The 40,837-nt window shown below is 57.7% G+C and carries 36 protein-coding genes, 4 tRNA genes and 2 pseudogenes (1 of these 42 only partly in view); 21 read left to right on the top strand and 21 right to left on the bottom strand.

Annotated features, from left to right (window positions below; translation table 11 throughout):
- Positions 1–286: 286 nt before the first annotated feature.
- Positions 287–532: a hypothetical protein gene (locus ACIQAL_RS18090; protein WP_401147830.1), complete on the bottom strand. Its 246-nt coding sequence runs from the start codon at positions 530–532 to the stop codon at positions 287–289.
- A 307-nt stretch (positions 533–839) separates the two neighbouring features.
- Complete coding sequence (locus tag ACIQAL_RS18085) at positions 840–1,247, bottom strand: hypothetical protein (RefSeq protein WP_401147827.1); 408 nt, start codon at positions 1,245–1,247, stop codon at positions 840–842.
- A gap of 419 nt (positions 1,248–1,666) precedes the next feature.
- Between ACIQAL_RS18085 and ACIQAL_RS18080 the strand changes: the two genes are divergently transcribed.
- The 3 genes from ACIQAL_RS18080 to ACIQAL_RS18070 all read left to right on the top strand — a co-directional run bounded on the left by ACIQAL_RS18080 (position 1,667) and on the right by ACIQAL_RS18070 (position 4,211).
- Complete coding sequence (locus tag ACIQAL_RS18080; protein WP_401147825.1) at positions 1,667–2,353, top strand: flavin reductase family protein; 687 nt, start codon at positions 1,667–1,669, stop codon at positions 2,351–2,353.
- Between the two features lie 86 nt (positions 2,354–2,439).
- Positions 2,440–3,510 (top strand): bifunctional DNA-binding transcriptional regulator/O6-methylguanine-DNA methyltransferase Ada, encoded by a 1,071-nt coding sequence (gene ada, locus ACIQAL_RS18075; protein ID WP_401147822.1) that lies wholly within the window; start codon positions 2,440–2,442, stop codon positions 3,508–3,510.
- The gene (locus ACIQAL_RS18070) at positions 3,507–4,211 is read left to right on the top strand and encodes a 2OG-Fe(II) oxygenase (protein ID WP_401147821.1); all 705 of its coding nucleotides are present in this window, start codon (positions 3,507–3,509) and stop codon (positions 4,209–4,211) included. The genes ada and ACIQAL_RS18070 overlap by 4 nt, the downstream gene beginning before the upstream one ends.
- A gap of 210 nt (positions 4,212–4,421) precedes the next feature.
- Here the strand turns inward: ACIQAL_RS18070 and ACIQAL_RS18065 are convergent.
- A pseudogene (locus tag ACIQAL_RS18065) lies at positions 4,422–4,604 on the bottom strand (transposase); the annotation flags it as partial.
- A 3-nt stretch (positions 4,605–4,607) separates the two neighbouring features.
- On the opposite strand from ACIQAL_RS18065, the pseudogene ACIQAL_RS18060 reads away from it, so the two are divergent.
- The 5 genes and pseudogenes from ACIQAL_RS18060 to xerC form a co-directional block, all read left to right on the top strand.
- A pseudogene (locus ACIQAL_RS18060) lies at positions 4,608–4,793 on the top strand (NYN domain-containing protein); the annotation flags it as partial.
- A gap of 489 nt (positions 4,794–5,282) precedes the next feature.
- Positions 5,283–7,838, top strand: coding sequence for a DNA ligase D (gene ligD, locus ACIQAL_RS18055; RefSeq protein ID WP_401147819.1), 2,556 nt, complete (start codon positions 5,283–5,285; stop codon positions 7,836–7,838).
- 8 nt (positions 7,839–7,846) lie between these two features.
- A complete protein-coding gene (locus ACIQAL_RS18050; protein ID WP_401147817.1) occupies positions 7,847–8,071 on the top strand; it encodes a DUF2188 domain-containing protein in 225 nt (74 codons plus the stop codon).
- Between the two features lie 225 nt (positions 8,072–8,296).
- On the top strand, positions 8,297–10,189 hold the full coding sequence (gene mobH / locus ACIQAL_RS18045) for a MobH family relaxase (protein ID WP_401147814.1): 1,893 nt from the start codon (positions 8,297–8,299) through the stop codon (positions 10,187–10,189).
- A complete protein-coding gene (gene xerC / locus ACIQAL_RS18040) occupies positions 10,183–11,559 on the top strand; it encodes a tyrosine recombinase XerC (protein WP_401147811.1) in 1,377 nt (458 codons plus the stop codon). The genes mobH and xerC overlap by 7 nt, the downstream gene beginning before the upstream one ends.
- 250 nt (positions 11,560–11,809) lie before the next feature.
- Here xerC and ACIQAL_RS18035 read toward each other — a convergent pair.
- The 7 genes from ACIQAL_RS18035 to rluD form a co-directional block, all read right to left on the bottom strand.
- Positions 11,810–11,886: transfer RNA gene (locus tag ACIQAL_RS18035), tRNA-Pro, on the bottom strand.
- 107 nt (positions 11,887–11,993) lie between these two features.
- Positions 11,994–12,069: transfer RNA gene (locus ACIQAL_RS18030), tRNA-Lys, on the bottom strand.
- Between the two features lie 7 nt (positions 12,070–12,076).
- Positions 12,077–12,153, bottom strand: a tRNA-Pro gene (locus ACIQAL_RS18025).
- A gap of 20 nt (positions 12,154–12,173) precedes the next feature.
- Positions 12,174–12,249: transfer RNA gene (locus ACIQAL_RS18020), tRNA-Asn, on the bottom strand.
- Between the two features lie 338 nt (positions 12,250–12,587).
- Positions 12,588–15,152, bottom strand: coding sequence for an ATP-dependent chaperone ClpB (clpB, locus tag ACIQAL_RS18015; RefSeq protein ID WP_166597122.1), 2,565 nt, complete (start codon positions 15,150–15,152; stop codon positions 12,588–12,590).
- Between the two features lie 293 nt (positions 15,153–15,445).
- The gene (pgeF, locus tag ACIQAL_RS18010) at positions 15,446–16,183 is read right to left on the bottom strand and encodes a peptidoglycan editing factor PgeF (RefSeq protein ID WP_401147870.1); all 738 of its coding nucleotides are present in this window, start codon (positions 16,181–16,183) and stop codon (positions 15,446–15,448) included.
- Positions 16,184–16,191: 8 nt separating this feature from the next.
- Complete coding sequence (gene rluD, locus ACIQAL_RS18005) at positions 16,192–17,154, bottom strand: 23S rRNA pseudouridine(1911/1915/1917) synthase RluD (RefSeq protein WP_166597123.1); 963 nt, start codon at positions 17,152–17,154, stop codon at positions 16,192–16,194.
- A 151-nt stretch (positions 17,155–17,305) separates the two neighbouring features.
- On the opposite strand from rluD, the gene ACIQAL_RS18000 reads away from it, so the two are divergent.
- From ACIQAL_RS18000 to ACIQAL_RS17985, 4 genes are all read left to right on the top strand, one after another.
- Positions 17,306–18,322 (top strand): outer membrane protein assembly factor BamD, encoded by a 1,017-nt coding sequence (locus ACIQAL_RS18000; RefSeq protein ID WP_401147806.1) that lies wholly within the window; start codon positions 17,306–17,308, stop codon positions 18,320–18,322.
- 144 nt (positions 18,323–18,466) lie between these two features.
- Positions 18,467–18,706 carry a PP0621 family protein gene (locus ACIQAL_RS17995; RefSeq protein WP_256665328.1) on the top strand — a complete coding sequence of 80 codons (240 nt, stop codon included), beginning with the start codon at positions 18,467–18,469 and terminating at the stop codon, positions 18,704–18,706.
- A complete protein-coding gene (locus ACIQAL_RS17990) occupies positions 18,696–20,288 on the top strand; it encodes an ATP-binding protein (protein WP_166597125.1) in 1,593 nt (530 codons plus the stop codon). Before ACIQAL_RS17995 ends, ACIQAL_RS17990 begins: the two co-directional genes overlap by 11 nt.
- A 2-nt stretch (positions 20,289–20,290) precedes the next feature.
- Positions 20,291–21,631, top strand: coding sequence for a sigma-54-dependent transcriptional regulator (locus ACIQAL_RS17985; protein WP_401147803.1), 1,341 nt, complete (start codon positions 20,291–20,293; stop codon positions 21,629–21,631).
- An 82-nt stretch (positions 21,632–21,713) separates the two neighbouring features.
- Here the strand turns inward: ACIQAL_RS17985 and thiO are convergent, their stop codons facing one another.
- Positions 21,714–22,817: a glycine oxidase ThiO gene (thiO, locus tag ACIQAL_RS17980; RefSeq protein ID WP_401147868.1), complete on the bottom strand. Its 1,104-nt coding sequence runs from the start codon at positions 22,815–22,817 to the stop codon at positions 21,714–21,716.
- Positions 22,818–23,007: 190 nt separating this feature from the next.
- Between thiO and ACIQAL_RS17975 the strand changes: the two genes are divergently transcribed.
- The 6 genes from ACIQAL_RS17975 to ACIQAL_RS17950 are packed head-to-tail and all read left to right on the top strand — an operon-like array spanning position 23,008 to position 30,327.
- Complete coding sequence (locus tag ACIQAL_RS17975) at positions 23,008–23,544, top strand: GspH/FimT family pseudopilin (RefSeq protein ID WP_401147801.1); 537 nt, start codon at positions 23,008–23,010, stop codon at positions 23,542–23,544.
- Positions 23,544–24,101, top strand: a complete 558-nt coding sequence (gene pilV / locus ACIQAL_RS17970) for a type IV pilus modification protein PilV (protein ID WP_401147798.1) — start codon at positions 23,544–23,546, stop codon at positions 24,099–24,101. Before ACIQAL_RS17975 ends, pilV (ACIQAL_RS17970) begins: the two co-directional genes overlap by 1 nt.
- A complete protein-coding gene (locus tag ACIQAL_RS17965) occupies positions 24,098–24,886 on the top strand; it encodes a PilW family protein (RefSeq protein ID WP_401147795.1) in 789 nt (262 codons plus the stop codon). The genes pilV (ACIQAL_RS17970) and ACIQAL_RS17965 overlap by 4 nt, the downstream gene beginning before the upstream one ends.
- Entirely contained in the window at positions 24,883–25,449 is a 567-nt protein-coding gene (locus ACIQAL_RS17960; RefSeq protein WP_401147793.1) for a PilX N-terminal domain-containing pilus assembly protein, read from the top strand. The genes ACIQAL_RS17965 and ACIQAL_RS17960 overlap by 4 nt, the downstream gene beginning before the upstream one ends.
- The gene (locus ACIQAL_RS17955; protein WP_401147790.1) at positions 25,446–29,891 is read left to right on the top strand and encodes a pilus assembly protein; all 4,446 of its coding nucleotides are present in this window, start codon (positions 25,446–25,448) and stop codon (positions 29,889–29,891) included. The genes ACIQAL_RS17960 and ACIQAL_RS17955 overlap by 4 nt, the downstream gene beginning before the upstream one ends.
- Positions 29,892–29,904: 13 nt before the next feature.
- Positions 29,905–30,327, top strand: coding sequence for a type IV pilin protein (locus ACIQAL_RS17950; RefSeq protein ID WP_401147865.1), 423 nt, complete (start codon positions 29,905–29,907; stop codon positions 30,325–30,327).
- 5 nt (positions 30,328–30,332) lie between these two features.
- On the opposite strand, the gene ACIQAL_RS17945 is transcribed toward ACIQAL_RS17950, so the two are convergent.
- From ACIQAL_RS17945 to pilV (ACIQAL_RS17930), 4 genes are read right to left on the bottom strand one after another with little or no spacing between them, the layout of a single operon-like run.
- Positions 30,333–30,749, bottom strand: a complete 417-nt coding sequence (locus ACIQAL_RS17945; RefSeq protein ID WP_401147787.1) for a type IV pilin protein — start codon at positions 30,747–30,749, stop codon at positions 30,333–30,335.
- 11 nt (positions 30,750–30,760) lie between these two features.
- The gene (locus ACIQAL_RS17940) at positions 30,761–31,249 is read right to left on the bottom strand and encodes a PilX N-terminal domain-containing pilus assembly protein (RefSeq protein WP_401147785.1); all 489 of its coding nucleotides are present in this window, start codon (positions 31,247–31,249) and stop codon (positions 30,761–30,763) included.
- 10 nt (positions 31,250–31,259) lie between these two features.
- A complete protein-coding gene (locus ACIQAL_RS17935) occupies positions 31,260–31,961 on the bottom strand; it encodes a PilW family protein (RefSeq protein WP_401147782.1) in 702 nt (233 codons plus the stop codon).
- The gene (gene pilV, locus ACIQAL_RS17930; RefSeq protein WP_401147780.1) at positions 31,958–32,413 is read right to left on the bottom strand and encodes a type IV pilus modification protein PilV; all 456 of its coding nucleotides are present in this window, start codon (positions 32,411–32,413) and stop codon (positions 31,958–31,960) included. Before pilV (ACIQAL_RS17930) ends, ACIQAL_RS17935 begins: the two co-directional genes overlap by 4 nt.
- 169 nt (positions 32,414–32,582) lie before the next feature.
- On the opposite strand from pilV (ACIQAL_RS17930), the gene ACIQAL_RS17925 reads away from it, so the two are divergent.
- Complete coding sequence (locus tag ACIQAL_RS17925) at positions 32,583–33,086, top strand: GspH/FimT family pseudopilin (protein ID WP_401147778.1); 504 nt, start codon at positions 32,583–32,585, stop codon at positions 33,084–33,086.
- 4 nt (positions 33,087–33,090) lie between these two features.
- Here the strand turns inward: ACIQAL_RS17925 and ispH are convergent, their stop codons facing one another.
- The 5 genes from ispH to ribF form a co-directional block, all read right to left on the bottom strand.
- Complete coding sequence (gene ispH, locus ACIQAL_RS17920) at positions 33,091–34,038, bottom strand: 4-hydroxy-3-methylbut-2-enyl diphosphate reductase (protein WP_341960087.1); 948 nt, start codon at positions 34,036–34,038, stop codon at positions 33,091–33,093.
- 82 nt (positions 34,039–34,120) lie between these two features.
- A complete protein-coding gene (gene fkpB / locus ACIQAL_RS17915; RefSeq protein WP_401147775.1) occupies positions 34,121–34,573 on the bottom strand; it encodes an FKBP-type peptidyl-prolyl cis-trans isomerase in 453 nt (150 codons plus the stop codon).
- On the bottom strand, positions 34,566–35,081 hold the full coding sequence (lspA, locus tag ACIQAL_RS17910) for a signal peptidase II (protein WP_166598380.1): 516 nt from the start codon (positions 35,079–35,081) through the stop codon (positions 34,566–34,568). Before lspA ends, fkpB begins: the two co-directional genes overlap by 8 nt.
- A complete protein-coding gene (gene ileS / locus ACIQAL_RS17905; protein WP_401147772.1) occupies positions 35,074–37,905 on the bottom strand; it encodes an isoleucine--tRNA ligase in 2,832 nt (943 codons plus the stop codon). The genes lspA and ileS overlap by 8 nt, the downstream gene beginning before the upstream one ends.
- Positions 37,906–37,918: 13 nt before the next feature.
- Positions 37,919–38,854 carry a bifunctional riboflavin kinase/FAD synthetase gene (gene ribF, locus ACIQAL_RS17900; RefSeq protein WP_166598378.1) on the bottom strand — a complete coding sequence of 312 codons (936 nt, stop codon included), beginning with the start codon at positions 38,852–38,854 and terminating at the stop codon, positions 37,919–37,921.
- Here ribF and ACIQAL_RS17895 point away from each other — a divergent pair.
- On the top strand, positions 38,762–38,980 hold the full coding sequence (locus ACIQAL_RS17895; RefSeq protein ID WP_401147873.1) for a hypothetical protein: 219 nt from the start codon (positions 38,762–38,764) through the stop codon (positions 38,978–38,980). The genes ribF and ACIQAL_RS17895 overlap by 93 nt on opposite strands.
- On the opposite strand, the gene murJ is transcribed toward ACIQAL_RS17895, so the two are convergent.
- The gene (gene murJ, locus ACIQAL_RS17890; protein WP_401147770.1) at positions 38,973–40,517 is read right to left on the bottom strand and encodes a murein biosynthesis integral membrane protein MurJ; all 1,545 of its coding nucleotides are present in this window, start codon (positions 40,515–40,517) and stop codon (positions 38,973–38,975) included. The two genes, ACIQAL_RS17895 and murJ, sit on opposite strands and share 8 nt — an antisense overlap.
- Before the next feature lie 250 nt (positions 40,518–40,767).
- On the opposite strand from murJ, the gene rpsT reads away from it, so the two are divergent.
- Positions 40,768–40,837, top strand: the beginning of a protein-coding gene (rpsT, locus tag ACIQAL_RS17885; RefSeq protein WP_166598376.1) for a 30S ribosomal protein S20. Its footprint extends 206 nt past the window's final position; 70 of the gene's 276 nt are visible here — the first part of the coding sequence; it begins with the start codon at positions 40,768–40,770; the stop codon falls past the right edge of the window.

The raw sequence follows: 40,837 nt of genomic DNA, 5'->3' as shown, positions 1-40,837 counted from the left end.
TTAGCTGTGTCTGCCTTCGGCGCATCAGCAGGTGGCCTAACTGGCGGTGCATTTCTACCAGCTATGCCTTGTATGGGGTGTTCTCTCGCTCTCCCCATGGTTATGCCTCAGTCAACGCCTCGCGCAGCGCCTTCATGTCGCTTCGTCCACCACGGCGAATTACTTCTACTAAGACCGGCGCCGCTGCATCTGCCCAAAAGATGGCCACCTCATTTTTTTGAAACCAGCTTTCCGAGCTTGGTTAGTTTCTCATGGTCTTCGGACCTGGCCATTTCGGGGTTCCTTTCTAGTCATCATCCAATGAACGGCCATCCCAGTCGATTCGAGGTTTCCATTCGCTGGCCGCCACCTCCACGGCCGCTACCAAGTCATTGAACTGGGCGACGTCGATGATGCCTAGTTCGTACACCTGACGGATGTAGGTGATCGTCTGTGCGGCATTCCGGCAGGCAAAGTCGTGGCTCGCGCCATGGCGAATTGACTCGATCAGTTCGTCGATGCGCTCAGCTAACCGTTTGGGGGTCATGGGCATGAGAATTCCTATAATCCAAGAGGCAGATCATAAACGCCGAAATGCTGATAATCTGCGGCGACAACACCGGCTGGATGGTCAGCACGCCAAGCATTGATCTGCATACGCCATTCGGTCCAATCTTCTTCATTATCGGACCCGGGGGGCTGCTCAGGCGGACTCACGTGATAGTCGAGTAATTTGTCCAACCAACCGTCTGCTTCCGATCGGTCTTCAAAGACTCGCAGAGGCAGAGGTTGCCTCTCGGATGCTCTAAAGCCGCTGGCTGTTGCCATCACCAAAAAAACCGTGGCTATGCTTCCCTCCTTCAACTTTCGGCACGTCGCGCCAAGGCGCGTTGCATGTACTCAATGGCCTTTTCCAGATTCGCAACGGCGTAATCGGGACACGGTGTTGAGCTTGGCTTTTCGGGATCGTTGAGCCACGAGCGAACGGTTCGCACCGAGCATGGCCGCGCTGTAACCGCTGCAATAAGTTCAGCGCTTTTGGCCTGGGTGATGCCGTAGGTATCCAGCAGTTGTAGATAGCGTGTGCGATTGTCCACGCATCCCTCGCTTAGTTGATAATAGGCAATGTTGCCTAAGCAAGATAATAGGCAATATTGCCTATTCAGTCTACTGGCGCAGCCCCAGTTTTTAGGCCAGGGCTTGAAGGTGCAGCTGATCGTGTTTTCCTTGGTTCGTAAGTCGTTGATAAACCTTGTGACCTTGCTCATTCCGCTGCACTTGGCAGCGGTTTCCTATTCATTTAGGCCGGTGAGGGCCATGCTGGGAGTCGTGTTGATTTCGCGCAGCGACTCCTTGTCGTAGTCATGAGCTTGCTGCAATCAGCCTGGGCCAAACCAGCTTGCTTGAGCAAGTCAGCGGCCACCTGGGGCTCATCGTGCAGCCGTACTACCTGTGCTGCGGCGTACAGTACCGACCCATAAGAGACAGTCGGATTTCTCGAAAGCGGACATGCAAAGCGAGTCGGCCTCGTTGGAATACCGCATGAAGGGATTTGAATCTCCCTTTGCACAACAGGAGCCGGGCCGCGCCGGGTGAGCGAGGTTGTTCGATTCCATAGCAAGAAGCGGAGTTCGCTGTTGCCTGCACGACGACACAATCAACTTGAAATCAGACCAAGGAGATTTTCATGCTTGATACTCACGTCGCGATCGAACCTTCGATCCTCTATTTCGGTACCCCGGTGGTCCTCATCAGCACGCAAAACGAGGACGGCACTTTCAACCTCGCGCCAATGTCGTCCGCGTGGTGGCTTGGCTGGCGATGCATGCTCGGTCTCCAGACTGCATCGCAGACGCCGCAGAACATGATTCGCACGGGGCAATGTGTGCTAAATCTGGCATCGCCAAAACAGGCTGACGCGGTGAACAGGCTAGCGCGTCTGACGGGCACCAAGGCGATACCCGAACTGAAGCAGAAGCTGGGCTATGCCTACGAGCCTCGGAAGTTCGAGGTTGCGGGCCTGACCCCGATCCCGTCGCAAACAGTGGCCCCTCCGCGCGTGCTGGAATGCCCGATCCAACTAGAAGCCGTCGTCTCGGCTCAACACGGCATCATGGACGACGATCCCCAAGCCGCCGGCCTGATCTCTGCGTTCGAAGTGCGCATCACCCGCGTCCACGTGCATCCAAGCTTGCTCATGGACGGGCACGAGAACCGCATCGACCCTGCCAAGTGGCAGCCGTTGATCATGAACTTCCAGAAGCTTTATGGAGTGTCCAGTACCGAGATCGTACCGTCCCGCCTCGCTGAGATCGACGAGTTGGGTTACCGCATGCCCGACGTGGATCGTGCTCGTAAAGAAGCGGCGAGGTAGCTCTACGAATGTTTGAAAGTACCAATCAGAGTGTTGTGGACGTTCTGCCAGAATAACTGGGGTCAAAATACAAAGGAACAAGCCTTATGAACAGTCAAGACAAACAGACGAAGGCGATTCTTGCCGATCCGCGCTGGGCCCGCATTCTTGCCCGCGACAAAACCGCTGATGGTGAATTCTGGTACACAGTTAACACGACGGGCGTTTATTGTCGGCCATCATGCGCCTCGCGCGGCTGCAACCCGAAAAACGTCATCCTTCATGACACTCTCGAAAGCGCGCAGAACACCGGCTTTAGAGCCTGTAAGCGATGCAAGCCCAATGGGCCGGCTGCCGAGATAGTGAATGCAGAGATCGTCACTAAAGCTTGCCGGATTATCGAAGCGGGCGAGACCACGCCATCGTTGACCGACCTTGCCGAAGCACTCGCGCTGAGCCCTGGTTATTTTCACCGCGTCTTCAAAGCGCACACTGGTCTCACGCCCAAGGGTTATGCGACCGCACATCGCGCGAAGCGCGTGCGCGAGGCGCTAGACGGCGACAACAGCATCACTGATGCGATTTACGATGCTGGCTTCAATTCAAGCGGCCGCTTCTACGAGGCATCGAATGCGATGCTTGGAATGACCCCATCAAAATTCCGTAAGGGTGGAGTGAAAGAGGTGATCCGCTTCGCAATAGGCGAGACGACGTTCGGCTCCATTTTGGTCGCGTCGAGCACCAAAGGAGTCGCAGCGATCCTACTCGGCGATGATCCCGAAGCGTTGGTACGCGACCTCCAGGATCGGTTCCCGGCCGCCACATTGATCGGTGCCGATGCCGATTACGAAGCGATCGTCGCGAAGGTGGTCGGCTTCGTTGAGGCACCGCAGGTCGGGCTTGACCTTCCGCTCGACGTGCGTGGCACTGCATTCCAACAGCGAGTGTGGCAGGCGCTACGCGAGATTCCGATCGGGCAGACCTTGTCCTACACCGAAGTCGCCGAGCGCATCGGCGCGCGAAATGCAACAAGGGCGGCTGCGAGCGCATGTGCTTCTAACACATTCGCAATCGCTATTCCGTGCCACCGCGTCATACGAAACGACGGTACCCTGTCCGGCTACGCTTGGGGTGTCGAACGCAAGCGCAAGCTCCTCGCCATGGAAAAGGCAGTATGACCGCTACACGTATGGAAAACTTCGACTGGACGGCGCTCGCCGACGATCTCGACCGGCAGGGCTGGTCCGTACTGCCCAAGGTGCTGACAGCCGATGAATGCGACGCGATCGCCAGCATGTACGGGGACACCCCGGCGTTCCGCAGCCACATTGTCATGGCTCGGCACGGCTTCGGGAAGGGTGAATACCGCTACTTCTCTTATCCCCTACCTGATCTCGTGCAGAAATTGAGAACTGGACTCTATCCGAAACTCGCACCAATCGCGAACGCATGGCACGAGCGCATGGGGATGGACGCCCGATTCCCCGCGACTCATGCGGAGTTCCTGAAGCGATGCCATGCCGCCGGACAGTGCCGACCGACGCCCCTGCTGCTGCAATACGGCCCGGGCGACTATAACTGCCTCCACCAAGACCTCTATGGTGAACACGTCTTCCCCTTGCAAGTTGCGATGCTGCTGTCGGAGCCGCACGAAGCATTCGAAGGCGGAGAGTTCATCCTCACCGAACAGCGCCCACGCATGCAGTCGCGACCGGTGGTCGTGCCACTTACCAAAGGCGACGCGGTGGTGTTCGCCGTTAACAGCCGGCCGCACCGTGGAACCAAGGGAGATTGTCGGGTGATGTTACGGCACGGCGTTAGCGAGTTGCGCTCTGGGCGCCGCTACACTGTAGGAATCATCTTTCATGATGCTGCCTGAGAAGATGTTCGCGCTAAACCTGTTCAAAGAGTCGACCATTTGCTCTCAGCCGATTCTGTTGAAAAAGTCGGAATTTAAGGCTGGAAGAAGTCTACGTTGGCCCTCATTTCAGAACGCGTTCCCCACGTTGCGTGGTTTTTCGTTTCTGCGTTGATCGACGCAACTCGGCCGGTGGGTGGATTTGAAGGTTTTTGCTGATTCCAGGCGTACCTATCTCGTAGTTGGTGGCCCTTGAGAGGTCAGTTTCGCCAGTCTTCTTAGATTCTGTACCGCAGCCGCCAAGGTAAATTCGTCGTTCGCCCCAGTCATTCCTCGTAGTCGTAACCGATCCAGTTTCCGGATTCGTTTGAGGTGAGCGAACAACATTTCGACCTTCTTGCTTTCATGGCGAGAGCGTTGGTTTCTGCTGACACGGACATAACTTCAGCGCTACGAGCCATCAGAGAAGATTTTCCTGACTTTCATCTAGGGGTGATCCTGCCGCACCGTGAAGGGACTAAACGTACTGTTCCCGGCTCTTTGAAACAACATGCACACTGGATGCGGCATGTAGTAACAAACAGCGAGCTGGCTCAGCATTAATTCCCGGTCCGAATATCCACTCACAAAAAACCAATCGATAAACCTGGCTACTGGTGACTCAGCCCAGCCCGTCTGATGGCAGGGCTTGCGAAGTTCTGCAAGCAAAAGCGTTTTAGTCTTAGGCGCTGAGCAGCGAAACCATGCAAACCTCCACAAAATCGACCTTTCCTTTTGCCTGAAAATGTTGATGAAGGCTTCTGGCACGCAAGTCGTGACATCAAGCTTCGGTGACATTTACAGCGAACATGGGGTTTCAGATGGAACAAAAAGGGCGGTTTAAAAGCGATATGCAGTGGCTGGTCGAACAAGCTGCGAAAGCGGCGTTACGTGAAGTGGTACGGGCTCTTATTCGTCAGTTCTGGCCGTGGTGATGAAGCGTGCTGACGGTGCCTAAGCAGGTTCAACATTTTCGACATATTTGGACGATGCGCTGACCAGGGAACTACCCACCCGCAGCGCCTCTCAACCTCAGAATCTGAGGCTTCTGTCATGACTGATGCACTTGCTGAGTACAACAAGAAACGGGACTTCGACGCCACGCCGGAACCGTCAGGAAGGTCCAGGAAGCGACCGCGTAAAACCCGGAAGGCTGATCACGCTCTGCAATTCTGTGTCCAGAAGCATGACGCCACTCGGTTGCACTACGATTTTCGCCTGGAGATCGAGGGGACGTTGAAAAGCTGGGCGGTGCCAAAAGGCCCCAGCCTCGATCCGCAGGTGAAGCGGCTGGCAATGCACGTCGAAGATCACCCTTTGGACTACGCCACTTTCGAAGGGCATATCCCCGAAGGGCACTACGGTGCCGGTGATGTCATCGTGTGGGACCGAGGCGTATGGACCTGCATCGGTGATCCCGTGGAGTCCTACAACAAGGGCAAGATCAAATTCGAGCTGAAAGGCGAAAAGCTGGCCGGGATCTGGAACCTGGTTCGCACGCATCAGGAAGGCAAACAGAAGCCTTGGTTTCTGATCAAGCACCAGGACGCCGACGCTCGGCCCGAAGCCGAATTTGATGTGGTAACAGAACAACCGGATTCTGTGCTGAGCGATCGCACGATCATCCCCAAAAAGCGCGGCGGTAAAGCCGCAGATCCACAACCAGTAGATCAGGTGCCAAAGCCACGCAAACGCAGCAAGTCCGGAACACTCACCGGCGCACAAGCAGCTCCCCTCCCCGACCTGGTCAAACCGCAGCTGGCCACCCTCGTTGAAACGGCCCCTTCGGGTGATTGGCGTTACGAGATCAAGTTCGACGGCTATCGGATGATGGCCAGAATCGATAATGGTGAGGTGAAGCTTTTCACGCGAAACGGCCATGACTGGACCGCCAAATTGCCGCGCCAGGCTGAAGCGCTGGCCAGCCTGGCGCTCGAATCTGCCTGGCTGGACGGTGAGGTCATTGCCGCAGATGAAAACGGCGTACCGAGCTTTCAGATGCTGCAGAACGCCTTTGAGACCGAGAAAAGCGGTGCGATTGTCTACTATCTGTTCGATATACCTTATCTGAACGGTGTGGATCTGCGAGAAGTACCGATCGAGCAACGACGGTCGGCCTTGGCCAAGGTGGTTGAGCGCAGCGAGGACGACATCATCCGGTTCTCGGAGGATTTTGGTGAAGATGCCAGCGACCTCCTGACGTCGGCCTGCCAGATGAACATGGAAGGCCTGATCGGCAAGCGCTTGGGCAGCACCTACGTCTCGCGCCGGTCAGACGACTGGATCAAACTCAAATGCAAACACCGACAGGAGTTTGTCGTGGTTGGCTACAGCGAGCCCAAAGGCTCCAGAACCTCGTTCGGCGCGCTTCTTCTGGGCCTTCACGACAAGGACAGCGGTGAGCTTCGCTATGCCGGTAAGGTCGGTACCGGATTCAATGAAACCACCTTGCGCACGATACTCGCCCAGCTCAAACCGCTTGAAACGGACAAACCGGCAGTGGTTAACCCGCCGAAGGGCGCGGATGCCAAAGGCGTGCATTGGCTCCGACCCGTCCTGCTGGCCGAGGTGGCTTACGCGGAAATCACCAAGGATGGTTCGGTTCGCCATTCGGTCTTCCACGGTTTGCGCAATGACAAGCCGGCTCAGGAAATCACCGAAGAAACTCCTAAGCCGGTCGCGGATGTGACAGCGCCTAAGCCGAAGAAGCAGACCGAGAAGAAGCGCGCCCTGCCCTCCTCCGGCAAGATCCGCGTCACTCATCCTGATCGCGTCATTGATGCCGTCAGTGGTTCTACGAAAATGCAGCTGGCTGAATACTACGTCAGCATCGCTGAGTGGATTTTGCCGACCTTGCAGGACAGACCGGTAGCCCTGGTGCGTGCTCCGGAAGGCATTGCAGGGGAGCTGTTCTTTCAGAAGAACGTAGAGCGCATGACCATTCCCGGTATCGAAACCGTCGAAGGCGAATCGGTGATGCTCATCAACAACGCCGAGGCCCTGGTGGGGGCCGTCCAGATGAGTACCATCGAATTTCATTCCTGGAATGCCAAGGCGCCCGACCTCGACCGCCCTGACCGGTTTGTCCTGGACCTCGATCCAGATCCGGTCCTGCCGTGGAAAAGCATGGTCGAGGCCACGACCCTTACCCTGACGATCCTGGATGAATTGGGATTGAAGTCATTCATCAAAACCAGCGGCGGCAAGGGTATTCACGTTGTGGTCCCTCTTGCGCCAAAGGATGACTGGGAAACGGTGAAAGCCTTCAGTCACGCGATCGTCAAGTACATGGCCAAGCTCATACCCGACCGTTTCTCAGCCGTTTCAGGCCCAAAGAACCGGGTGGGCAAGATATTTATCGACTACCTGCGAAACGGCAAAGGCGCGACGACCATCAATGCGTATGCAGTTCGCACTCGTGAAGGGTTGCCAGTGTCCGTGCCGATCTTCAAAGAAGAGATACATGAGATCAAAGTCGCCAATGTCTGGAATATCCATAACCTGCATGAGCGCTTGGGCCAACTGGGTGACGATCCGTGGCAGGGCTTCGCTAAAACAAAACAAACGATCACCGCAGAGATGCGTCGAAGGATAGGACTCAAGAAATAGGAGGCTTTATGGAAAATTATCACATCACCAAATCCGACAATGGCTGGGATTTGAAGAAGGAAGGTGCCACCAGGGCCTCGAAAAGCGGGTCCACCAAAGCCGAAATCATTGAGCTGGCCGCCGCGTTTCTGCAGGGCAAAACAGCCTCATTGAAAATCCACAAGGAAGACGGGACCATCCAGGAAGAACGAACCTATCCGCGCAGCGCTGATCCCGTGAAATCCAGAGGCTGAAGGCCGTCATCCTTGAACCGGCAACCGTGTTTACGGGTATTGGTATAAAAAAGGCCCCCGACCATACAAGTTCAGGGGCCTATCCACGGATCACCTGTTATGCGCAGCTGTGGTTTTTTCCTTCCTGGATAGTAGCAAATGGCCCATGAAAACTTGTGGGATTCAATATCGATAAAGTGTTGATCGCTTCGTCCGCGTAGCGGAAAAACCAGCCCATGACTCAAAATGGGCATTAACATGTTTCAGATCTTCCGACGCAAACCCCCCAACCCATTCCACGAGATCCGGCTACAAGGATCTTTCACTGCACCTGTAACTGCTGAACAGTTGATGGACACTCCCCGCCGTCGGAGCCTCCTCGAAAACATCTGGCAGCGAACTTCGTTATCGCGTAAGCAATTCGGAACGCTATACCTGGCCCCCCTTGAGCGCTACGCAGCTCTGGTCCAGCATCTCCCGGCATCCGAAAATCATCATCATGCCTACCCGGGGGGAATGCTTGATCATGGCCTGGAAATTGTTGCCTACGCGCTGAAGATCAGACAGACCTATCTCCTTCCTATCGGCGCTCCGCCCGAATCGCAAGCAGCACAGGCTGAGGCCTGGTCGGCGGCAGCGGCTTACGGAGCCCTTATCCACGACATTGGCAAAATCGCTGTGGATCTGGCAGTCGAGCTGGAAGACGGCAAAATCTGGCATCCCTGGTACGGCCCTATATCTCAGCCATACCGTTTCAAATACGTGAAAGGCAGAAACTACAACCTCCACAGTGCAGCAGCCTCGCTTGTTCTTTCACAAGTAATGCCGCCTGAGGCACTGGATTGGCTCAGCGGTTTCCCGGAGCTCTGGTCTCAATTGTTATTCACGTTTGCCGGCCAATATGAACACGCGGACATACTCGGAGAAATTGTTTCGCAGGCTGACCAAGCATCTGTTGCGCAGGAACTGGGAGGAAATCCGGACCGTGCAATGGCAGCACCCAAGCAGTCTCTACAGCGTCAACTGGTCGACGCGTTGCGAACTCTGGTGAAAGAGAAATTCAAACTCAACCAGCCCGATGGACCATCAGATGGTTGGCTCACACAGGACTCTCTATGGCTGGTTAGCAAAACTGCAGTCGATCAGCTTAGAGCTGCCTTGCTCTCGCAAGGCATCGAGCACATCCCAAACTCTAACGCACCGATGTTTAACATGATGCAAGACCAAGCAATCATCCAAACCAACGCTCAGGACAAAGCCGTTTGGAAGGTTGCAATCGACACTGGCCGAGGATGGAAAAACAGTTTCACGGTGTTGAAGATCTCACCAGCTCTCATCTGGCCCCAAGCATCAGACCGTCCAACGAGCTACACAGGATCGGTGACGGTGGAACAGGGAGATCCGCAGCAATCGGATCCAGAATCAGATATCGCGGCAGAAGGGAACCCCAGAAACATTGATAGCCATCATGATGGCTATTTAATATCAAAAGATAACAGCGTCCTTCAAACTCCCCAGCCTTCACGGCTCGAGAGCGACTCTGACCACATGGATGATCTGCTGTCTCTTTTTGATGATGCGCCGACCGTGTCTGCAGCTGAGAACGTCGTGGTGAGACCTGCCGTTATCACCCAAGCGCATCAGAATCCAGACCCGCCATCAGAGGCATCAAACACTACACCAACCGGACCAAACACCCAAGCAGTCAGCACTGATGATTACGGTGGGCAATTTTTGAATTGGCTAAAACACGGCGTGATCTCGCACAAAATCATCATCAACGATGCTAAAGCTCGCGTACACACAGTGTCCGGGACAGCGTTCCTTGTAAGCCCCGATATTTTCAAACGCTACGCGTTAGAGCACCCAGAGATCGCTGGAGCTGCTCGCGAGCGTGCAATCGAACCGTGGCAATTGGTTCAGCGCTCATTCGAGAAGAAGAAAAGACATCGCAAAACTCCAGATCAACTCAACATCTGGACATGCGAGGTGAAGGGGCCTCGGAAATCACGCGAATTACGGGGGTATTTGCTTTCCGATCCCAAAGATGTGTTTCAAGAAGTCCCATATGACAACGCCATATTAGTCTTAAAGGGTGTTTCAGATAGCGTTGCGAGTGAGGTAACTCCAGAATGCTAACCTTACAAAAAGTGACAGATGAGTACGTCGACACTCATGTTCTTCGCACATCGAGCATCAAAACCTATAATGCCGCAGCTCGCGCATGCATTCGTCATTTTGGCGATTGCAAAGCAGACGAAATTACTCACAGATCAGTCCTCGCATGGCGCAAGAAGCAATTAGATTCAGGCCTAGCCAAACGCAGCTGGAACACCTATTCCACTCATTTGAGAACGGTTTACAAATACGCGATTGAACAGCAGCTGCTGGACATCAGTATCAATCCATTCAAGAAAACCTCTGTCATTCCCCCACGCCGCCCCAAAAAAACGGTCGTTGGAGACGCAATCGCTCAGGCCAGAAGCTGGCTAGAATTTTTGAAAGATGAGGAAGACCAGATTCAAAAAAGAGCGAAAATCACGCCAGCTTGGTTCTGGCTCGTTGTTTTTGAAACGTTTTACTACACAGGCATTCGGCTTAACGCCTTGATCTGTGTGACCCTTGGCGACGTCGATCTTAAAAGTCGCTTGATCAGAGTTAAGGCTGAAACAGAGAAAACGCATCGCGAGTTCATGATCCCAATCCCCGACGGCTTACTCCCACATCTCCACGTGCTCGTCCAAAACGCCAAAGCTCGTAGCTTTTCTCATGCAGACCAGTTGTTCAACGTTAATCGCTTCTCCTCGCATTATCGGAAGATGCTGATGGACGTTGATCAAGTGGAGGCAATGTACAAGAAGCTCATCAACAAAACTGGCGTACGCATGACACCGCACCGTTTCCGCCACACGATTGCTTCAGATCTGATGAAGCAGCCGGATAGGAACATTCATGTAACAAAAACCCTGCTAAACCATACAAACATCGCCACCACCATGGAATATATAGAGCCGGATTACGATGTGATGCGGGCCGTGCTCAACGATCGGACCCCCATTAGGGGCCTGGCTGAATTTATGGAGAAACGCGAGGGTTACCGGCAAAACCTAAACGGCCGATCATTAGGCAATTCGCAATACAGCGTAGGAGTCTCTCCGACGCGGCTCCTCAAGATCGACAGGAGCCCTTCCCTCGCGCCTCCTAAGCTTGTTGAAAAAAGTGCGATAACAACCCACGGCGCTCTTGCGCTTCCGAACGCCGCCAAACAGGTCAGATCTGATACGACACCTATCGCTACAAGGAGCTCAAATGCCGAGAGCCAGGTATTAGACGAGCCACTCTCGGCGGATGAGATAGCTTTCGTGGGGAAATTTCTGGATTGGCTTCGTCATCGCGGAGTCGATTCCGGAGCTCAACTTCTACTCGACACGCGCAGCTCGCTATCAGAGCAGCTCAGATCGTCTAAAGGCAGTTTTGAGGGTATCGCGTGGGTCAACCGCCCTACCTAACAGTGCTGATAGCTGTAAAGATAATGACCTTTCGTCGGCGACGACAATCCCACAGACAGAAAAAAGCCAGGTATGAAGGCTTAAGCCTCGATCCTGGCACATTCCAATTTGACATCATTGGATCCCGCAGCTATGTTTCGCCGCAGACGGCTGCTTGTCTGAACGCTGATCCCATTCAGAAAAGAAGCTTCGGTTAAGACTTGCTACGATCCACTAGCCTTAACGCTCTGTTGCATACCACGGTACAAAATGGTCGGGGTAAGGGGATTCGAACTCCTGACATCCTGCTCCCAAAGCAGGCGCGCTACCGGACTGCGCTATACCCCGGTTAAAGCGTGTTACAGGCAGCTCTGAGAAGCTCTCTGCCTTCGACCTGATACGTGTTGCATCAGATCTTTAAGATTTGGTCTCAGGCTGCAACCTGAAACCAAAAATGGTGGGTCGTGTGGGATTCGAACCTACGACCAATTGGTTAAAAGCCAACTGCTCTACCAACTGAGCTAACGACCCAAAAAAATGGTCGGGGTAAGGGGATTCGAACTCCTGACATCCTGCTCCCAAAGCAGGCGCGCTACCGGACTGCGCTATACCCCGACGGTACTACCTCTGGAAATTGGCTCCGTGACCAGGACTCGAACCTGGGACCCAATGATTAACAGTCATTTGCTCTACCGACTGAGCTATCACGGAATTTCAATTTCAGATGCAGCGTTTGACGCGCTTCGACACAACAAATTCAGTACTTCTTTGCGAAACGAATCTCGCATCTACAACCCTGAATCTACTGCATTTTCCGCCTCTTCGACCTGTCTGCATCGCTGCGTTCACGTCTCTGAGGCGCGCTATTCTACATTCCCAGAAACAGGTGTCAACCCTCTAAATTGCTTTTAAGACAATGATTTGCGACTTTTTTTCGAGAACGCCTTCGAGGGCCGAAAATCGCGGGATCGAGCCTGTTTCCGGGCGCGCATGAAAAAGGGCGCACCTCTCGGCGCGCCCTCCATCCCCTTCTATATAGAAGCAAGCGATCAGACGAATGCGATTTCGTCGTTCTCCACCGTGCCCTTGATGCTGGTGCCTGGCATGAAACCTCCGGACAGGATCAGCTGAGCCAGCGGATTTTCGATCCAGCGCTGAATCGCACGCTTCAGTGGCCGTGCGCCATACACCGGGTCGTAACCCACCGCGATCAGCTTCTCCAGCGCTTCCGGCGTCAACTCCAGGCTCAGGTCACGCTCTGCCAGACGCTGACGCAGACGGCCAAGCTGAATATCGGTGATGCCGGCAATCTGGTCATGGCCCAACGGCTCGAAAATCACCACCTCGTCGACCCGGTTGATGAATTCCGGACGGAAGTGCGTGCTGATGGCGTCCATCACCGCAGCCCGCTGCGCTTCACGATCGCCCACTAACTCCTGAATGCGCGCCGAGCCCAGGTTGGAGGTCATGACGATCACCGTGTTGCGGAAATCGACAGTGCGACCGTGGCTGTCGGTCAGACGCCCGTCCTCCAGCACTTGCAGCAGGATATTGAAGACATCCGGATGGGCCTTCTCGACCTCGTCCAGCAGAATCACCGAATACGGCTTGCGACGCACGGCCTCGGTCAGATAACCGCCCTCCTCATAACCGACATAGCCCGGTGGCGCACCAATGAGGCGAGCCACGGAATGTTTCTCCATGAACTCGGACATGTCGATGCGGACCATTGCCTCTTCGGTGTCGAACAGGAATTCGGCCAAGGCCTTGCACAGCTCGGTTTTACCCACCCCGGTAGGGCCGAGGAACATGAACGAGCCGCTTGGGCGATTCGGGTCAGACAACCCGGCGCGGGAACGCCGCACGGCATTGGCCACGGCCACCACCGCTTCGTTCTGCCCGATCACGCGCTGGTGCAGCAGGCTTTCCATTTTCAGCAGCTTGTCGCGCTCGCCTTCGAGCATTTTCGACACGGGTATCCCGGTCCACTTCGACACGACCTCGGCGATTTCTTCCTCGGTCACTTTGCTGCGCAGCAGCTGGTTTTCCGGCTTGCCGTGCTGATCAACCATTTGCAGGCTGCGTTCCAGATCGGGAATCACGCCGTACTGCAATTCAGCCATACGGTTGAGATCGCCACGACGACGCGCGGCTTCCAGTTCCTGACGCGACTGCTCGATCTTCTGCTGAATCTGCGCAGAACCGGTGACCTCGGCTTTTTCGGAGGTCCAGATTTCTTCGAGATCAGCGTACTCGCGCTCCAGTCGGACGATCTCTTCCTGAAGTTTTTCCAGACGCTTGATCGCGGCGTCATCGTCTTCCTTCTTCAGTGCCTGAGACTCAACCTTCAGCTGAATCAGGCGGCGCTCAAGACGATCCAGCACCTCAGGCTTGGAGTCGATTTCCATGCGAATGCGGCTGGCGGCTTCGTCGATCAGGTCAATGGCCTTGTCGGGCAACTGACGATCCGTGATGTAACGGTGACTGAGCTTGGCCGCCGCGATTATCGCGCCGTCGGTGATCGCCACCTTATGGTGAACCTCATAGCGCTCTTTCAGGCCGCGCAGGATCGCGATGGTGTCTTCTTCGCTCGGCTCATCCACCAACACTTTCTGGAAGCGCCGTTCGAGGGCCGCATCCTTCTCTATATATTGGCGGTATTCGTTGAGGGTCGTCGCGCCCACGCAGTGCAACTCGCCTCGCGCCAACGCTGGCTTGAGCATGTTGCCGGCGTCCATCGAGCCCTCGGCCTTGCCCGCACCGACCATGGTGTGCAGCTCGTCGATGAACAGAATGATCTGGCCTTCCTGCTTGGACAGCTCGTTCAGTACGGCTTTCAGGCGCTCTTCGAACTCGCCGCGAAATTTGGCACCGGCAATCAGCGCGCCCATGTCGAGCGACAGCAAACGCTTGCCACGCAGGCCATCCGGCACCTCGCCGTTGATGATGCGTTGAGCGAGACCTTCGGCAATCGCGGTTTTACCCACACCTGGCTCGCCGATCAGCACCGGGTTGTTCTTGGTGCGGCGTTGCAGGACCTGAATGGTCCGGCGAATTTCGTCGTCACGACCAATGACAGGATCGAGCTTGCCTTCTTCGGCGCGCTTGGTCAGATCGACGGTGAATTTGTCCAGCGCCTGACGCGACTCTTCGGCATTCGGGTCGTTGACCGCATCACCGCCGCGCAGGTTGCTGATGGCGTTTTCCAACGCTTTTTTGCTCACGCCCTGGCCAAGCAGCAACTTGCCGAGCTTGCTGTTTTCGTCCATTGCGGCGAGCAGCACCAGTTCGCTGGAAATGAACTGATCACCTTTCTGTTGGGCCAGACGGTCCGCTTGGTTGAGCAGACGCGCCAAATCCTGCGACATGTTCACGTCGCCCGTCGGGTTTTGAATTTTCGGCAGTTGGTCAAGTTCTTTGCTCAACGCCTTGCGCAGGCTGTTGATGTCGAAGCCGACTTGCAGCAGCAGGGGTTTGATCGAACCACCCTGCTGTTCGAGCAGCGCTTGCATCAAGTGCGCGGGCTCGATGGCGGGATGGTCCATGCCCACCGCCAACGATTGGGAATCGGATAAAGCGAGCTGAAGTTTGCTGGTTAAACGGTCAATACGCATTGGTCACCTTCCTAATGGGCAGGCCGGAGCAATGAACACACCTTAATAAAGAAAACCTGCCAGATAGCCCTTAGATGTGGCCGATTTAACAGGATTCAAGCGGCGGGCGCTTGACACAGGACAACATTAGCTGGCGAGAAGCGTTTAGGAGAGGAAATCGGGGATGGTCGGACTGAAATACAAAGCCTGTGGGAGCGAATTTATTCGCGAAGGTCGTTCAGGCAACGGAGATGCGTAGGCGATACAACCCTATCGCGAATAAATGCGCTCCCACAGAATGAATCAGAGTTGAGTCAGGCAGACGGCGGAGATTCGATCCACACCAACGACGCAAACCGACCTGTGCGTGCGCCGCGACGATAGGAAAAGAAACGCTCGTCGTTGTAGGTCGACAACCCGCCGCCATACACCGCCGTCACACCATGGGCCGCCAAACGCAGGCGCGCCAGTTGGTAAATATCGGCCATGAATTTGCCGTCGTTGACGCTCGGCACGAAGGCTTCGGCCGTTTCGGGGTGCGACGCCATAAAGGCTTCGCGCACTTCCGGGCCGACTTCGAACGCTTGAGGACCGATGGCCGGCCCCAGCCAGACAAGGATGTCAGCAGGCGCATCGGCGAAACTGTCGACCGCCGCTTCCAGCACACCCGCCGCCAAACCGCGCCAACCCGCATGGGCGGCAGCGACTTGAGTGCCCTGTCGATTACAAAAAAGCGCAGGCAGACAGTCAGCCGTCATGATCGTGCAGGCGGTACCTGGCGTCTTGCTCCAGCTGGCATCCGCTTGCATCACATGAGCAGCCGATGCCTCGACCACGTTGATGCCATGCACTTGCTTGAGCCATGCGGGCTGGATGTTCAAAGCGGTCGTGAGTGTCGAACGATTCTGCGCAACGGCATCAGGATCGTCATCGACATGATCGCCAAGGTTGAAACTGTCGAACGGCGCCACGCTGACGCCGCCCGAACGAGTAGTGACGCACGCTTTGATGCCCACCGGCGCAGGCCAGTCGGGAATCAGCCAGTCCGCCACGAACTCACTCATCCGATGAACGCCTCACGATCCTGCTTCAACAGCGACAGCAGCCAGTTGAAGTCCTCTGGCAGTGGCGACTCCCAGCCCATGCGCTGACCGGTCGTCGGATGATCCAGCTCCAGGAAGCGCGCGTGCAGGGCCTGACGCGGGAAATGCTTCAACGATTCAACCATGGTCTGGCTGGCCGCTGGCGGAATCCGGAAGCGACCGCCGTAGGCCGGATCGCCCACCAACGGGAAGTTGATGTGCGCCATGTGCACGCGAATCTGGTGAGTACGACCGGTTTCCAGCTTGACCCGCACGTGGGTGTGGGACCGGAAACGCTCCAGCACGCGGTAATGACTGACCGCAGGCTTACCGCCTTCCATCACGGCCATGCGCTGACGCTGCTGGCCATGGCGGCCGATCGGGGCGTTGATCTTGCCGCCAGCGGTGACCACGCCGATCACGATGCACTCGTAGATCCGGCTGACCGAGCGTTTCTGCAACTGGGTGACCAGTTGGGTCTGTGCCTGAATGGTCTTGGCCACCACCATCAAACCGGTGGTGTCCTTGTCCAGACGGTGCACGATGCCCGCACGCGGGACATTGATGATGTCCGGCACATGATGCAGCAGCGCGTTGAGCAGGGTGCCGTCGGCATGGCCTGCCGCCGGGTGCACGACCAGCCCGGCCGGTTTGTTGATCACCAGAATCTGGTCGTCTTCATAGACGATATCCAGTTCGATGTCCTGGGCCACCCATTCACCTTGGGCCTCTTGCTCGGCCTTGAGGACCAGTTCGGCGCCGCCATGCACGATGTCACGCGGGCGCAGTACGCCTCCGTCCACAGTCAGGCGGCCGTCTTTGATCCAGGCGGAAAGGCGCGAGCGCGAATGCTCGGCGAAGAGTTGGGCGGCGACTTGGTCGAGGCGTTGACCGCCCAATTCGGACGGCACCTCTGCGCGAAGTTCAATGATCTCAGACATGCTCAAACTAGGAGGTGGCACTGGCCTTTGGTTTCGGCTGTGCGCTTGTGGTTAAATACGGCGTCTTTTGTCCCGGGGGTTCCACGGGGCGCCCATCATAACAGGACGGTCCTGCGCAAGACAGCAGGCCGTTATAGGGACGCAAGCCGCCATGCAAGTGAAACACCTGCTGCTGATAGCCATCCTCGGACTTACCGCTGCCTGTTCTTCGAAGAAAGAAGTCATCGACGAAAACCTCAGCGAAGTCGAGCTGTACCAGCAGGCGCAGGCCGATCTGGACAACAACAGCTACAACAGCGCGAGCGAAAAACTCAAGGCGCTGGAATCCCGCTACCCGTTTGGTCGTTATGCCGACCAGGCCCAGCTGGAACTGATCTACGCCAACTATAAGAATGGTGAGCCCGAGGCTGCGAAATCCGCCGCCGAGCGCTTCATCCGTCTGCACCCGCAGCACCCGAACGTCGACTACGCCTACTACCTGAAAGGCCTGACCTCGTTCGACCAGGACGTGGGCATCATTGCGCGCTTCCTGCCGCTGGACCAGACCAAGCGCGACCCTGGCGCCGCTCGCGACTCTTACAACGAGTTCGCCCAGCTGACCAGCCGCTACCCGAACAGCCGCTACGCGCCCGACGCCAAGCAGCGCATGATTTATCTGCGCAACCTGCTGGCCGCCTATGAAATCCACGTGGCCGACTACTACCTGACCCGTCAGGCGTATGTCGCCGCGGTGAACCGTGGCCGCTACGTGGTGGAAAACTTCCAGGAAACCCCATCGGTCGGTGACGGCCTGGCAGTGATGGTCGAAGGCTACCAGCGCCTGCACCTGGACGACCTGGCCGACACCAGCCTGCAAGTCCTGAAAGCCAACTACCCCGATCACCCGCAACTGGCGGATGGCAACTTCTCCGCGCGGACCCCCGATCCGGACAACCGTTCGTGGCTGTCGAAAGCAACGCTGGGCCTGATCGAAAGCCGTCCGCCGCTGCCGCCGGGAGAAACCCGCGCCAACCAGGACGTGATCAAGCAGTACCAGGACGCGAAGGACGCCATTCCGCCAGAGCTGTTGCCTGAGAACCAGAGCGAAGAGAAGAAAAACACTGACGATGACGGCACCCCGAAAAGCCGCTCGATCTTCAGCTACATGACCTTTGGCTTGTTCGACTGATTCAGTTGCAGCGTTTGCGTCACACAAAGAGAGGTCCTACGGGACCTCTTTTTCATTTCCGACACACTGGAACGGCGTTGCTCACTGTGCGCCCGGCAGCGCCTTGGCTACACTGCGACATCTTCACTGACTAAGCTGGTAAACATGATTCGCTTGATTATGTGGGTCGCCCTGATCATGGCGGCGATCTGGTTCTTCAAACGCTTGACCAAAGGTCCGGCCCCTCGTCCGAAACCCGCCGCGCCTGAAATCGACGCGGCGCCGATGGTGCGTTGCGCGCAATGTGGCGTTCACGTTCCTCGTGATCGCGCGTTGAGCCAAGGTCAGCAATGGTATTGCACCGAAGCGCATCGGCTTCAGGGCCCTGCCGCCCGTGACCGCTGAAACCCTGTCGCTGGCCACCCCTCAGGCCCAGCGCATCCTGCGGTTGTATCACCTCTATCGCCTGAGCATTGGCATCCTGCTGGTGCTGCTGATTTCCAGCAGCCTGGACGCCGAACTGCTGGAGCTGGCGGATATCGAGCTGTTTCGCACCGGCTGCTGGCTGTATCTGGTGTTCAACATCCTGGTGGTCGTGCTGCTTGAACGACCGACCCGTCAAGGGCAACTGTTCACACTGGCCACGACCGACGCGATCATGCTCTGCGCGCTGTTCTACGCGGGCGGTGGCGCGCCGAGTGGAATTGGCAACCTGATCGTCGCTTCGGTCGCGATCAGTAATGTCTTGCTGCGCAAGCGCACAGGCCTGCTGATCGCCGCCATTTCCGCGATTGGCATCATTTACCTGACCTTCTACATCAGCTATCACAAGCCTGCGGCGGCCAATCACTTCGTTCAGGCCGGCTCCCTGGGTGCGCTGTGTTTCGCGGCAGCCCTATTGGTGCAAACCCTGGCCAGACGCTTGCAGGTGAGTGAAGACATCGCCGAACAACGTGCCGCCGATGTCGACAACCTTGAAGAGCTCAACGCGCTGATCCTTGAACGCATGCGCACGGGCATTCTGGTGCTGGATGCCGATCACAAGGTGCTGCTGGCCAATCACAGCGCACTCACGTTGTTGGGTCACGAGCGCCTGCTGGGGGAGGCTATCGATCTGTACTCGCCCCAACTGGTGGAACGGCTGCGGCAATGGCAGATCAACTCGTCGATGATCCCGCGCAGCATGACCACGTCGGCCATCGGCCCCGTATTGCGCCCCGGCTTCATCGCCCTGACTCGCGGCCACCAGCGGCACACCCTGGTGTTTCTCGACGACCTTTCGCAAATCTCCCAGCAGGCCCAGCAACTCAAGCTCGCCGCCTTGGGTCGGCTGACGGCTGGCATTGCCCATGAAATTCGCAACCCCCTGGGCGCGATCAGCCACGCCGCCCAGTTGCTGCATGAATCCGAGGAACTGGCGGCGCCGGACCGGCGTCTCAGTCAGATCATTCAAGATCAATCGCGACGGATGAATCTGGTGATCGAGAACGTCTTGCAGCTCTCCCGCCGACGTCAGACCGAACCGCACCTGCTCGACCTCCGGCAGTGGCTCGAACACTTCGTCGCCGACTTCCGCAGTCGACTGCCGACCGATCAGTCCCTGCATGTAGAGATCGGCTTCGGCACCCTCACTACCCGCATGGACGCCGAACAACTCCAGCAGGTCATGACCAACCTTGTGCAGAACGGCCTGCGCTACAGCGGCCAATTGCATGAACGGGCGCAGGTCTGGCTGAGGCTGTTTCATGATGCCCACAGCGACCTGCCAAGCCTTGAAGTGCTGGACGACGGCCCCGGCGTCGCGGCCGAGCACCTGTCGAAAATCTTCGAGCCGTTTTTCACCACGGAAAGCAAAGGCACGGGGCTGGGGCTGTACCTTTCGCGAGAATTGTGCGAAAGCAATCAGGCGAACCTGGATTACACACCACGGGAAGGTGGCGGCAGTTGTATGCGGGTCACCTTCGCCCATCCGTTCAAATTGAGTTGAACATGAGCCAACGGCAAAAAATCCTGATCGTCGATGACGAGCCCGACATTCGTGAACTGCTGGAAATCACGCTGGGCCGGATGAAACTGGACACCCGCAGCGCGCGGAACGTCAAGGAAGCACAAGACTGGTTGGCCCGCGAGCCCTTCGACCTGTGCCTGACCGACATGCGCCTGCCCGACGGCAACGGCCTGGAACTCGTGCAACACATTCAGAAACGTCACGCGCAGGTTCCCGTGGCGATGATCACCGCTTTCGGCAGTCTCGACACCGCGATTCATGCCCTCAAGGCCGGTGCCTTCGACTTCCTCACCAAACCCGTGGATTTGGGACGACTGCGCGAACTGGTGGGCAGCGCGTTGCGTCTGCACAAATCGCCGCTCAATGAAAACAGCATCGACAACCGACTGCTTGGCACTTCCCCGCCGATGCAGGCGCTGCGCAAACAGATCGGCAAGCTGGCACGCAGTCAGGCGCCGATTTACATCAGCGGCGAATCCGGCAGCGGTAAAGAACTGGTGGCGCGCCTGATCCACGAACAAGGCCCGCGCATCGACAAACCGTTCGTGCCGGTCAACTGCGGCGCGATTCCAAGCGAATTGATGGAAAGCGAATTCTTCGGCCATCGCAAAGGCAGCTTCACCGGCGCCCACGAAGACAAGCCAGGACTGTTTCAGGTGGCCAACGGCGGTACCTTGTTTCTGGACGAAGTGGCTGACTTGCCACTGGCCATGCAGGTCAAGCTGCTGCGCGCGATCCAGGAAAAATCCATACGCCCGGTCGGGGGCCAGCAGGAACAAGTGGTGGATGTTCGCGTCCTGTGCGCCACCCACAAAGACCTCGGCGTCGAAGTGGCGGCCCAGCGTTTCCGTCAGGACCTCTACTACCGCCTCAACGTCATCGAACTGCGCGTCCCCCCACTGCGCGAACGCCGCGAAGACATTGAAGACATTGCCAACAACGTCTTGCGCCGCCTTGCCGAGAATGCCGACCAGCCCCCTGCCCGCCTGACGCCTCAGGCGTTGACCGCGCTGAGGAGCTACCGCTTTCCCGGCAACGTCCGCGAACTTGAAAACATGCTCGAACGGGCATACACCCTTTGCGAAAACGACCAGATCAACGCCGACGACCTGCGCCTCGCCGAGCCGGTCAGCACTTCGGAACAAGACGGCCCGAGCCTCGCCGACATCGACAATCTGGAAGACTACCTGGAAAGCATCGAACGCAAGCTCATCCTTCAAGCGCTGGAAGAGACGCGCTGGAACAGAACGGCAGCGGCCCAGCGGTTGAACCTGACGTTCAGGTCGATGCGGTATCGATTGAAGAAGCTGGGGTTGGAGTAACGCTGAGAAAGGTCCCGAATTGGGTCCGATCATTCCCAATGTGGGAATGATCGTTCTTGATGCAACAACTGTCGTGAAAAGATTAGCGGGACAGGCGCCCCTCAGGCGCATATGGCGCTGGATCAATGATCGGCGCATTGCCCGTCAGCAAGTCGGCCAGCAATTGACACGACGCAGGCGCCAGCACCAAGCCGTTGCGAAAATGCCCGCAGTTTAGCCACAGCCCTTCATGGTTCGGCACTCGCCCAATGAACGGGATGCCCTCCGGCGAACCCGGTCGCAGGCCCGCCCAATGCCCCACTACTTCAGCGTCGGCCAAGGCCGGGATCAACTCCACCGCCGAGGCTTTCAGACTTTCGAGCGCGGTGTTGGTCGGCGTCTTGTCGTAGCCCTCGTATTCCAGCGTGCTGCCGATCAGGATGTGCCCGTCGCGGCGGGGAATCGCGTAGCGGCCTTTGGCGAGGATCATGCTCGGCAGAAAATCCGCGTCGCATTTGTACAAAATCATCTGGCCTTTCACAGGCTCAACAGGCAGCTCCAGACCGAGTTTGCCCAGTAGATCGCCGCTCCAGGCGCCTGCCGCCAAGACCACGCTATCACCCAGGATATCGCCTGCAGAGGTGCTCACGCCGATGATCCGGTCGGCATCGCGCACGAAATCGCTGACTTCGCATTGCTCCTGGATCGTCACGTTAGGCAGGGCATGCAAAGCGGCTTTGAGTGACTTCACCAGCCGAGGATTGCGCACGTTGGCGATGTCGGCCATGTGAATGGCGCGTGAGTATCCGCCGCCCATTACCGGCACCGCATCGTAGACCGCCGAGATGTCCACCGGGCGCAGAGGCCTATTCACGCGCTGCGCCCACTGAAGCGCTTGCGGCTCGTCGTCCAGGTCCAGCCAGTACAGGCCGGTCATGTGCACTTCCGGGTCGATGCCGGTGGCCGCCAAGAGGCGCTCGGCCAGACGTGGATAAAAATCCTGAGACCAATGCGCCAGCGCCGTCACTGCCGGACTGTAGCGCCACGGATAAAGCGGCGAAACGATGCCGCCACCCGCCCACGAAGACTCCTGCCCTACCCCTGCCCGCTCCAGCACCACGACGCTTTGCGCCTTGGCGGCGAGATTGAAGGCAGTCAACAGACCAATGACACCACCACCGACGATTACCACGTGTTGCCCGGACATGCAGAACCCGATCATCAAGAGAAAATAAACGCCGATTTCCGCCTGCCACGATGCAGACAAACCGACTCCACAAAGGCTCGAAAACACCACCGTGCCACTGGTCCGCCGAATATCTCCGACCATCCACTACATAGCGACTTCGAACCTGAGTAGTATCACCATATTTCAAACGAAAAATGGAATTTCCTCGATGGATTTCAGCTCTGGCATTACGCGCCCGAATTCGCGTCGCAGCTGGCAAGGTCCTTTTGGGGGCAAGAGCGGCGGGTTTACCTTGATCGAATTGATGGTGGTCGTTGTGATCATGGGGATTTTTGCGGCGATTGCGATGCCGAGTTTTTCGGGGATGCTTCATCGGATGAATGTCAGAGCAGCAGCGGATGAGTTTTACGACCTGCTGCAATACGCCAGGGGAGAAGCCGTTACCCGTAGCAAATCCGTAAACATCAGTGCGGCCAGCGGTACGACCAACATCATCGTGAAGTTGGGCCCAGGTACGGGAACGGGTACGGTGCTGAGACAGGTCGGTGCTGGCGGTCTGCAAACCGGTGTCACCATTAACTCGGGAACCAATAGCGTCGACTTTTCGCCCACCGGCACTGCATCGACAACTGCCTGCTTTCAAATTCTCTACCCGACCGATACGGCTGTCGCAGCGCAATACGTCACGCTGTTGAGCAGCGGGCGCGTGGCCCCGCCTGTCACGATAAAGCCGAGTGGCTGCTGATGAATTTTTCTCTCCCTCATCGAAGCGACGGTTTCAGCCTGATCGAAGTGCTCGTGAGCATGATCATTATCGCCGTGGGTGTCTTGGGCATGGTCGCGCTGCAAAGCAAGGCGATTCCCTATACGCAGGACTCAACGCAGCGCAACACCGCGATCATGCTGGCGGACGATCTGATAGACATCATCCGTGCTGCGGGCACCTGCACGACTGCCAATAACTGTGTGGTCCCTCCCGGCTCGAACTTTCCGGCAGTGCCTGCCAGCTGCAACCCGACGCCGACTGCCCTCTCCGGACAGATCGGTTGCTGGTCAGCTCAAGCGGGCCGTGCGTTGCCAGGCGGTGCCGCACTGCTCAATAGCGCGTTCTATATCTGCCAGAGCGTCGCGCCAGGAGATGTCACGTCCTCAGCCTGTGGCAGCAGCAGTGCCATAAACACTGAAATCGAAATTCAGCTCGCGTGGACGGTCAAGACGGCCGCGGAATGCATGGACCCTAACGTCACCGGCACTAACACGACGTGTACCTACCGCATCAGAACCAGGCTGCGTGCACCATGACTCACCTAGCGAACTACCCCGGACTCGAGCGAAAGCAACGTGGTCTTTCCCTGATCGAGTTGATGATCGCCATGCTCATCGGCTTGTTTCTGATGCTGGGTGTCACCCAGATTTTCATCAATAACCAAAAGACTTACCTGTTTCAACAAGGTCAGGCAGGCAACCAGGAAAATGGCCGGTTTTCGCTTGCGGTGCTGAGCCAAGAGCTGAACAAGGCGGGTTACCGGAGTAAGCCCACGACACTGTTTCCAGCCGGGACTGGCCAAAACTGCACGTTCCCGGAAGGCACCTCGGTAATCGCTGTATCTGCGACATCGCTGTGCATTCGTTATCAGGCCGCAAACAAGAGTGATGTGAATTGCCAAGGGGCGGCATTGGCAAGCGGCGATCAGGACACGATTCTCATCCCCTACCGCCAGTTAAATCCGATTGTCGTTGAGAAGATCTGGTTCGATTCGGCCACAAACTCCATCAGTTGCACGACCGGCACCACGACCCAACAACTGGTCACGGGCGTCACTGCGTTGAACTTCGAGTATGGCGTGGGTGCGTTGGCCAACAAGGAGGTCACCAGCTACAGCACGACCCCGACCGACACGATTGGCGCTGTCCGGTATTCAGTGTTAATGCAGAGCCCCGGCACTGCGTCACTACGGGACAGCACAACCGCGACCTCCAAGGCATTGAGTGAGTGGAACAGCCGATTCAACGCAAGCCTGCCTGAAAGCAATCAGATCTATCAGCTTGTTCAGGGCACGACCATGATCAGGAACCAGATGCAATGAGCCTCGTTGTGGGTACGCCCTTTCGCCCGATACGCCATCATCAGAGAGGCGCAACGCTGTTGGTTGCCATCATCATGTTGCTCATTATCACGCTGTTGGCGCTTTCCAGCATGCGCGGTGTGTCGCTGGAGTCTCGCATCACCGGCAACCTGAAGATGCAGAAAACGCTATTCAACGCGGCAGAGGGCGGGTTGCGTATTGGTGAAAACAGTATCAGCCGAAACAAGGCGCCTTCGCTCGACAGCCCCTGCAACGCGGCATCCTGCTTACGCTGGATGTTGTCGGATCTGACTGCAACGGCCGGCAAAGACACACCCTCACGCTTCACGACCGCCGATGGAAACAACGTCACCAGTGTGACGACGAACTACGACGTCAAGGTTCAGTGGTATGTCGTGGATTTGGGCAACCTGGTGGGCTCCAGCATGGGTAACTGCGCCGCGTCCGGATGCGGGCCGCATCACTACGAAGTCAATGCCTGTGCGTCGACAGTACTTTGCACCAGCGACGCAACCACTCCGCGCATCATCCTGCGCACTGTCATCGCGCGGTATTACCAATGAACCTGTCCAACACAGTCAAACTGGTCGCAACACTGGTAACGCTTTTCGGTCTTTCAATCCCATCGACTCAAGCTGCGGTCAGTCAGGTCCCCGCGCAGGTTCCCCTATTCGTCAACAACTCTGTACCACCACTGAACATGCTGGTCGTCGGGCGGGACCACAAACTGTTCTTCCCAGCCTATAACGATGCGTCAGATTTGGACGGCGACGGCACCATCGATATTCGTTACAAGCCGTCGATCGACTACCTCGGCTACTTTGACTCGTTCACCTGCTACAGCTACACCAACGGCTATTTCACCGCATCGTCGAACACCACCAAAGCCGCGCTGAAAACTTGCCCAGGGACGTGGAGCGGTGACTACCTCAACTACCTGACAACCTCCCGAGCCGACGCTCTGCGCAAAGTGCTTTACGGGGGTTATCGCAGTACCGACACCGCGACCCAAACCATCCTGGAGCGTGCTTACATCCCTACGGACGCCCACACTTGGGGCAAGGAATACAACAGCCCAACCGTCGATGGTTACAACCTGTCCGACTACACACCGATTGCCAACCCGTCAGGCGGCAACCGGACGCTGTTCGCCAACAACACTCAAGTTTCAGCCCCTCTGCTGCGAGTGCTTCCGAGCATTGCCAACGTGCGGATTTTCGGTTGGGTATCCCGCGAAACGACTCAAGGTGGCACCAGAGCTACAGACACAACCACCAACCCATTCACGGACGTCACCGTAGCGCCCACGGACTACAACGTCCGGGTAGAAGTCTGTAAAAAAGATCCGAATATTCCGCTCGAAAGCAACTGCAAGGTTTACCCCAACGGTAACGCTAAGCCCACTGGCATCCTTCACGACTACGGTGAAGGCAACCAGATGTACTTCGGCCTGATGACCGGCACTTACCAGAACAACCTTCAAGGCGGCGCGATTCGCAAGGCCATCAGCAGCTTCACCAACGAGGTGGATACTTCGACTGGGATCTTCGGCACAAAGAACGCGGATGGCACCTATACCAAGGGCGGCATCATCAGTTCCCTCGACAACCTCAGAATCTCTCGTGGCGCCTGTACCACTCAGGGCAACTCTATTACCAACGGCACCTGCCAGGACTGGGGTAACCCGCTTGCAGAAATGATGTTCGAAACACTCCGCTACTTCAGCGGCGTCAATGGCACGACCCAAGCTGCACCTACAACGGCCTACCTGTCTGGCTTGAGCGACACGGCGCTCGGGTTGTCCGGTCTTTCCAGCTGGTCCAATCCCTACTCCGCCAACCCAAACCCGGACGCCACGCCGCCAACATATCCAAGCTGTTCGAAGCCGTTTCAGACGCTGTTCAGTGACATCAGCCCGACCTACGACTCGGACCTGCCCGGCAGCGCCTACGACACCAGCAACGCGCCGGCCACCACGACCGCCTTGGCCAATTTCAGTGCCTCGGGCCTCGGACAGACTATTTGGGACAATGACGTTGGCGCGGGCAGCAAGAACATCAACATCGGTCAGACGCCGACCCTGAACGACCTAGCCCCCACCGCCAAAAGCGCGTCGAGCCTTGGCAACATTCGTGGGCTGCCGGAAGAACCCGCGAAACAGGGCACGTTCAACGCAGGCGCGGTAGCCTTCTTTGGCAATACCAACCCGATCAGCTCAGTGGGTAGCCAAAGGGTTCAAACCTTCTCCATCGCGTTGTCCTCAACGCTGCCGCGAATTCAGATGCCGGTTGGTACAGGCACGATCACCTTGCTCCCGTTCGGTAAGGTGGTGAATACCAACGGTGTCACCGAGCAGATCACCGGTTTCTATATTGACTCGCTTTACAACATGCCAGGGCAGCCCTCCAACGCGAACGTTAATGGAGGCCGGGCCCAGGCGGTCTTCCGCGTGGTATTCGACGACAGTGGTCAGGGCGGCGACTACGACATGGACGCTATCGTCCTCTACACCGTGTCGGTGATAGGGTCGGGCGCTACGGCCACCCTGGATGTTCGCCTTGAGACTGCATACTCACAGGCGGGTTATGAGTCGCACATGGGTTACACAATTTCCGGCACGACTCAGGATGGCATTTATCTCGAAGTGACGGGCGGCGGCAACGGCAACCAACACTATTCACTGGACACCCCCGGCACCCAATTGCCCGGTTCTTGCGCTACGGGTTGCACCACGACTGCTACTCTGCTGCCAGGCATGAAATCGGGCAGCACGGTGGTCAATGGCGCGACCTTCAAAACGCGCAACTTCACACCATCGTCCGCGCGCTCGGTCACCAACCTCATGGACCCTTTGTGGTACGCGGCCAAGTGGGGAGGATTTGGTAACTCCAACAATACGTCGACCAGCTTGCCAGTCTCCGGGCAGTGGGACTCCAACAAATCAGGAACGCCTGACAACTACTTCCTGGTCAGCAGCGCATCGACACTGAAAGCACAACTCCAGGCGGCGTTCAGCCAGATCGTGCAGAAGAACACATCGGTGGCACCGCCCGCGGCCAGCCCACCGCCCAGTTCGACGTCTACATCCACATCGACTTACACCGACAGTTTCAACGTTACCCTGTGGAGCGGCGACCTCACAAAAAGCACCGAGAGTTATGACACTACGGGTACAACCAAATCCGTGGCGGTCAACTGGGTGGCTTCGGGCAACATACCCGCTCCAGACCGCCGAACCATAAAAATCGCGAATACGACGGGGAACGGCCTCGTCGACTTCAACTACAGCAACCTTGCAAACCGAAGCTTCGCAGGGACGAACTGGCAATATTCATCGTCGAATACATCGGGGCTTACCTCTGATCAGGTTTCGTTTATCAGAGGTGTTCGAACGCTTGAAGGCAACACAAGCACCTCGTTCCGACGGCGTCTCACGCCATTAGGCGATATCGTGAACTCTCAACCCGTGGTCGTGGGTACAGGCACGTTCGTCACTTCGATGGCGGATTCGCTGAGCGGCGCTACTAAATATGCGGCTTTTCAGACAAAGGCGGCAGCACGCCGATCTCAAGTCTACGTGGGCGCCAACGACGGCATGCTGCACGCCTTCAACACAACAACGGGCGTGGAAACGTTTGCATTCATTCCATCCGCCGTCGTTTCCAGCTTGAGCGCGCTGTCGGGCAGAACCTACAACTCTGATGCGTCATTACACCGTTTCTATGTCGATGGAACCCCGGTGATTTCCGATGTCTTTTTCAGCAGTGACAACGACTGGCACACAGTGCTCATCGGTACATTGGGTGGAGGCGGGAAAGAGGTCTTTGCCCTGGACGTGACCGACCCGGATAACATCACCCTGTTGTGGGAATTCACATCGGTAACCGATGCGGATCTGGGCTACACCTTCTCGACCCCTTACATCTCGAAATTGCACACGGGTAATTGGGGCGTGATTTTCGGCAGCGGCTACAACGGCAACAACGGCAACGCCAGCCTGTTCATTCTCAACGCAGAAACGGGCGCAAGCATCGCCAAGCTCACGACACCGGCCAGCAACCCTAAGGTGGATAACGGACTGTCGACGCCGGTCATTCTCGACTCCAACTCCGACGGGATTGCCGACTACGTCTATGCGGGCGACCTGTTAGGCAATCTGTGGCGTTTCGACCTGATCAAACCTGGTTCGTTGACCGACACTGCTGTCGCGAGCAATTACAAAGTGTCTTTCGGTGGAAAGCCGCTGTACACAGCCGCAGCGCCCACCACGGGTGCCGCTGCACAATCAATTACCACACCGCCAGTCGTCGCTCCTCATCCAACAGGTACGGGAACACTGGTCATTTTCGGCACAGGCCGGTACTTCACCTCCGCCGACAAAACGAGTACAGACCTTCAGTCGCTTTATGGTATCTGGGACCCGCTGACCACTGGACAAGCTGCGACAACACCTGCCGGCACCACCGCGCTCACCTCGCTGGGCCGCAGTAACCTTCAAGCGCAAACCCTGTCGTCGGCAAACGGCTCGATAGGCAGCGTCAGCGGGCTGCGTACGGTGACCGCGACAGGTGTGGACTGGACGACGAAATACGGCTGGTATCTGGACCTGAAAACCGGCTCGACCCTCACCGGTGAACGGATGGTCGACTTGCTGACCCTTCAAGGGAGTGTGTTATTCGTCGCCACCCGAACCCCCATTACCGGGGTGTGCGACGCAGGTGTCCAAGGCAAACGTCTCGGCTTGGACCCGAACACCGGCGGAGCAACGACTTTCTCCATTTTCGACTTTTCCCGAAACGGGATTATCGGCAGTGAAGACACCTTGGCTGGCGCCATTGTCAGCGGGTTCGACTCGACGGCTGGCGGTTTTGCGATCGTGGCGAACAATGGTCCCTCGGGGCTCTCGACCATGTATAACAGCGACGGCCCCAACAGTGCCCTTGGCGTGTTCACGGGCCTTCAATTCAACGGCCGCCAATCCTGGCGCGTGATTCCATCACCTTGAGAAACATTTGAATATGCTCATCAGATCTTCAAAACAGCGCGGATTCACGTTGATCGAACTCATGATTACGGTGGCGATCGTGGGTATCTTGGCCGCGATTGCCTATCCGTCTTACACCAAATACGTGCAGCGCGGTTATCGATCCGAAGGCATCGCCCAGCTCAATGACGCGGTGGCCAGAACTGAGCGGTTCTACGCTCAAAATAACAGCTACAAAGTCTCACTCAAATTGATCGGTCTTGTGAGCGACGATGCGACTACAACGGTGAACTCAACAAATAGTAAGTATCAGCTCAGCCTCGTATCTTCGACTACCACCGCTTATAGCTGGCAAGTGGTGCCGCAAGGCACTCAAGCCAACGACGCTTGCGGAACACTAGCCATCGACCAGGCAGGCACAAAGACATCGACCGGCGGCACCGACTGCTTCAAATAGCGAAGTCACCGCCCCCAACACCCCTGCACACTGGCATCCCCCGACATCCCCACATTGTCGCGTTTGCCAGTGTTCTCCAGCACAAACCCGCCACACTTATCCCCCGCCATCAGCGTCCCGGCCATCGGGGTCGCCACCAATTTGAACCCCTGCTCCGAACGCTCAGCCTCAATCGCATAAAACCCATTTCCCACCGACACCTCATGCTCCCGCACCGGAGGGCCTTGGGTGTTGGTGTATTGCCCTGCCGTTGAATAAAACCGTTCCAGCCTGTGGGCCTCTTCAACCAGCAAGGCCGCGATTTCGGCGCGCCGGGTTTTGCGCAGGTGTTCGGTGTAGGACGGGTAGGCGATGGCGGCTAGTATCGCGATCAGGGCGACGGCGATCAGCAGTTCGATCAGGGTGAAGCCTCGTTCGGTCATTCGCGCACCCTTCATTGCCGTTGGCGCCACAGGATGCGGCGCTCGTGGGTGTGGACGCTTTCCAGTACGGTTCGTGAGGTGCCGTGCAAACCGATGGCCGTGACACGGTAGAGTTTTTGGGGTTGATCGGGGGGCGGCATGCCGATGGGGTCTTCGGTTTCGCCGAGATGCTGGATGCCGAAGAAGCCACTTTGGCTAGCAATCCATCTCACCCCGGATGCCCCTCCGTCACCGGCGGCCAACAGCGTCAATGCTTCCGAGGGCGGCAGGCAGGCTGCAGGCGTAGGGCATTCGGGCTGCGAGAACCCGGGCGCCAGCACGCTCGCCTCGGCCGTTCGCAACACCGCCTCTGCCGCTTGAAATGAGGCGTCGCGCAATGCCAGGCCACCTGCGACTTTTTCCTGCAGCGTGGCGTTCTGCATGGACGACGTGCCCAACAATGTCAGCAGGAGCAGGAAGACCAGGCTGACGATTAACACCACTCCGCGCTGTGTGTTCATGGCTCGCTCCTTAGCCGAGGCGGTTGCGAATAGCAGCCACCAGGTTGAAGGTCTGCTCCTGCGTCCGGTCAGCGGGATCGAACAGGGTCAATGTCAGGCGCACGCTGCGAATGCGTGCGGGGTCAGGCTGATGGGTATAGCGAGCGATACCCGGCTCACTCGCCGAGTCCGCCACGCCGAACAGCACGCTGAATGCGCGAATGTTGCTCAGCAATGGTTGACCATCGAGGGTCAGTTCGTGGCGCTGCTCATTGAGTCGATACACATGTCGCTGAACCGGCAACGCGATTTCCCCTGCCTGAAGCGACGGGGCATGGCCGCGGGACCATGCCGTGGCCGAGGTGAGGCAGTCGGTGTGCACGATCCACTCATGCCACGGGCTATCCGCGCCGACGGGAGCGGTCATCACCGTAAGGGATTTCTGCCGGGCGTCCCACTGAACGGGGGTGTTAAAAGCGTCGGAAAACTTGCCGCCGACGCTGGAATCCTGCACGCGACTCAGACAGCCGAACATCCCCGCCGAGCGAATCTCCCGGACCATTTTGGCGAGAACGAAACGGGCGTCTTCCTGCAGGCTGGCGGACGCGTTCTGACTGAGGTTCGTGCTTTTGGCGGTGGTGAATATTTGCGCCAACGCCAAGGACATCACCAGACTGATCAACAGCGCCAGCATGATTTCGACCAGCCCGAATCCTCTGGTGTGGGCGGTCATGGTCCTGCGCTCCGAGCGGGTCGGATCAAACTGTCCAGGGTCAGGGTGCGTCGCACTGCGCCTTCGCCTTGGGCTCGCGAATCATTCCAGTCCACCGCGACCCTGAGTCGGGCATCGGCATGGACGACAGTTGCCTCGACATCGTCGCCCAGCATGCGGCGCAACTGATCGGCAAAATCAAACAAATCCTGATCACGGGGGTTATTGAGGTTGCCCGAACTGGGGGCTTGGCTGAGTGAACCTAGACCGTAATCAACATCGGAATTGGCGCGGACCCGTTCGAACAGGTCGTTGACGACAAAGCTGGCCTGGCTGCTCCGCATCGCGCTGTCAGTCTGCTTCAGCGCGTTGAGTTGCACGATCGCCGCGCCCAGAATGCCGATGGACAGCACCAGCAGCGCGACCAGCACCTCAATCAACGTCATACCCGTTTGCCTCGAAACGCGACTCATCGAACACCCCCATCACTCGTGCGCAGCCACCAGTGAAGCCGATCATTTGAAGGCTGCCCGACGGGTGTGTAACGCCTGTTTGCTGACACACCGACTGACAATCGATTAGCTTGCCAGGCATCTGGAATGGGGGTTTTCTAGGGCGCGATTGGGTCAGGGAGAGACAACTATGCGGCAGGCAGGACTGACGTTGATTGAGCTGCTGATTGGGCTGGTGTTGATCGGCATCGCGGCGGCACTGGCCGCTCCCTCATTTAGCGCCCTGGTGGATTCACAGCGTCGCCACGACACTGCCCAACAGTTGGTCAGCAGCCTGCGTCTGGCCAGGGTCGAGGCGATTCTACGAAGTCAGCCCGTGATCATGCAGGCGCACCAACGCTCGTGGGGTGAAGGCTGGCAGGTGTTCGTGGACACTAACCGTAACCAGTTCAGGGATGACGATGAGGTGATATTGGCCGAGCGCAGCGGGCATCGGAACGTGACGGTGGTGGGCAACGGGCGGGTGTCCCGACGCATAGGATTCGACAGCTCGGGAAGGCTGCTCAACAACACCAATGGCACGCTGGGGGTGTGCCTGAAAGACACCGCCGCCAGTCACTACCAGATCGCGATTGCTGTCACCGGGCGCGTGACGCTCCGCAGCAGCGGGTTCACCACCGAACCCTGCGCCTGACCATTTACTGAATCTGTTTGACCCGCAGTTCCTTTGGCATCGAGAACGTAATGTTTTCTTCGCGCCCCGAGAGTTCATCCGCGCCTACCGCACCCCATGCCTGTAACTGCTGAATCACGCCGCGCACCAGCACCTCGGGTGCGGACGCCCCGGCCGTGATACCAATGCGCTCAACGCCATCGAACCAGCTGCGTTGCATGTCTTCGGCACCGTCAATCAGGTAAGCCGGGGTCGCCATGCGCTCGGCCAACTCGCGCAGACGGTTGGAGTTGGAGCTGTTCGGGCTGCCCACCACCAACACCACGTCGCATTCGTCAGCCAGTTGCTTGACCGCATCCTGACGGTTTTGCGTGGCGTAGCAGATATCGTCTTTGCGCGGACCGCCAATGGCAGGAAAGCGTGCGCGCAGGGCGTCGATCACCCGGCTGGTGTCATCCATGGACAACGTCGTCTGGGTCACGAATGCCAGTTTTTCCGGGTTGACCACCTGCAGATTGGCAACGTCTTCTTCGTCCTCGACCAGATAAATCGCCCCACCATTGCTGGCGTCGTACTGGCCCATGGTGCCTTCGACTTCCGGGTGGCCTTCGTGGCCGATCAGAATGCACTCGCGGCCGTCACGGCTGTAGCGAGCGACTTCGATGTGCACCTTGGTTACCAGTGGGCAAGTGGCGTCGAAAACTTTCAAGCCACGGCCCGCCGCTTCGCTGCGCACGGCCTGGGAAACCCCGTGGGCACTGAAGATGACTATCACGTCGTCCGGGACTTGATCCAGCTCTTCGACGAAGATCGCGCCACGGCTGCGCAGGTCTTCGACGACAAATTTGTTATGAACCACTTCATGGCGCACGTAAATCGGCGGGCCAAACACTTCCAGCGCGCGATTGACGATTTCGATCGCACGGTCCACCCCGGCACAGAAGCCACGTGGGTTGGCGAGTTTGATTTGCATGATGTGCCTCGTGTCTACGCGCAATGAAACATAAAAACGAAAAGGCCCCGAACGGGGTCGGGGCCGGACGCTCTGGCAATGCTCAGAGCGCCTTCACCTCAAGGATTTCGACCTCGAACGTCAGCGTCTTGCCCGACAACGGATGGTTGAAGTCGACGGTTACCTGATCGTCGTCAAACGCCTTCACCACACCCGGCAATTCAGTATTGGCCGCATCATTGAAGATCACCAGCAAACCCTCGGAGAGCTCCATGTTCTGGAACTGCGAGCGCGGCATGATCTGCACGTTCTGCGGGTTGGGCTGACCGAAAGCGTTTTCCGGCGGGACTTCGACCTTGCGCTTGTCACCCGCCTTGAAGCCGAAAATCAGCGCTTCGAAACCTGGCAGCAGGTTGCCGTCGCCGACCCTGAAGGTTGCCGGGGCTTTGTCGAAGGTGCTGTCGACGGTGTTGCCGTCTTCCAGATGCAGAGCGAAATGCAGCGTAACTTCCGTGTTCTGACCGATGCGTGTTTCTTGAATGGCGTGTTCAGTCATGAACGGGTTCTCCGGTTTTCTTGCTCTTGAACATGTCCAGAGCAAGCATGATCGCGCCGACAGTGATCGCGCTGTCAGCAAAGTTGAAGGCCGGGAAGTACCAGCGGGTATCCCAGTGCACCAACACGAAGTCGATGACGTGACCGATGGCGATACGGTCATACAGGTTGCCCAATGCACCACCCAGCACCAATGCCAGCGCAATCGCGAGCCAGGTCTCGTTGCGACCCAACCGCTTGAGCCAGACCACCAGCACGGCACTGACCACCACGGCGATCAGGGCGAACAGCCAGCGCTGCCAGCCGGAGCTGTCGGCCAGAAAGCTGAACGCCGCGCCGGTGTTGTAGGCCAGGGTCCAGCTGAAATAGCTGGGGATGACCACGATCTGTTGATAAAGGCTAAGCGCGTTCTCGAAGTAGAACTTGCTGGCCTGGTCAATGACCACCACCAGCACGCTCAACCACAGCCAGCTCAAGCGGCCCAGACGGCCAGCCGACGCATTAGGCATAGTGACGAACCTCACCCGCGCCGCTGATGTTGTCCACACAACGACCGCAGATTTCCGGATGCTCGGCGTGCACGCCAACGTCTTCACGGAAGTGCCAGCAACGGGCGCACTTGGTGTAGCCGGATTTGACCACTTTCAGCTTCAAGCCCGCGACTTCAGTCACGACGGCATCAGCAGGAGCGCTGACAAACGGCGCTACGCTGGCTTTGGACGTGATCAACACGAAACGCAGCTCATCGCCCAACTTGGCCAGATCACCGGTCAGGTCGTCTTCGGCGTACAGCGTCACTTCAGCCTGCAGGTTGCCACCGATGGCTTTCGCCGCACGCTGGTTCTCCAGTTCTTTGTTGACGGCTGTCTTGACCGCCATGACCCGCTCCCAGTAGGCGCGGTCCAGCTCGAAGCCTTCCGGCAACTCGCTCAGGCCTTCGTACCAGGTGTTGAGCATGACCGACTCGTTACGCTCGCCCGGCATGTATTGCCACAGCTCGTCAGCGGTAAACGCCAGGATCGGCGCGATCCAGCGCACCAACGCTTCGGAGATGTGGAACAGGGCAGTCTGGCACGAACGACGGGCCTTGCTGTTGGCGCCGGTGGTGTACTGGCGATCCTTGATGATGTCCAGATAGAAACCGCCCAGCTCCTGCACGCAGAAGTTGTGCACTTTCGAGTAGACGTTCCAGAAACGGTACTCGCCGTAATGCTCTTCGAGCTCGCGTTGCAGCAGTAATGCGCGGTCCACGGCCCAACGGTCCAGCGCGAGCATTTCATCGGCCGGCAGGATGTCAGTGGCCGGGTTGAAACCGCTCAGGTTGGAGAGAAGGAAACGCGCCGTGTTACGGATACGACGGTACGCGTCAGCGCTGCGTTGCAGGATGGTTTCAGAAACAGCCATCTCGCCCGAGTAGTCGGTGGCCGACACCCACAGACGCATGATGTCCGCGCCCAGCGTGTCATTCACTTTCTGCGGCGCGATCACGTTGCCCAGGGATTTGGACATCTTGCGACCGTTCTCGTCCACGGTGAAGCCGTGGGTCAGCAGCTCGCGATACGGAGCGTGGCCATCGATGGCGCTGCCGGTCAGCAGGGACGAATGGAACCAGCCGCGATGCTGGTCGGAACCTTCCAGGTACAGGTCGGCGCGTGGACCGTGGTCGTGGCCCATCGGATGCGAGCCGCGCAGGACGTGCCAGTGCGTGGTGCCCGAATCGAACCAGACGTCCAGCGTGTCCGAAATTTTGTCGTACTGCGGCGCTTCGTCGCCCAGCAATTCAGCCGCGTCCATCTTGAACCAGGCTTCGATGCCTTCGTTTTCGACGCGTTTGGCCACTTCTTCCATCAGCTCTCCGGTGCGTGGATGCAGCTCGCCGCTTTCCTTGTTCAGGAAGAACGGGATCGGCACGCCCCAGTTGCGCTGACGAGAAATGCACCAGTCAGGACGATTGGCGATCATCGAGTGCAGACGAGCCTGCCCCCATGTCGGTACGAACTTGGTCTCTTCGATGGCTTTGACGGCGCGATTACGCAGGGTATCGCCCGACACAGGCTGCTTGTCCATGCCGACGAACCACTGCGCGGTAGCGCGGTAGATCAGCGGAGTCTTGTGGCGCCAGCAGTGCATGTAGCTGTGGGTGATGGTTTCGGTGTGCAGCAGCGCGCCGACTTCCTGAAGCTTTTCGACGACGGCCGGGTTGGCCTTCCAGATGAACTGGCCGCCGAAAAACTCCAGCGACTGCGCGTACACGCCGTTGCTCTGAACCGGGGTCAGGATGTCATCGTTGGTCATGCCGTAACGCTTGCACGTCACGAAGTCGTCTTCGCCGTACGCCGGAGCGGAGTGGACCACGCCCGTGCCCGCGCCCAACTCGACGTAGTCAGCCAGGTAAACCGGAGACAGACGGTCATAGAACGGATGACGGAAGTTGATCAGCTCCAGCGCCGCGCCCGGCGCAGTGGCCAGCACTGTGCCTTCGAGGTTCCAGCGTTTGAGGCTGGCTTCCACCAACTCTTCGGCCAGCACGAGCAGACGCTCGCCGGTGTCGACCAGCGAGTACGTGAATTCAGGGTGAACGTTGAGCGCCTGGTTCGCCGGAATGGTCCACGGGGTGGTGGTCCAGATCACGATAGCGGCAGGTTTGCTCAGGCTCGAAAGGCCGAAGGCGGCAGCGAGCTTGTCAGCATCGGCGGCCGAAAAGGCCACGTCGATGGTCGACGACTTCTTGTCCTGGTATTCAACTTCCGCTTCAGCCAGCGCCGAACCGCAATCGAAGCACCAGTTCACGGGTTTGAGCCCCTTGAACACGAAACCGTTCTTGACCATTTCTGCCAGCGCACGGATTTCTCCGGCTTCGTTGGCGAAGTCCATGGTGCGATACGGGTTGGCCCAATCGCCCAGCACGCCCAGACGAATGAACTCGGCTTTCTGGCCTTCGATCTGCTCGGCAGCGTAGGCGCGGCACAGTTCGCGGGTCTTGTCCGCGGGCAGGTTCTTGCCGTGGGTGACTTCGACCTTGTGTTCGATCGGCAGGCCGTGGCAGTCCCAGCCCGGAACGTAGGGCGCGTCAAAGCCCGAGAGCGTCTTCGAACGGACGATCATGTCCTTGAGAATCTTGTTGACCGCATGACCGATGTGAATATTGCCGTTGGCGTACGGAGGACCGTCGTGCAGTACGAACTTTGGACGATCCTTGCCAATTTCACGCAGCTTCTGGTACAGGCCAATGCTGTCCCAGCGCTGCAGAGTTTGCGGCTCGCGCTGGGGCAGGCCGGCCTTCATCGGGAAGGCGGTGTCCGGAAGATTAAGCGTGGCTTTGTAATCGGTCATTTCAGGCTCTAGGTTAGCGGTTGACCATGCCCCAATGGGCACGGGCGGCAGCGACGTCCGCATTGATCGCCGTCTTAAGCGCCTCAAGCGAGGCGAAACGCTGCTCATCACGCAGCTTTTGGTGGAAGACCACCGTCAGGCGCCGGCCATAGATATCACCGGCAAAATCCAGAAGATGTATTTCAAGGTGAGGGCGTCCATCCCCCGCCACGGTTGGCCGCACGCCAATATTGGCAACACCCGGCCAGACCTTGCCGTCGATGTGCGCACTGACCAGGTAAACCCCGGTCAACGGCACGCGGCGGCGTTTGAGCTGCACGTTGGCAGTGGGCGTACCCAACTGACGCGCCAGCTTCTGGCCATGCAGGACACGGCCGGTGATCTCGAATGGACGACCCAGCAAACGTTCGGCAAGGGCAAAATCGCCGGCAGCCAGGGCATTACGCACCTTGGTGCTGCTGACGCGTTCGCCTTCGATCTCTACTGTCTGCGCCGCTTCGACCGTGAAGCCTTTTTCGGCACCGACCTTTTGCAGGAACGCGAAATCGCCTACCCGGTCGCAGCCAAACCGGAAATCGTCACCGACCTCCAGATGCTTGACGTTCAGACCGCCGATCAACACGGTGTCGACAAACTCGGCAGCGCTCAATTTGCTCAACCGCTGGTTGAATGGCAGGCAAAGCACCAGGTCAACGCCCTCGGCTGCCAACAGATCGAGCTTGTCTCGTAGACGAGCCAGACGCGCGGGGGCCGTCTCCGGCGCGAAGAACTCACGCGGCTGCGGCTCGAAAATCACGACGCAACTGGGCAGGCTCAATTCCACGGCGCGCTCGCGCAGTCGCGCCAGGATAGCCTGGTGACCACGATGAACGCCGTCGAAATTGCCAATGGTGGCGACGCAGCCCCGATGCTGGGGGCGCAAGTTGTGAAGGCCTCGAACCAGCTGCATAACGCGCTTCTTGCTCATAAAGTGGCCGATTATAACCACACACTGCCGTCAACGACAGGCGACACATTCAGCCAAATAGCAACAATCGGCGTTAACCGGCAAAAACCGACGATTGATCCTACATGATCGCCTTGCGGGCGAAATCCTTGAGGCGAAAACCCAACAGCAGCAACATCCCGAAATAAGCGACGACACCGGCTGCAACCAGCCCGCCCAACCGGATAAAACGTTCGAGCATCTGCCCGTCGGACCACGACGGCATGACCTGCATCAGGCCCAGCAGGACCGCAGACATCACGGAAACCGCCACGAGCAGCTTGACCAGAAACACCGGCCAGCCTGGCTGCGGCTGATACAAATCCTGTTTGCGCAGCTGCCAATAAAGAAGCAACGCGTTCAGACACGCGCCCATGCTGATCGCCAGCGCCAGTCCCGCATGGGCCAATTGCACGCCGTACACAAACAAAACGTTGAACGCCTGAGTCACTATGAGGGTGAAGACAGCGATTTTCACCGGCGTGCGAATATTTTGTTGAGCGTAGAAGCCGGGGGCCAGCACTTTGATCACGATGATGCCGAGCAGCCCGACGGCGTAACCGATCAGCGCACGCTGAGTCATGGCGGCATCGTGGCCATCGAACTTGCCGTACTGGAACAACGAGATGGTCAACGGCTCGGACAGCAACCCCAGCGCCAGGGTGCAAGGCAGTACCAGCACGAAACACAGGCGCAGGCCCCAATCCAGAATCCGCGAATACTCTTGACGGTCCCGGCTGGCGTACGTCTTGGAAAGAATCGGCAGCAGGATCGTCCCCAAGGCCACACCCAACACGCCCGATGGCAACTCCATCAGGCGGTCGGCGTAGTACATCCACGAGACCGAACCGGCGGCCAGAAACGACGCGAAAATAGTGTTGATGATCAGGGAAATCTGACTGACCGACACACCCAGCATCGCCGGCAGCATCTGTTTCATCACACGCCAGACGCCTGCGTCCTTCAGGTTCAGCCTTGGCAATACCAGCATGCCGATCTTCTTGAGGTGCGGCAGTTGATACAACAGCTGCAGCAAGCCGCCCGCCAGCACCGCCCATCCCAAGGCCATGACCGGCGGGTGAAAATACGGGGTCAGAAACAGTGCGAAGAAGATCATCGCCAGATTAAGCAGCGTCGGCACGAAGGCCGGAACGGAGAACCGGTTCCAGGTGTTGAGGATGGCCCCCGCCAGCGACGACAGCGAGATGAGCAATATATAAGGAAAGGTCACCCGCAGCAGATCGGAGGTCAGCTGGAATTTTTCCGGCGTGTCGGCAAAGCCCGGCGCAGTCGCCCAGATCACCCAAGGTGCGAATAGGATGCCCAGCACCGTCACCAAAGCCAGCGCCAAGGTCAGCAATCCCGTGACATAAGCGACAAATGTGCGGGTCGCCTCCTCTCCCTGCTGACTTTTATATTCCGCGAGGATCGGGACAAACGCTTGAGAGAACGCACCCTCGGCGAAAATCCGGCGCAGAAGGTTGGGCAATTTGAAGGCGATGAAGAAGGCATCTGTTGCCATTCCTGCCCCAAAAGCACGGGCAATGATGGTGTCGCGGATAAAACCCAGAACCCGCGAAAGCATTGTGATAGAGCTTACGGCGGCGAGTGACTTGAGTAGATTCATCGAAAGGTTGTGCGCCCGACCAAAGGAAGCGCCATAGCGCGTTCCATTTATGCGATACTCCGCGCCGCAAAACAGCACTGAGCCAAAACCCGCGAGTTTACAGGTCGCACGCCGGAAAGAAATCACCTCGGCATCATACGGCGACCACTCAGCGGAACGCATCAACTGCCCTTGACAAGCATCAAACTCATCGGCATGATTCGCGGCCTATTTTGTTAGCTATTTCCCAAGTCTTTCGAGGAGCTCGACGGTGGCCAACACACCTTCCGCCAAAAAACGTGCAAAACAGGCTGAGAAGCGTCGCAGCCACAACGCCAGCC

The organism is Pseudomonas sp. NPDC088368 (assembly GCF_044753445.1).
Lineage (GTDB): Bacteria > Pseudomonadota > Gammaproteobacteria > Pseudomonadales > Pseudomonadaceae > Aquipseudomonas > Aquipseudomonas bambusae.
This window is presented reverse-complemented; position numbering and strand designations above follow the sequence as displayed.

Bases quoted from the DNA above. Each gene is read 5' to 3' on its own strand.
- ACIQAL_RS18090 (WP_401147830.1), bottom strand. From the start codon at position 532: ATGCCCATGACCCCCAAACGGTTAGCTGAGCGCATCGACGAACTGATC.
- ACIQAL_RS18085 (WP_401147827.1), bottom strand. From the start codon at position 1,247: ATGAGCAAGGTCACAAGGTTTATCAACGACTTACGAACCAAGGAAAAC.
- ACIQAL_RS18080 (WP_401147825.1), top strand. From the start codon at position 1,667: ATGCTTGATACTCACGTCGCGATCGAACCTTCGATCCTCTATTTCGGT.
- ada (WP_401147822.1), top strand. From the start codon at position 2,440: ATGAACAGTCAAGACAAACAGACGAAGGCGATTCTTGCCGATCCGCGC.
- ACIQAL_RS18070 (WP_401147821.1), top strand. From the start codon at position 3,507: ATGACCGCTACACGTATGGAAAACTTCGACTGGACGGCGCTCGCCGAC.
- ligD (WP_401147819.1), top strand. From the start codon at position 5,283: ATGACTGATGCACTTGCTGAGTACAACAAGAAACGGGACTTCGACGCC.
- ACIQAL_RS18050 (WP_401147817.1), top strand. From the start codon at position 7,847: ATGGAAAATTATCACATCACCAAATCCGACAATGGCTGGGATTTGAAG.
- mobH (WP_401147814.1), top strand. From the start codon at position 8,297: ATGGGCATTAACATGTTTCAGATCTTCCGACGCAAACCCCCCAACCCA.
- xerC (WP_401147811.1), top strand. From the start codon at position 10,183: ATGCTAACCTTACAAAAAGTGACAGATGAGTACGTCGACACTCATGTT.
- clpB (WP_166597122.1), bottom strand. From the start codon at position 15,152: ATGCGTATTGACCGTTTAACCAGCAAACTTCAGCTCGCTTTATCCGAT.
- rluD (WP_166597123.1), bottom strand. From the start codon at position 17,154: ATGTCTGAGATCATTGAACTTCGCGCAGAGGTGCCGTCCGAATTGGGC.
- ACIQAL_RS18000 (WP_401147806.1), top strand. From the start codon at position 17,306: ATGCAAGTGAAACACCTGCTGCTGATAGCCATCCTCGGACTTACCGCT.
- ACIQAL_RS17995 (WP_256665328.1), top strand. From the start codon at position 18,467: ATGATTCGCTTGATTATGTGGGTCGCCCTGATCATGGCGGCGATCTGG.
- ACIQAL_RS17985 (WP_401147803.1), top strand. From the start codon at position 20,291: ATGAGCCAACGGCAAAAAATCCTGATCGTCGATGACGAGCCCGACATT.
- thiO (WP_401147868.1), bottom strand. From the start codon at position 22,817: ATGTCCGGGCAACACGTGGTAATCGTCGGTGGTGGTGTCATTGGTCTG.
- ACIQAL_RS17975 (WP_401147801.1), top strand. From the start codon at position 23,008: ATGGATTTCAGCTCTGGCATTACGCGCCCGAATTCGCGTCGCAGCTGG.
- pilV (WP_401147798.1), top strand. From the start codon at position 23,544: ATGAATTTTTCTCTCCCTCATCGAAGCGACGGTTTCAGCCTGATCGAA.
- ACIQAL_RS17965 (WP_401147795.1), top strand. From the start codon at position 24,098: ATGACTCACCTAGCGAACTACCCCGGACTCGAGCGAAAGCAACGTGGT.
- ACIQAL_RS17960 (WP_401147793.1), top strand. From the start codon at position 24,883: ATGAGCCTCGTTGTGGGTACGCCCTTTCGCCCGATACGCCATCATCAG.
- ACIQAL_RS17955 (WP_401147790.1), top strand. From the start codon at position 25,446: ATGAACCTGTCCAACACAGTCAAACTGGTCGCAACACTGGTAACGCTT.
- ACIQAL_RS17950 (WP_401147865.1), top strand. From the start codon at position 29,905: ATGCTCATCAGATCTTCAAAACAGCGCGGATTCACGTTGATCGAACTC.
- ACIQAL_RS17945 (WP_401147787.1), bottom strand. From the start codon at position 30,749: ATGACCGAACGAGGCTTCACCCTGATCGAACTGCTGATCGCCGTCGCC.
- ACIQAL_RS17940 (WP_401147785.1), bottom strand. From the start codon at position 31,249: ATGAACACACAGCGCGGAGTGGTGTTAATCGTCAGCCTGGTCTTCCTG.
- ACIQAL_RS17935 (WP_401147782.1), bottom strand. From the start codon at position 31,961: ATGACCGCCCACACCAGAGGATTCGGGCTGGTCGAAATCATGCTGGCG.
- pilV (WP_401147780.1), bottom strand. From the start codon at position 32,413: ATGAGTCGCGTTTCGAGGCAAACGGGTATGACGTTGATTGAGGTGCTG.
- ACIQAL_RS17925 (WP_401147778.1), top strand. From the start codon at position 32,583: ATGCGGCAGGCAGGACTGACGTTGATTGAGCTGCTGATTGGGCTGGTG.
- ispH (WP_341960087.1), bottom strand. From the start codon at position 34,038: ATGCAAATCAAACTCGCCAACCCACGTGGCTTCTGTGCCGGGGTGGAC.
- fkpB (WP_401147775.1), bottom strand. From the start codon at position 34,573: ATGACTGAACACGCCATTCAAGAAACACGCATCGGTCAGAACACGGAA.
- lspA (WP_166598380.1), bottom strand. From the start codon at position 35,081: ATGCCTAATGCGTCGGCTGGCCGTCTGGGCCGCTTGAGCTGGCTGTGG.
- ileS (WP_401147772.1), bottom strand. From the start codon at position 37,905: ATGACCGATTACAAAGCCACGCTTAATCTTCCGGACACCGCCTTCCCG.
- ribF (WP_166598378.1), bottom strand. From the start codon at position 38,854: ATGCAGCTGGTTCGAGGCCTTCACAACTTGCGCCCCCAGCATCGGGGC.
- murJ (WP_401147770.1), bottom strand. From the start codon at position 40,517: ATGAATCTACTCAAGTCACTCGCCGCCGTAAGCTCTATCACAATGCTT.